The following is a 57,671-nucleotide window of genomic DNA, read 5'->3' on the forward strand; positions in this document are numbered from 1 at the left end:
CCATCGCGGCGAAAGGCACCGGTTCCCGGTGCACCGTGCCACACCGCACCGCTGACCGGTGACTGGATGGCGCCGAACAGCGGCACGCCGTCGTCGACCAGCGCGATGTTCACGGTGAACTCGCCGTTGCGCTTGAGGAACTCGCGCGTGCCGTCGAGCGGGTCGACCAGCCAGAAGCGCGACCAGCCGCGACGCTCGTCCAGCGACACCGCATGCGCGGACTCCTCCGACAGCACCGGGATGTCCGGCGTCACGCGCGCCAGGCCGTCGACGATGCAGCGGTGCGCCGCGAGGTCGGCCGCGGTCAGCGGCGAGTCGTCGTCCTTGTGCTGCACCGCGAAGTCGCTGTCGTAGATGCCGAGGATCGCGGCGGCCGCGTCCCGGGCGATCGCAATCACGTCCTCACGCACGCGTTCGGGTATCAAGCCTGCATCCTCAGCCATTCGCGGGCGATGAACAGGGCCGCGATGCTGCGGCCCTCGGAGAAATCCTCGCGCAGCACGAGTTCGTGCAGCGCATCGAGCCGCCACGGCACCACTTCGAGCGGCTCGGGCTCGTCGCCCGGCAGGCGCTGCGGATACAGATCGCGCGCGATCACGAGTTGCGTCTGGTGGCTCATGTAGGTCGGCGCGAGCGTGAGCGCGCGCAGGTTGAGCAGTTCGCGCGCGGCATAGCCGGCCTCCTCCTGCAGCTCGCGGTTCGCGGCCTGCACCGGCGTCTCGCCCGCGTCGATGCGCCCCTTGACCAACCCGAGCTCGTACCGGTGCAGGCCGGCCGCGTACTCGCGCACGAGCAGCACGGTGTGCTCGTCGAGCAGCGGCACCACCACGACCGCGCCGTGGCCGCGGCCGTGCAGGCGCTGGAACTGGCGGCGCTCGCCGTTGGAGAACTCCAGATCGAGCTGCTCGACCCGGTAGGGCACCGCCTCGTGCTCGATCACGCGGTGGATGATCGGAAGCCGCCGGCTCAAGGGCCTGCTCCACGGCAGCGGCGCGGCGCGATAATGGGGGAATGGACAAGTCGATTCACGATGCGCTGATGCTAGCAGAGCCCGGTGAGACGGCCGCGTCGCACTGGCGGCGGCGCGATCTCGAGGTGCTGTGGCACCCGTGCACGCAGATGCGCGAGCACCCCGACACCCTGCCCCTGCTGCCGGTGGCGCGCGGCGAAGGCGCCTGGCTGATCGGTCACGACGGCCGGCGCTACCTGGATGCGATCAGCAGTTGGTGGACCAACCTGTTCGGCCACGCCGAGCCGCGCATCGCGGCCGCCATCGCGCGCCAGGCCGGCACGCTGGAACACGTGATCCTGGCCGGTTGCTCGCACCAGCCGGCCGTCGAGCTGGCCGAGCGCCTGCTCGCGCTGGCGCCGCGCGAGGCCGGCCGCGAGCCGCTGGCCAAGGTGTTCTACGCCGACAACGGTTCGGCGGGCGTGGAAGTCGCGCTGAAGATGGCGTTCCACTGGTTCCGCAATCGCGGTATCGAAGGCCGCACCAAGTTCATCGCGCTGGACAACGGCTATCACGGCGAGACGCTGGGCGCGCTGGCGGTGGGCGACATCCCGCTGTACCGCCGCGTGTATGCGCCGCTGCTGGCCGAGGCGATGTTCGCGCCCTCGCCTGATGCGTATCTGTGCGAACCAGGCGAAACGCCGGCCGATCGCGCGCGCCGCGCGGCGGACGCCCTGCGCGATCTGCTCGAACGCCACGGCGGCGACGTGTGCGCGCTGATCCTGGAGCCGCGCGTGCAGTGCGCCGGCGGCATGCGCATGCACGATCCGCTGTACCTCCGGCTGGCACGCGAACTGTGCGATGCGCACGGCGTGTTCCTGATCGCCGACGAGATCGCGGTGGGCTTCGGCCGCACCGGGACCTTGTTCGCCTCGGAACAGTCCGGCGTGCAGCCCGACCTGCTGTGCCTGTCGAAGGGACTCACCGGCGGCGCATTGCCGCTGGCCGCCGTGCTGGCGACACAGGGCATTTACGACGGCTTCCTCGATGATTCGCGCGAGAAGGCCTTCCTGCATTCGCACAGCTACACCGGCAATCCGCTGGCCTGCGCAGCCGCGCTGGCCTCGCTGGACATACTCGCCGGCGACGACGTGGTCGCGCGCAACCGCGGCACTGCGCAGCGCATGCATCAGCTGGCACAGCCGCTGTCCGACCACCCGCACGTCGCCGATGTGCGCCAGGCCGGGATGATCGTGGCGTTCGAACTCACCCGCAACGGCAACAAGTCGACGCCGTTCGAGTCCGCCGCGCGCATCGGCCTGCGCGCGTATCGCGCCGCCCTCGAACGCGGTGTGCTGCTGCGCCCGCTGGGCGACGTGCTGTACTGGATGCCGCCGTACTGCGTCGACGAGGACGTATTGCAACTGCTCGCGCGGACCACGCGCGAGGCCATCGACCACGCCATCGCCGAGGCCGCCGCATGCGCCTGACCCGTGTCCACGTCGACCAGCCGCTCAGCGCCGGTACCGAGCTCGTCCTGCCGGAAAGTGCCGCTGCGCACCTGGTCCGGGTGCTGCGGCTGGGCGTGGGCGATGCCTGCGTGTTGTTCAACGGCGATGGCCACGACTATGCCGCGCGCATCGTCGCGGCGGGCAAGCGCGAACTGCGCGTGGCGATCGATTCCGCCACGCGCGTCGAGCGCGAATCGCCCTTGTCGCTGGTGTTGCTGCAGGGCGTCGCGCGCGGCGAGAAGATGGACCTCATCCTGCAGAAGGCTACCGAGCTCGGCGCGAGCGCGTTCCATCCCCTGTGGTCGCAGCGCAGCGAAGTGAAGCTGGACGAAAGCCGCGCGGAAAAGCGCCTAGCGCACTGGCGCAGCGTGGTCGCGTCGGCCTGCGAACAAAGCGGTCGCGCCGTGGTGCCCGAAGTCGCCGCCCCGCTGTCGCTTGCGGCCGTGCTTGGCGCGCTGCCTGCCGGCGGTACGCGCCTCATCCTCGATCCCGAGGGGGAATTCGCGTTCGGCACGCTGCAACTCGAAGCACAGCAGTCGGCTTACCTGGCCATCGGCCCGGAGGGCGGCTGGTCTCCGCAGGATCGCGAGCAGTTGCGTGCATCCGGCTTCCGCGGCCTGCGACTGGGGCCGCGCATACTGCGCACCGAGACCGCTGGCCTGGCCGCCATCGCCGCGCTCCAGGCACGCTTTGGCGACTTCGCCTGACACTCCTGCGTCACGTCGCCTTCACCGCAGCGCCGGCCAGATGACCCGCGCGGCGCATCGCGCCGGTCGTTGCACGGGTCGACCAAGGGAAGGTGTCGGGATGAAGACGAGGCTTGCGGTGCGCGAATGCGCACTCGGGACTGCGCTGCTGTTGGTGCTCGCCGGTTGCGCGAGTACGCCGCGGTCCGATGATGCGAATGCCGCACCCGCTGCTGGCGTCCCAACCGCCGAGCCCGCACGTCCCATGGCACCTGCACCGGTGCCGGAGATCAGCCCGGGCGTGGTCGCGGGCTATCTGGGGCGCGGCGTCCCCGACAGCCTGAAGCTGCTGCCGTCTCCGCCGGCGGCTGACTCGGCCGCTTTCAGGCAGGACCAGGCCATCAGCCGCGCCGCGCAAAAACTACGCGGCACCCCGCGATACACGCTCGCCACGTCGGATGCCGACCTGTCGTTCCCGCACGCACCGAGCGCGTTCGCCTGCGCGCTGGGCGTGCCGATCACGCAGCAGCAGTCGCCCTTCCTCTACCAGCTGATGCACCGCACGATGACCGACGCCGGGCTGGCGACCTACGGCGCGAAGGATCATTACAAGCGCGTCCGTCCATTCGTGCACTACAAGGAAACGACCTGTGCGCCGAAGGACGAGGCCGCGCTGCGCGGCGACGGCTCGTATCCGTCCGGGCACACCTCGATCGGCTGGACCTGGGCACTCGTGCTCACCACTCTGGCGCCCGATCGCGCGGATGCGCTGCTCGCGCGCGGACGCAGCTTTAGCGAGAGTCGCCTGGTCTGCAACGCGCACTGGCAGAGCGACATCCTGGAAGGCAAGGTCGTCGCCGCCGGCACCGTAGCCAAACTGCACGCGAATGCCGAATTCAAGTCCGACCTGGCCGCCGCGACCAAGGAAGTCCAGCGACTGCGAACCGCAGGCGCTTCGCCCGGCGTGGACTGCGCGGCCGAAGCGGCGGCGCTGGCGACGCAGATTCCCGGCGTGCTGTAGCGACGCCGCCGGCTCAGACCTTGAAGTAGATGCGGCGTGCGTCGAGCACACGCACCACGATCCACCACACCGCCACGAAACACAGCGCGTAGGCGAGCGATGGTACGTACGGGCCGAACCGCGGCGTCATCCACGCCGCGAAACCGTGCTCGTACAGCGGCTGCAGCCAGCCCGCCGCGACCAGCGCGTACAGCATGAAGGCCGAGCCAGCGTATGCCGCAATCGCGTTGACCCCGAAGGCGCGACCCAGTGCCGGCCAGCGACGTCCGTCGATCAGCACATGGAACAGCGCCAGCACCCAGCACGCGATGCCGCCGGTCCACAGCACGTACGACGGCGTCCACAGGTTCTTGTTGAACGGCTGCCACGTAGCCCAGGCCAGGCCGAACGCCATGAGGACAATTCCCGCGATCCACTGCGCGCGCCGGTTGCCACGGCGCAGCCAGTCGCCGGCCCGGACGCCGAGCAGCGTCGTCGCCAGTGCGCCGAGCGTACTGAGCAGCCCTTCCGGATCGTGCCCGCGGCCCGTGGCCGGGTCGATCTGGTAGACGTGCACGCCGAGCACAGCGTGATCGAAACGGCTGGCAAGGTTGACGAACGGCTCGTAACTGCCGCCCGACGCAAGCAAGGCGCCGTAGCCGAGCAGCAGGGTCGCCAGTGCGATCCATTGCGTTCGGCCACGCGTGTGCAGTGCCAGCATGCCGACGATGGCGAAACACAGGCCGATGCGCTGCAGCACGCCCATCACGCGGTAGTGCGGCAGGTCGAAGGCCCACCAGGCGCACAGATGCAGCACCAGACCCAGACCGACGATGCGCGCGGCGCGCCCCAGCACCGTCCGGCCAAGCAGTCCTGTCGAATCGCCACGCTCCACGCGCGGCAGCAACGCCAGCGCGATCGACACGCCGACGATGAACAGGAACATCGGGAAGATCAGGTCGGTCGGCGTGCAACCGTGCCAGGCAGCATGCTCCAGCGGCGCATAGACATGGCCCCAGTCGCCCGGGTTGTTGACCAGCAGCATCGCGGCGACGGTGACGCCGCGCAGGGCGTCGACGGAGGCGTAACGCGGCGCCGCCGCTGCGCTCAAGCGATCTGCGCCATCGCAGCGCCGATCTGATCCTCGATCGCGCCCAGGTCGGGCAGGAACGCCGCGTCCTCATTGAGCAGCACGCGCGCCTGCACGCCGTTGGGCAGCGGGTTGTTGTCTTCCACCACCATCAGCGTGTCGCGCGACACGGTCACCAGGCGCGGGAAGCCCTGGGTCAGCAGCGCGAAGTACGGCGCGCGCGGATTGCCGCCCAGCGCACGCAGCACGACCACCTTGCTGCCCAGGCCGCCACGCTCCTTGGCCAGCCCGGCCAGGCGCGCGAAGGCGACCAGCGGCAACTGCCAGCCGCGCCAGCGGATGCGGCCCAGCAGCCAGTCCGGCGCATCCGGAACCGCGTCGGGTTCCGCATACGACAGCACCTCGGCGATGGTCGCGTTGGGCAGCAGCAGGCGTCCGCCGGCGACCTGGATCAGCACGCCCCGGATATCGTTTTCGACGGGAGCAGCGGCTTGGTTCGACATCGTGTGGTTCCTCGTCGGCTCGCTCAGCGCCAGCGCGCGGCCAGGCGCGCGGCCAGTTCGGCCGGCTGGCCCGATTCGCCGCCGCGCGCGATCAGCGCAGTGGCGGCCGCAGCATCGTAGCAACCGTCCGGCGCCTGGCCCGCGACCAGCGCACCGGCCCAGGAGTGGTTCATGGCCGCGTCCACGCGGGCCGGGTCGCTGCCGCTGAGCAGCAGCACGGCCGAATCGGCGGACGGCAAGGCAGTCAGCACGTCGCTGCCGTCGTCGGCGAAGCGGATGCCGGAGTCGGTGACCGTGGCGCCGATGTCCGCCGGCAGGATGTAGATCGTGCCCGGCATGGCGATCAGGCCGGGCTCGGCCAGACGCACCTGCAGCGGCGTGGCGCGCTGCATCTGCGCGACCAGCCGGTCGTAGCGACCGCCGTCGAGCCGCTGCTGCACCAGCACCGGCCGTGGGAAACCTTCCGGCAGCCCGCCCAGCAACTGGCGCACCGCGTCCGGGCCGCCGATGCCGGCCAGCACCAGCACTGCGCCGTCGACGCGAGCCGCGGGACGATCCTCGACCAGCTCCAGCGACGAAATCCGGCGCTCCAGGTCGCCCAGATCGCGCTGGAAACGGTGATCCTGCTTGCTCTGCCTCGCAGCCGGCGCCTCGTCGGCGAACGACCAGTCGGGCGCCGCCGGTGTCGCGGCCTTCGGCGCGTCGATGGCGGGTTCAACCTGCAACTCCGGGGCCAGTTCGATCGGAGCCAGGCTGCCCTGCCGGGACGCCTCAAACACCAGCACCGGCTCAGGTGTGGCCTCGACCAGCGTGACCGGTGCGGGCGCGTCGGCCAGCTCGTAGTCGAAGCTGGATTCGAACGGCTCGATCACCAGATCGCCCGCATCCGCGGAGACGACCGGTTCCTCGGTCACCAGCGGCAAGTCGAGGTCCGCGAAGGTCGCTTCGATCTCGATCGGCGTGTCCATCCCGAAGTCGGCTTCGGCGGCTACGGGATCGAAGGCGTTGAATGCGGGCGCGACGATCGGCGGCGGAGCGGCTTCGCGCTCGACCGGGGGCGGCACTGCCGCTTCGGGTTCGCGCTCCAACGTCGGAGCGGACGTCGCGTGCACTTCCACCTCAGCAAGCTGGACGGCCGGCATTTCGACCGGCGCCGATGCCACGCTCCAGCTGGCATCGTTACTCGCGTCATGGCTGGCGACAGGCGTGCCCTTCGGATCCGGAACTTCCGCGTCCTCCGGCTCATGGCCCGGCGGCAGCACGTCGCCGTGCCCGTGCAGCTTCGCGGCCAGATGGCGGACCCAGCGCGCCAGGTCCCAACCTTCGCGCGTGGCCGCCAGCGCGGCCTCTTCGTAGATCACTTCGACCGACGGATCGGCCAGGACCGGATCGAAACGTTCGATCAGGTCCTCGGTCACCGGATCCAGCGCCACCACGATCACCTGCGGCGACACCTCGCCCAACCGGGCCGGGTCGAGCGTGGTCGGATCGGCTTCCAGCACCAGGTTCGCGCCAGCATCGGCCAGCGCGGAGCGCAGTCGTTCACAGGCCGCGCCCGGTCGCGCCAGCAATACCGCGCGACGCGAGGTCTCACTCATCTCGCATCGCCCCTGCCTGGATGCCCAGCAGCTCGTACACGTTGCGGATCAGCTCGGGTTCCTGGTACGGCTTGCCGAGGTAACGCTCCACGCCGATCTCGAACGCGCGCTGGCGATGCTTGTCGCCGGTACGCGAAGTGATCATCACGATCGGCACGCCACGCAGTCGCGCGTCGCCCTTCATCGCGGTGGCCAGCTCGTAGCCGTCCATGCGCGGCATCTCGATGTCGAGCAGCATCAGGTCGGGAACGCGCTCGACCATACGCTCGAGTGCGTCGATGCCGTCCTTCGCGGTCATGACCTCGAAGTTGTGGCGCTCCAGCACGCGGCCGGTGACCTTGCGCATGGTGACCGAGTCGTCGACCACCATCACCAGCGGCACGCGGCGCGTTTCGACCGGCGCAGCCGGAACTTCGACGTGATCGCGCGGCAGCAGCGACTGGCGGCGCACCAGCGGCGCGACGTCCAGGATCACCACGACGCGGCCGTCACCCATGATGGTCGCGCCGAAGATGCCCGGCACCGACGCCACCTGCGGACCGACCGGCTTCACCACGATTTCGCGGTTGCCGACCACCTGGTCCACGCACACCGCGGCGCGCAGGTCGCCGGAACGGATCAGCAGCAGCGGCATCTGCAGATGGCCTTCGGCCTTCGCGGTGCCGTGGCCGACCAGCGTGCCGAGGTCGTGCACCGCGTAGTCCTCGCCGCCGTAGCGGTAGGTCGCATCCGCCATGTCCAGGCGGTCGCGGGCGATGCGGCCGACGCCGCGTACCGAGGCGATCGGCACGGCGAAGGTGGTCTCGCCGATGCGCACGAACACCGCCTGCGTGACCGCCAGCGTCTGCGGCAGGCGCAGGGTGAAGGTGACGCCCTTGCCCGGAATGGAGCGGATGTCCAGCGTGCCGCCGAGCTGGCGCACTTCGCTGGCGACCACGTCCATGCCCACGCCGCGGCCCGCCAGGCGGCTGACCGACTCGGCGGTGGAGAAGCCCGGCTCCAGGATCAACGCGTCGATGGCGGCATCGGACAGCGTGGCGCCGTCCGGCACCAGGCCACGCTCGACGCCACGGCGCAGGATCGCCTCGCGGTTGAGGCCGGCGCCGTCGTCGCCGACTTCCAGCACCACTTCCGAACCTTCGCGGCGCACCGCGATGCGGATGGTGCCTTCTTCCGGCTTGCCGGCCTGCTTGCGCTTGTCCGGCGATTCCAGACCGTGCGCGACGGCATTGCGGAGCATGTGCTCCAGCGGCGCGGTCATGCGCTCCAGCACGTTGCGGTCGAGTTCGCCCTGGGTGCCGTCGAGCTTGAGGCCGACGTGCTTGCCCAGCTCGCCCGACGCCTGGCGCACCACGCGGCGCAGGCGCGGCAGCAGGCCATCGAACGGCACCATGCGCGTGCGCATGAGGCCTTCCTGCAGCTCCGAGCTCACGCGCGACTGCTGCAGCAGCAGCGTTTCGTACTGGCGGGTCAGGTCGTCCAGCGTGTTCTGCAGGCTGGTCTGGTCGGCCGCGGACTCCGAGAGCGCACGCGACAGCTGCTGCAGCGTGGAGAAGCGGTCGAGTTCCAGCGGATCGAATGCCTGCTCGCCGTCGTCGCCCTCGCGCTGGTAGCGCGCGACGATCTGCGCCTCGGTCTCGATTTCCAGGCGGCGCAGCTGGTCGCGCATACGCGTGTTGGTCGCCGCCATTTCGGCGATGGCGCCGCGGAACGCACCCAGCTGCTGCTCCAGGCGGGCGCGGTAGATCGCGACCTCACCGGCGTAGTTGACGAGGCGGTCGAGCAGATCGGCGCGGATGCGCACCTGTTCCTGCGGCGCGCGAACGCTGATGTCGTCCTCGTCGCCGGCCGGCTGGTCGCTGATCGGCGCGGAGAGCGGCTTGAGCTCGACCGGTTGCGACGGTGCCGCCGGCTCGACGGACGCCGGCTGCGCCACCTGCGCAACCGTGGGCGCTGCCGCCAGCAGATCCGTCAGGGTGGTTTCGCCGCGTGCGCGTGCGTCGAACTCGGCGATCAGGGCATCCGGCATCGCGATCGCGCGGCGCTCGCCGACGCGGGTGACCATCGCGTGCAGGCGGTCGAAGCCACGCTCCAGCAGCGGCACGCCATCGCGGCCGAGTTCGAAGCGCTGTTCCACCACTGCTTCGAGCAGCGACTCCATGGCGTGGCCGAGTTCGCCCACGGCCATGATGCCGGCCATGCGCGCGCCACCCTTGATGGTGTGCAGGTCGCGCTGCAGGCCGACCAGCGTCTCGCGCTCCGTCGGCGCCTCGCGCAGTTGCGCGAGCAGGCCGTCGGAATGATCGAGCAGGTCGCTGGCTTCCTCGACGAAGATGTCGACGAGTTCAGGATCGAGTTCGCTCAGGTCGAGCTCTTCGTCCGGGTCGTCCGCCGTGGCCAGCGCGTGCGCGATGAGCGCGGCCACGGCCGGCTCCTGCACTTCCGGCGCGGGCGCCGGGGTGCTCGCGACCGGTTCGGCGGGCAGTTCGTCGACCTCAGGCAGTTCGTCGACTTCGGGCAGTTCCTCGACCGACGGCAGCTCGTGGCCGGCGGACAGGTCCGCGACGGCCGGATGGCCGACCGACGTGGCTTCCAGCGCCTGCTGCTCGAGGGCGACACGATCGGCTTCGGCGTATTCCGCTTCGAGGCGCGCGTATTCCGCGTCTTCCTCTGCCAGACGCGCGGCTTCCAGACGTTCGGCTTCGCGGCGCTCGGCGGCGATGCGCTCGGCTTCGAGCAACTGCGCTTCCAGACGCTGCTGCGCGCGATGCGCCTCGATGCGCTCGGCCGCGGCGCGCTCGGCGGCGATACGTTCTGCTTCGACGCGGGCGGCTTCGGTCTGCTCGGCTGCGATGCGCTCGGCCTCGGCCTGCTCTGCCGCCATGCGGGCCGCTTCGGCCTGTTCGGCTGCTGCGCGCTCGGCTGCGCCCTGTTCGGCGGCCAGCCGTTCGGCTTGCGCCTGCTCCGCGGCAAGACGCTCGGCCTCGGCGCGCTCGGCTTCAGCGCGCTCCGCTTCGAGCCGCTCCGCCTCGCGACGCTGCGCTTCCAGACGCTCGGCTTCGAGACGTTCGGCTTCCAGGAGTTCCGCTTCGCGGCGCTCGGCCTCAAGGCGTGCTTCCTCCTCGCGACGGATCAGCGCCAGGCGCTCGGCCTCGCGCTGCTGTTCTTCAAGGGCGAAGCGCTCGGCTTCCAGGCGCTCGACTTCGACGCGCTCGGCGTTGGCACGCTCGATCGCTTCACGCTCGGCCTCGATGCGGCGCGCCTCGGCCAGTTCGGCTTCCACACGCGCGGCATGCGCCGGATCGGCCAGGTAACCCGGACCCACTTCGGCGGCCAGATCGGTGAACTCGCTCAGGTCGAGCGCGGTCAACCGGACCGGGGCCTCGTGCATGTCGAGGTCGGACGGCATCTGCTGGCGCACGTCCGGCAGGCTGTCGCGCAGCGCACGCATGCGCTCGGCCAGGCCTTCGAACGCGGGAATACGCGGTGCAGGCGTCTTCAGCGTGGCCAGCGTGCGGCGGATCGCATCGGCGACGTCCGACATCGCGGTGACGCCTTCGGCGCTGGCCGGCTGGCCGCTCGCGAGCAGGCGCTTGACGTAGATCTCGGTGGGACCGGTGATGTCGGTGATCACCGGCACCTCGGTCATGGCGAACGCACCGTTGAGCGTGTGGAACGCACGCTGCAGGCCGTCGTCCACCAGGCGCGGCTGCGCCTGCGCGGCGGCGAGCCACTGTTCGATGGTAGCCAGATGGCCGGAGACCTCGGCGTCGAGGATTTCCAGCAGCACCGAATCGACGGACGCGGGAATGCCCGGCTCGTCCTCGATCGCTATGGCCGGCGTCGGTACGTCGTCGAAGGTGATCTCTTCGACTTCCATGGTCCCGCCGTCCAGCCCGTCCAGGCTGACCGCCTCGAGGGTGATGTCCTCGATGAAGTGTTCGGTGGCGCGAGGCGCTTCGGGCTCGGCCGGCGTTTCGACCGGAGCGGCGACTTGGGCGACCTTCGGCGCACTCGGCACGTACGCCGTTTCGTCGCCTTCGGCGAGGCGGTCGGCATGTGCTTCCATCGCCGGCAAGTCGGCGGTGATCGCACCTTCGTTGCGCAGCGCGGCATGCAGCTGCGGCAGCGCGGCGTAAGCGTGGCCGACCAGGCCGATCACGGCCGGGCTGGCGGGGCGGGTGCCGTCGAGCACGCGGTTGAGCAGGTTCTCGATCTTCCAGCTGAACTCGCCCAGGGTCTTGGCGCCGACCAGGCGGCCACTGCCCTTGAGCGTGTGGAAGACGCGACGGATCGGGCGCAGGCGTTCGCTGTCCTCAGGCGCCTCGTGCCAGACCGGCAGCAGGTCGCCGAGATGGCGGATCTCTTCGTCGAGTTCCTCGAGGAAGACCTCGCGGATTTCGTCGTCGATGTCGTCGCTGTGCTCGAAGCCACCGGCCGCGATCTGCTGCGGCGTGGTTGCGACGGGTGCCGGCGCAGGGGCCGGCGGTGGTACCGGCGCGGCCGGGGCCTGCGGCACGGCAGCGGTCGGCGGGACCGGGGTCGTCTGCGCGGGCGCAGCCGGCCTGGGCGCTTGGACGTCGAACGCACCCTTGGTTGCGCCTTCCAGCGTGATCTCGTCGGACAATTCGAAGTCCGGCACCCTGGCCAGGTCCTCGCGGCTGATCGGCGAGGTCGGCGCCATGGTGGCAGCGATGTCGAATTCCGGCAGCGGCCAGTAGCGCAGGGTTTCCAGGCTCTGACGCGTGATGTCCAGGATGTTGTTGCGGTTCGGACGCTGCTCGCGCAGCGCCTCGAGGTAGTACTCCAGGCTCGCGAGCGCATCGGCCAGCGTGTCGAGCTGCTGGCCGTTGGGCACGCGCTTGCGGCCGATCAGCTCTACCTCGGTGTAGCGCTTCACGCCGGTCAGGTAATCGGCCGGCTGCGGCAGTTCGAGCATGCGCAGCGCGCCGGCCACTTCGTCCAGCACGCGCGGGACTTCTGCCAGTTCGGCGTGATCCCAGTTGGTCTCGACGAACGCGACGAAGGCCTGGCGCGCATCGCCGAAGTTGGCGATGGCTTCGCGCACCAGCACGTCCAGCACCTTGCGCGCCTCGCCGGCGAGCAGGTCGTCTTCGGCGCGGTCGTCTGGCAGGCCCAGGCGCGAGACCTGGTCGTCCAGCGAGGCGTCGACATACAACAGGGCGCCGGCGACATCGAGCAACGCGCCCTCGTCGGCCGGGCGCTTGCCCGAAACGATCTCGTGCATCGCGTCGCGCTGCTGCAGCACGACGGTACGCGCCACGCCCAGGCCCATCATGCCCAGCGTGTCGCTGACGCGACCCAGCGCCTCGACCTGCGGCTTGAGTTCGGCGACGTCGGTCTGGCCCGTGCGCAGATGCAGGTCCAGCGCGTCCTTCACGCGCAGCAGGTCTTCCTTGATCGCCGCGGCGACGGTGTCCAGCAGCGCGCGGTTGCGGCCCGACAGCGAGCCGCGGGCGTGTTCGAGCTCGGACTCGCTGGGCAGGTGCGCGGCGAGTTCGAAGGTATGGCGCAGGTCGTCCAGCGCCGGATGGCGGCCGTCGCTGTGGGCGACGTGGTACAGCAGCTGGCGGGTGGGTTCGGCCGCGGGTTCGCTGCGATGCGCACCGAAGCCGTCATCGGACAGCATGGTCCGCGCTTCGCGTTCGACGCCACCGAAGGCCTGGCGCAGCGCGCGCGTCGGCGGCAGCGCGCCATCGCGCAGCGCACCGGCGACCGACGAGGCCACCCACAGCATGCGACGCACCGGCTCCAGCACGACCTCGCCGAGCAGTCCGTCGACCGCGCTGGCGAGCTTGTCCGGCTGTCCCGGAATGCCGTCTTCCGGCCAGTTGGCCAGTGCATCGCGCAGGGCTACCAGGTGCGGCGACGTGGCGCCGCGCGCCGGCGCGGCGACCGGCACCGCGCTGCGCACGTTGGCCGGCAGCGGCCGGTCCAGGTCCGGAGCAAACAGCACGCTCTCGTTGAGACCGGCTTCGCCACGGGTCGCGCGCAACTCGTTGAGCAGCGGCAGCAGCACGATCGGGATGTCGCGATGGCCGCCCTGCAGGCGTTCCAGGTAGTCAGGCAGCAGCACCACGCCGCGCATCAGCGCCGCACAGGCTTCGTCGCGGTCGGCGACCTTGCCCTGCTGCAGCGCGAGCGCTAGGCGCTCCATCTCCTCGGCGACCATGGCCGGCGCGTACAGCTCGACCATGCGCAGCGTGCCGTGCACCTGGTGCAGCTGGTCGGCGCAGCGGCGCATGAAGCTGGCATCGGCTGGATTCTCGGCGTACGCCTCGATCTCCTGCTGGGCCAGGCGCAGGGTTTCGTCCAGCTCCGGCTTGATCCAGCCGAGCGTGGTCGTGTCGATCGCCTCGCGCATCACGGTCATCGTCCACCTCGCAAGTGGGCGCCCTGCATGAGAGCCGGGCGGCCTCGCCTACGGTGGCCGTTGTAGAACCTGTTCATGGACCTTGTCCCTGGTCAGGCCGGCAGCTTGAAGTCGGCGACCGAACGGCGGAGGTCGGCGGCCAGTTGCGCCAGGTTTCCAATCGAAGCCGCCGTCTGGTTCGCGCCCTGCGAGGTCTGCGCGGTAATCGACTGGATCGTGTTCATCGTCGCGGTGATGTTGGATGCCGCGCTGGACTGCTGCTGCGCCGCGCTGGAGATGCCCTGAATGAGGTTGGACAAGTCCGACGACACCTTTTCGATCTCGCCCAGCGCGGTACCCGCGTCCTCGGCCAGTCGCGCACCGGCGACCACTTCCGAAGTCGTCTGCTCCATCGAGGACACCGCTTCGTTGGTGTCGGACTGAATCGTCTGCACCAGCGTTTCGATTCGCTTGGTTGCGTTGGAAGCGCGTTCTGCCAGTCGCTGCACTTCGTCGGCCACGACCGCGAAGCCGCGACCCGCTTCGCCCGCGGAGGCCGCCTGGATGGCCGCGTTCAGCGCGAGGATGTTGGTCTGTTCGGAGATGTCGTTGATCAGTTCCACGATCGAGCCGATTTCCTGCGACGACTCGCCCAGTCGCTTGATTCGCTTCGAGGTTTCCTGGATCTGGTCGCGGATGCTGTCCATGCCGGCGATCGTCTGGCGCACCACGCCCGCGCCCTTGGTCGCGATCTGCACCGAGCGTTGCGCCACGTCCGCCGATTCGGCCGAGTTGCGCGACACCTGGTTGATCGACGCCGCGATTTCGCTGATACGGCTGGAGGCGGAGTTGATTTCCTGAGCCTGGTGCTCGGCGGCCTCGGCCAGGTGCATCGCGGTGGCCTGCGTTTCCTGCGCGCTGGCGGCGACCTGCACCGAAGTGTCGGTGATCGTCTGCACCAGGCTGCGCAGCTGTTCGACGGCGAAGTTGATCGAGTCCGCGATTGCGCCGGTCATGTCCTCGGTCACGGTCGCCTTCACGGTCAGGTCGCCTTCTGCGAGCGAACCCATTTCGTCCAGCAGGCGCATGATCGCCTCCTGGTTGCGGTCGTTGAGTTCCTTGGTGGTCAGGTAGCGCTTCTTCTGCTGGCTGTTCAGCGAGACCACCAGGGCGATGATCGCGGCCAGCGCGGCGATACCGGAGATGATCGAGATCCACAGGTTGCCGGCGATGCTGGTGTCCTTCAGCGAACCGAAGGCGGTGAAGGCGCGGAACAGGTTCTGGCTGTCGGCCAGCAGCTTGTTGGAGCCGCCGGTGATCGACTCGGCCGCGGCCTGCGCGGCGAACAGGTTCTGCGAGGAGGACAGGATCGCGTCCAGGTCCTTCTTCATCTCCAGCCACAGCGTCTCGGCCTGGGTCAGCGCGGCCAGCGCGTTGCTGTTGCCCAGCGGGGTCACGCCGAACGCGGCGTCGCCCTTGCGCAGGCCGGTCAGCACGTTGCCGAACACCGTCGCGTCGCGCGCCAGCGCCTCGCCTGCGAGCGCGGCGCCGCTGCCGCCTGCGCGGATTTCGGTGATACGGCGGGACATGGTTCCCGACAGCACGACCTGGCGCAGGGCAATGTAGACCTGCGAGGACGGCGAGCCGGAGGCCGACATCGCGCGGACCAGCTCGTCCAAGCGAGCCTGCAGCTGCGGCACGCGGCTGGTGAAGCTGTCGGCGTTGCCGGCCAGGGCCAGCACCGCCTTCTCGGACGAGATCACCTGGTCGGCGCTCTTGCCCAGCGGGCCCCAGCTGTCGGTCACGGTCTTGATGGGACCGGAGACGCCGGCGGTGGTGCCGAAGTTGGCGTTGAGCTGCTGGACGTCCTCGACGATCTGCGCGCGCGTTTCCTTGAACGCGGCGAACGCGGCGGCATCACCGCCCACCGCTTCCTGGCCCTGCACGGCCAGCTTCTGCGAGTTCACCTGCAGGTCCGAGGCCGCGGAGCTCGCGCCACCCAGGCGCGCCGCCTTCCACGTCGCGTAACCGGTGTTGAGGCCGAACACCAGCACCGATACGCCCAGCACGACCAGCCAGGTGTTCACGCCCAGACTGCGGCCCTTGCCGGCAGCGCTATCCATCACAGTGCTCATGGTTCGACCTCGGAAGTATTGCTGCTGATGCGATGCGGCATGTCAGAAGCCGCCTGGCGGAATTCGGGCGTGCGGGCCAACCGATCCAGGTTGAAGATGCCCCACGTGTGCGGTTCGACGCGGTATGCGCGTTCGACGAAATTGGCGTAGCGCCCGGTGGTTAGCGCGGCGATGGCGGAGTCGTCCGGCGAAGCCGCGGGATCCAGTTCGATGCGCTGCTGTTCCTGGAAGCTGCGCTGTCCGTACAGTTCGTCGATCAGCACCGCCACGTCGCCGCCCGGCTGGCGCACCAGGAGGATGCGCTGGCTTTCGTGCACGACGGTGCGCTCGCCTTCGAGGAACTGCTTGAGATCGACGATTGGCAGCAGGTTGCCGCGCACGTTGGCCAGGCCCAGCAGCCAGGGCTGCGCGCCCGGCACCGGCGTGACCTGCGGCAACGGCAGGATTTCCAGCACCTCGCCGAACCCCGACGCCAGCCGGCGGGCGCCGATGCGGTAACCCACGCCGCGCCACAGGCCGGGCGCGTCGAGCTGTTCGGGCAGGCCGACCACGTGCGCCAAGCTGCGGCGCTCGTAGTCCACCAGAACGTCGAACGGGGACTGCAGCATCGGCACGGCCGGTCAGGCGCCCAGGAGCGCGTTGATGCGGGCGATCAGCTCGTCCTCGCGCGGCGGCTTGACGATGTAGTCGCGCGCGCCCTGGCGCATGCCCCAGGCCTTGTCGGTATCCATGCCCTTGGTGCTGACGATCAGCACCGGGATCTGGCTGGTCGCCGCATCCTTGGACAGGGCACGGGTGGCCTGGAAGCCGTTCATGCCGGGCAGCACGACATCCATCATCACCAGGTCGGGCTTCTCGCGCTTGCAGGTCTCGATGCCGTCCTCGGCGTTGCCCGAGGCCAGTACCTGGTGACCGTTGCGCTCCAGAAGCTGGGTGAGGACGGCCGTATCGGTCGGCGAATCCTCGATCAGAAGAATACGTGCCATTGCGTGCCCTACCCCCCGGTTCAGGCGTTTACGTGCGTGCGGATCGCGTCGAGCAGTTCTTCGCGTGTGAAAGGTTTGGTGAGGTACTGCTCGGAGCCGACGATGCGTCCGCGCGCCTTGTCGAACAGGCCATCCTTGGAGGACAGCATGATGACCGGCGTGCCCTTGAACAGATGATTGTTCTTGATCAGCGCGCAGGTCTGATATCCGTCCAGCCGCGGCATCATGATGTCCACGAAGATGATCTGCGGCTGTTGATCGGCGATCTTCGCCAGCGCTTCGAAGCCGTCGGTGGCGGTCACCACCTCGCAGCCCTCGCGCTTGAGCAACGTTTCGGCAGTCCGGCGGATGGTCTTGGAGTCGTCAATGACCATGACCTTGAGACCGCCGAGGCTGCCGTTGCGGACCTCGTCTAGCATTTCGAATTCCCCCATGCGAATGCCGCCGTTTGCAGGCATTTCGCCAGTCGCCTTTATTCCAAGCCGCGCCGGACCTGTCAAGCAGGCGTGACGACGGGCAAGCTGAACGCGCCGCAGCCCGCCTGGCGGGCGGGCCACCTCCGGATCGGACACGGGGACCGGCAGACCGGTCGCGGGGCGATGCAGGGCACGTGCATTGCATATACCTGATGGGCGGGCATTTTCCGAGCGGCGCATGACCGAGCCGCGACAGCGGTTCCAGTCTGCGGGGCGGCGGTGCCTCCGGTCGGCGGAGGGCGATGTGGGGCGGACCGCAGCATTCCAGGCGCGGACCCGGAACCCGCGGACGCGCCTGCTACCATCGCGCCATTCTTTTGCCGCGTACTGCCATGACGCTCGACATCGTCGTCGTGATGGACCCGATCGGGTCGATCAAGATCGCCAAGGACTCGACCTTCGCCATGTTGCTGGAAGCCCAGCGGCGCGGGCACCGGCTGCTCTACGTGCGCCCCGGCGCCCTGTCGGTGCGTGACGGTTCGCCCGAGGCCGTGGTCGCGCCGCTGCAGGTGCGCGACGACAAGAACGGCTGGTTCGAACTGGGCGATTGGCGGACGCTGCGCTTCGGCCCGGGCCAGGTCGTGCTGATGCGCAAGGACCCGCCGGTCGACAACGAGTACCTGCACGACACGCAGGTGCTCGGGCTGGCGCAGAACGCCGGCGCGCTGGTGGTCAACGACCCGCAGGGCCTGCGCGACTACAACGAGAAGCTGGCCGCGCTGCTGTTCCCACAATGCTGTCCGCCGACACTGGTAAGCCGCGATCCGGCCGCGCTGAAGGCCTTCGTCAACGAACACGTCGAGGCGGTGCTGAAGCCGCTGGACGGCATGGGCGGGCGCTCGATCTTCCGCGCACGCGCGGGCGAGGCCAACCTCAACGTGATCCTGGAAACACTGACCCAGGGCGGCCACAGCCTGGCCATGGCGCAGCGCTACCTGCCGCAGATCAGCGAGGGCGACAAGCGCATCCTGCTGGTGGACGGCGAGCCGGTGGACTACTGCCTGGCGCGCATTCCGCAGGGCGACGAGTTCCGCGGCAACCTCGCCCAGGGCGGGCGCGGCGAAGGCCGGCCGCTCAGCGAGCGGGACCGCTGGATCGCCGCGCAGGTCGCACCGGAGATGAAGCGTCGCGGCATGCTCTTCGTGGGTCTGGACGTGATCGGCGATTACCTGACCGAGGTGAACGTCACCAGCCCCACCTGCATCCGCGAACTCGACGCGCAGTTCGGCATCAACATCGCCGGCCTGCTGTTCGACGCTATCGAGCGCAAGGTCCAGGCGTGGATCCTGGACTCGGATTTACGCGGATGAACGCAGATAAGTCGGATCCGCGAAGCCTTGCGACGCGTTGCGACGCACCGCGCATTCGCTTGCGTTCTACCGCTCTATCGTCGCAAGTCCCGATCCGCGTCCATCTGCGTTCATCCGCGTCGAAAATGCGTTTCGCATGAGCACCCTCGCCGCCAATTACGACGACACCGGCAACGGCCGCGTCAGCGCCACCTTCGTGCTGTCGCTGCTGGTGCACGGCATCCTGCTGCTGGGCGTGGGCTGGACGCTGGAGAACGCCGCGCCGGTGATGCCGACGCTGGACGTGATCCTGACCCAGACCAGCACCGCGCTCACGCCCAAGCAGGCGGATTTCCTCGCGCAGGCCAGCAACCAGGGCGGCGGCGAGCACGACAAGAGCACGCGTCCGCGTGAGGCGCAGTCGGGTCCGCTGCCGCAGGCCGCCACCGGCATCGCGCCGCGCGAATTGCGCGCGCAGTCGCCGGCGCCGCAACCCGCGCCGCAAGCGCGCGTGGTCGCCAGTACGCGCGGCGAGAGCGTCACCGCAGCACCGCGCGCGACGCCCACGCCGAGCGAGCGGCCGCTGCCGCAGGGGCGCGAGAAGATCGAACGCGACGTGGCGATGGCGCGTCTGGCAGCCGAGATCCACATGCGTTCGGAGCGCTACGCCAAGCGGCCGACGCGCAAGTTCGTTTCGGCAAGCACGCAGGAATACGTGTGGGCCTCGTACCTGCGCGAATGGGTCGATCGCGTCGAGCGCGTGGGCAACCTCAACTATCCCGACGAGGCCCGGCGGCGTCGGCTCGCGGGACAGGTCGTGATCAGCGTGGCGATCCGTCGCGATGGATCGGTCGAACGCGCGGACATCGTCAAGACCAGCGGCACGCCGCTGCTGGACGCCTCCGCACTGCGCATCGCCCGGCTCGCCGAGCCCTATCCGCCGCTGCCCCGCACCGACGAGAACCCCGACGTGCTGCACGTGACGCGGACCTGGAACTTCCTCCCGGGCGGCACGCTGGTCGACGACTGAGGGGCGGGCGGCACTGATAGGCGAAGCGCCCCTAGCTGGTCATTCCCGCGCAGGCGGGAATACATCTTTCCGACCCGATTCCGGCCTACGAAGGGCGTGATGGCTCCGACGCCTGGATTCCCGCCTGCGCGGGAATGACGGCAGGAAAGATCAGCGCTTCGAATCGCGCAGCGCCTGCTGCTCCTGCAGCGTGAGCGCCACGTTGTTGCGCAGGTAGGCCGGCTCGATGCGCTCGGCGGGCAGCGCTTCGCCACGCGCAAACTCGAGCGCGCCCAGTCGGGCGACGTCCGACGCATGCGGCAATTGCATGGCATCGATGTTCGCGAAGCGGTCGGCCAGCCGATTGGCAAGCGCGCCGTCCGCGGCACCGAAACCTGTCCCGACGCCGATCCATCCGCTTTCCGCTCCCGGCATGATGACGTTCTCCTGCGGGCCGACCGTTTCGTCGCTCAATGGATGCGCATCGCCAGCGCGGAGTTCGTAAGCCGCCGCGTAGACCTCGCCCATGCGCGCGTCGATGGCAGCCAGCACGCGTGTTGCGCCTGCCTCGCCTGCCGGTTGCCAGGCTCGCATCGCCAGCGCGGCAAGCGTGGACACGGGGATGATCGGGCGATCCAGTGCCAGCGCGATGCCCTGCGCCAGAGCGATGGCCAAGCGGACGCCAGTGAACGCCCCCGGGCCGCGGCCTACGGCGATCGCGTCGAGCTGCGAGCGCCGGATGCCCGCATCAGTCAGCAGCGCATCCGCCCACGGCAGCGCGAGTTCCGCATGCCGGCGCGGCGCGAGCTCGAAGCGCTCGCGCACCTCGCCGTCAATCGACAACGCGACGGACAGAGCTTCGGTGGAGGTTTCGAAGGCGAGGAGTTTCATGGGATGGGGGACGGTGACGACCCCGGCATTCTACGGGGCAGCGTCCTGCATCCAGGACAAATCCAATGGCCGGGCCATCAACGCGCGGCGAGAATTGTCCAACTACCCCACAAAGGCGCTCGCGATGGCTCCGTCCGCGGAAGGCTACACCCCCGTTACTGCCGCGGTTAAGCGCCGCAGAATGGCTGCGGCGCGGATCATGTCGGTGCTTTCGGTCCTGTCCTTCTGCGCGTTCGCGGTCACGCTGGTGTACGTCGAACTGGGCAACGCCGGCTGTTGGGGCGGCGCTTTCCTGATGATCGCCTCGATCGTCCTGGTGTGCGCTCCCGGCCTGGTGCTGTTCGTGATATCCGTCTGGCGCAGGCCAGCGGAGGCGCTGTGGCTGGTACCGGCACTGGTCGTGCTCGCCTTCGCGACGGGCGTTGCCCTTCAGCTGATACCCGGCCCAACGTGCAGCGGCAGCGGCTGACCGACGCCTTCCCGCACGAGACTGCGAGCTATACCTGCTCCGGCGCAGGCTGCGCGAAGAACGCCTGCACGTCCTCCACCCGCCGCGTCTTCGGCAGCGGTGGCAGCGAATTGAGGAACACGTTGCCGTAGGTCTTGGTGGTCAGGCGAGGATCGCACAGCACCAGCACGCCACGATCGCTCTCGTTGCGGATCAGGCGGCCGGCACCCTGCTTTAGCGCGATCACCGCCTGCGGCAGTTGTTCGTCGCGGAACGGATTGCCGCCGTTGCGCCGGATCGCATCCAGGCGTGCCTCGAACACCGGATCGTCCGGCGCGGCAAAGGGCAACTTGTCGATGACGACCACACTGAGCGCATCGCCGGCCACGTCGACGCCTTCGCGGAAGCTCGCCGCCCCGAGCAGCACACCGTTGCCCGATGCGCGGAAGCGCTCCAGCAATACCGGACGCGGCGCCTCGCCCTGCACGAACAGCGGCCACGGACCGTCCCTGAGCAATTCCGCGGCTTCGCGCAGCGCGCGGTGCGACGCGAACAGCACGAAGGCGCGGCCGTTGGACGCCTCCAGCACCGGGCGGATGCGCTCGATCATGCTCTCGTTGTAATGGCGCACGGTCGGGTCCGGCAGGCCGCGCGGCATGTAGCACAGCGCCTGCGTTTCCCAGTCGAACGGACTGGGCACCAGCAGCGTGTGTGGCGGATCCTCGCCCTTCAGGTACAGGCCGAGCTTGATCGCGAAATGTTCGAAACGTCCGCCCACCGCCAGCGTCGCGGAAGTGAACACCCACGCCGCCTGCGAGCGCGCGCGATGCTGCGCAAGCGGTCCGGCCACGTCGAGCGGCGTGCGCGCGAGGCGGAAGCCACGTGCGGTCAGCTCGTACCAGAGCACGCTGCCATCGTCGCGGCGCTTCCGGTTTGCCGGTTCTTCGCCGCCGGTGGCTTCGTCCTGCATTTGCGGCGTTTCTTCGTCGTGATCGTCCGGCGACTCGGCCGAATCGTCGCGCCAGCGCTTCAGGCGTCCTTCGAATTCGACTGCACGCGCGGCGCAGGCATCGAATCCCGGCGAGGTCGATGCGTACGGCTGTACCACGGCATGGAACTGCCGCAGTGCCTGTTCGAGTGCGTCGAATGCATCCTCGACCGGCGGCTCCTCGGCGGCGCGCCGACGCGTGCCGCGGACCGGCAATTCGTCCATCGCCGCACGCAGCGCACGCACGCTCTGCTCAAGCGCGCGCGCCGGCTCCTGCACCGAGGCGAGCGCGGACGGCACCTGCCGGCATTCGGTGAGCGCATCGCGCGCCAGTTCCACCAGCGGACGCGCACTGAGCGATTCACCGAAGAATTGCGCCGCCAGTTCGGGCAGTTGGTGCGCCTCATCGACCACGAAGGCCTGTGCACCGGGCAGGATTTCGCCGAAGCCTTCCTGCTTGAGCGCCAGGTCGGCCAGCAGCAGGTGATGGTTCACGACGACCAGGTCGGCCGCCTGCGCTCGCTGGCGTGCCTGCACCACGAAGCAGTCGGCGAAGAACGGGCACTCACTGCCCAGGCAGTTCTCCGCGGTGCTGGTGACCATCGGCAGCAGCGGCGAGTCTTCCGGCAACGCGTCGAGTTCGGCCAGGTCGCCCATGCGCGTGCGTCCGGACCAGGCGACGATGCGCTGGAACTGCGCGGCCATTTCGCGCGAAGTAAACCGTGGTTCGCCCTGTGCCTGGCGCATGCGGTAATGGCACAGGTAATTGGCCCGTCCCTTCAGCAGGGCCGTCTTCAGGCCCACGCCGAGCGCATCGCGCACGCGCGGCAGATCGCGGTGGTACAGCTGATCCTGCAGCGCGCGCGTTCCGGTCGAGACGATGGTCTTCTTGCCCGACAGCAGCGCGGGCACGAGGTAGGCGAAGGTCTTGCCGGTGCCGGTGCCGGCTTCCGCAAGCAGGGTGCCGCGCCGGTCGATGGCATCGGCCACCGCCGCCGCAAGATCCTGCTGCGCCGGTCGCGTCGCGAACGAGGGGATGTTGCGCGCGAGCTCGCCGCCGTCGGCCAGCGCCTCGCGGCTAGCCTGGCTCAGCCGGTTTTCGTTCCGGATCGTGTCGCTTGCCGGTGATGCCGCAGCTTGCATGGAGTCTCGACGTGGCCCAGGGATCGCATGCGGCCTCTCCCTGACGACGCGCGCCGATCACGGGAACTTGCGGGACGACACCACGGCCGTCGCTGCGCACACCTGCCTATTCTAGGCCCTCGCCGCGATGCGGCCGGGCCGGCGATTCAGTACCGCACTGGCGCGGACACGGTGCAGGCATCGCGATCGCGCCGGGCCTCGGCCACGCCGGCACCCGGCACGTCGACCGGAATCGGCCGCGCCTGCCGCACCTGCGCGATGGTTTCCATGTGCCGGCGGCACAGCGGGCCCACCTTCGAGCCGCGATCCAGCGCCTGCTGCGCGAAACGCTCGGCTTCGTCCAGTTGCTTCATCAGCAGCGCGGCCTCGGCGCGTTCCTGCAGCAGCGCCGGATCGTCCGGATTGAGCTGCAGCGCGTGGTCCAGCGCCGCCGCGGCCTGCGGATACTGGCCTGCGCGCTCCAGCCGCTCGGCCTCCTCGCGGAGGTCGTCCACCTGCGGGTCGCGCAGCGGCTGCACGTCCAGCTCGGTGTTGGCCGCACCGCCCGCCGCGCGGATCGCGGTCACCGCAGCGACCGCGTCGAAGTCGGGCTGCGGCGCCGGCGACGGCGTGGTCGAACACGCGGCGACGACACCCAAAATCAGCGCGGCGAGCGCGGCATGGCGGATCACGATCATGGCTGGTTCTCTTGCTGCGGTGCTTCCTCGCGGGGCTGTTCGTCGTTGTCGCGGCCGAAGCCGAACCATTCGCGCCAGCCGCCGCCTTCCTCTTCCACCGGCTCAGGCTGCGGACACGGCGCGTAAGGCGGCGCGAAGCCGGCCACGTACGCGAAACGCCGCGCGCCCGGGCAATCGGCGTCGGTGGTGTTGGAACCGATGGTCCACTGCCAGTCGATGCCCTTGTTGCCCACTTCCAGCGGCGCGGTCGGCAGGCGCGAGAAGATCGCCGACCACACGCGCATCGCGCCGGTCGCACCGTACAGGCCAGTTTCCTTGTTCTGGTCGTTGCCGACCCAGATCACGGCCAGGTGGTCGCCCGTCCACCCGGCGAACCAGCTGTCTCGGCCGTCGTTGGACGTACCGGTCTTGCCGGCCGGCGACAGCCGACCCAGGCCATCGCGCACCAGTTGCGTGCCGGTGCCGTTGGACACGGCCTGCTGCAGGGCGATGGTGATCAGACGGGCGGCGATGGCGTCGCCGTCCTGCGCGGGCGCGGGCTCCTTGTCGTAACGGTTCAGCGCCTTGCCGTTGGCGTCGAGCACGCCGCGCACCGCGTGCAGCGGCTGGATCTCGCCGCCGGATGCCAGGAACTGGTACAGCTGCGCCATCGCGTACGGGCTCTGGTCCACCGCACCCAGGATCAGTGCGGGATTGGGCTCGGCCTCGATGCCTGCCAGCGTCTTGATCAGGCCGGCGATGCGCTCCGGATCGACCTGCATGCCCACGCGTACCGTGGCCTGGTTGTACGACATGGCCAGCGCGTCGATCAGGCGCACCGTGCCGTGGCTGCGGCCATCGGAATTGCCTGGGTTCCAGTCCTTCTTGCGATTGCCCAGCTTCACTGTCACCGGCGAGTCGTCCACCCAGGAGGCCAGCGAGTACTTGCCCGGCTGGGCCAGCGCCAGCAGGTAGACGAACGGCTTGAGCAGCGAGCCGACGGGGCGCTGCGCCTCCACCGCGCGGTTGAAGCCGTGCTCGGCCACGCTGCGGCTGCCGACCACAGCCACGACCTCGCCGTTGTGCACGTCGGTGACGACCAGTCCGGTCTGCAGCGGCGGGCGGCGCTTGCTGTCCAGGCTCTTGAGCGTGCGCGAGACCGCGCCTTCCGCCAGTGCCTGGGCCGCGGGCGACATGCCGCTCATCACGCTCAGACCTGCCCCGGCCAGCGCGTCGGCCGGATAGTCGCGCGCCAGCTGGCGGCGGATCAGGTCGACGTACGCGGGGAAGCGGTTGGCGGCGGTACTGCCGGGGTCCTTCGTGACGCCGAGGGGTGCCTTCAGCGCACGCTGGTATTCCGCGTCGTCGATCAGCTTCGTCTCGTGCATCTCGCCGAGGACGAAGTTGCGCCGCTCCAGCGCGCGCTCCGGATTGCGGCGCGGGTCGTAGTAGGAAGGACCGCGCACGATGCCGATGAGCAGCGCGACCTGTTCCGTGCTCAGGTCGGCCAGATCGCGGCCAAACCAGAACTCGGCGCCCGCGGCGACGCCGTGGATCGCCTGCGAACCGCGCTGGCCCAGGTACACCTGGTTGAGGTAGGCCTCGAGGATGGTCCCCTTGTCGTAGCGGGCCTCGATCAGCAGCGCGTACAGGATCTCCTTGCCCTTGCGGCTGAGGGTGCGCTCGCGGCCAATGCCGAGCAGGCCGCTGCGGGCGAGCTGCTGGGTCAGCGTGCTGGCGCCCTGGGTGCGCCCGGTGGCGGTCTTGAAGGCCGCACGGATCATGCCGCTCAGGTCGATGCCGTAGTGGCTGTTGAAGTCGCGGTCCTCGACGGCCTGAAGGCCGGTGACCAGCAGCTCCGGCACCTCGGCCAGCCGCACCAGCCGGCGTTCTTCCTGCTTCTGGCCGTACAGTGTGGCGATGCGCGCCGGGTCCAGCCGGGCAATCTTCAGGGCCTTCTTCGTGGCGCCGTCACGCACCGCGGCGACCCTGCTGCCAGACAGCGACACTTCGATGCGGCGCGCCGGCACCGCGCCATCGACGTCGTTGAAGCCGCGGCTGGAGATCAGCCAGCGGCCGCCGTTGCGCACATAGGTTCCCGGGCGAATGCCATCACCGGCGTGGTAGGCCGCCGCGTCCAACTCGGTCTTCAGAGTGGTCGCATCCAGCGTCAGCCCGGGCGCCAGCTCCAGCGGCCGCGCATAGACGCGGGTGGGAATCTGCCAGCGCAACTGGCCGAACCGCTCACCGACCTCGTGATTCAGGTACAGCGTGTAGGGAATCAGGAAGCCCAGCCCGAGCCCGATCGCGGCCAGCGCCCAGGTGACCAGGCGCCGGCGCCACTGCGGGGTTTCGCTGTCGTCGATGCTTTCGTCTTCGTCGTAATCGATTCGGGCCACGGCATGGGACAATGACAGGGCTGCGCCCTCGTGCCGCGAGTCTAACGCAGCGGGCCGTAGGCGCCGGCCGGCGGCCCTCCCACCCCGTGCCGCTGGATGGATTTCCTTCAGGTACGAGTGCGGACGAAGCTGCTCTCGCTACTGACAAGGTCATATCTGTGGTCGAAGAACTTCGCTGGCAAATCAGGCGCTGGATGCATCAATACCGACGCATGCTGGCCAGTGTGCAAATGCGGGGTTGGCGTTCAACATGGACGCGTGTCCTGGAATTCATGCGTCGGCGCGGCATTCGGAGCGGCAGCGCTGTCCAGGAGGCCCTGTCCGATCCAGGCGGGAAACGCCACATGTTGATCATCGATGCCAGTGCGCCGGATCCTTCGCGCGACTCTGGTTCGTTGCGAATGCATGCATTTCTGCAGCTCCTGCGCGAGGCTGGCTGGCAAATCGACTTCGTCGCTGACGATGGAGCAGCTTCAGTGCACGACATCGAGCGTCTCGCGCAGATCGGAGTGTCGTACCGATCAGGCAACATCCTCCCGTGGCTGCGCCGCGAAGGCGCGCGAATCGACTCGGTCGTTTTGTCACGGGCGCCCATCGCGGCCCAGTATCGATCGCTGATCCGCAAGTTCGCACCGCAGGCACAGTTGGTCTTCGACACCGTTGACCTTCATTTCCTGCGCGAGCGACGTGGTGCGGCCGTAGCCGGGAGCAAGATCCTGCAGCGCCAGGCCGATGCGACCCTGCAGCAGGAACTGGGACTGATCAGGGACAGTGATCTATGTCTGGTCGTGAGCGAAGAAGAAAGGCGGATGCTCGCGGAGTTGCTCCCGGGCACCCGTGTCGAGTTGCTGAGCAATATCCATCAGGTACACGGGCGCAGTGCTTCCTTCGAGGAGCGACGCGACCTGCTGTTTGTCGGTGGCTTCTCGCATCCACCGAATCTTGACGCAATGCAATGGTTCATCCGGGAGGTGCTTCCCATCGTACGGTTGCAGGCACCAAAGATACGGCTGCACGTCGTCGGCGATATCACCCCTCAAGCCTCGGAAACGCTGCGTGGCGAAGGAGTGGAACTGCATGGGCGAGTGGAAGACCTGTCAGCGTTGATGGAGGCGTCCCGTTTGTCGGTGGCACCACTGCGCTTTGGAGCCGGCGTCAAGGGGAAGGTGAACCTTGCGATGAGTTACGGACTGCCCGTAGTCCTCACGCCGATCGCTGCTGAAGGCATGCATCTACTGGATGGGCGCGACGCATTGATCGCGGAATCTCCATCGGACTTCGCCGCCGCTGTCCTGCGCGCTTACTCCGACCCGGTTCTTTGGCGGGAACTCTCCGACGCAGGCCTCCGCAACATCCAGAAGTACTTCTCGGTCGACGTGGCGCGCCAGCAGGTCAACCGGATTTTCCCCGCGTGAACATTTCCCACATCAATGGCTGGATTGGCCGCAGTCCCACGCTCAAGCGCCTCCTGGTTCGCCTTGTGGCGCGCATTCCCGCATTTGATGCTCGCCTGCGGCGCGCTGTACACGATGCCCAGCACACCCGATCGGCCGTGCAGATCGACGCCGCGCATCTTCCGGAGGAGTCCCTGCTTCTGTTCCGACGCCTGAAGAGGCATGCAGCGCAGGCACGCTCCCGATGAAGATCGTGATCGACATGCAGGGGGCCCAGACGCAGAGCCGCCGGCGTGGCATTGGACGGCACACGCGCGATCTGGTCCGCGCGTTTGTCCAACACGCGGGTGACACGCACGAAATCCATCTGGCACTGAGTTCGCCCCTCATCGACGGGATCGACGAACTGCTGGCTGAACTTGTCGAGTTAGTGCCACTCGACCGCATCCACTGCCTGCGGCTGCCACTCGAAACCGCGACGTTTTCCCCCGCCAACGGCTGGCGTCGGGCTGCTGCAGCACGACTCATGCGTCATCAACTGGATGCGCTGGAGGCCGATTGGGTATGGCATACGAGCGTGTTCGAGGGCTTCAACGAGGATGCGGTGGTACCTGACCGACCACTCGCACGGGCCTCGACAGCTGCGATCCTGTATGACGTGCTCCCGCTTCAAGATCCGGCCACTTCGCTGCCGGATCCTCATATGCGCCGCTGGTACGCAGAGCGCCTGGAGTTCTTGAAGCGCGTTGACTTGCTGACCTCGATTTCCGATTACAGCCGCGAGGACGCAATCGCGAGAGCTGGGCTGGATCCAGACCGGATCGCAACGACAGGCTGCATCATCGATGCGAAGTTCGCGCCGATGCGAGCGGGCACTCCGGCGCTCGAGCGTACCCGTGAGCGTCTTGGCATTCCGTCGCGCTTCGCCCTGTACGCCGGCGGCTTTGATCCGCGCAAGAACGTACCCTTGCTGGTTTCCGCGTACGCAGCGCTGCCGTTGAGCGTCAGGTCCGGTTGCCCCCTCGTGCTCGCTGGGCATATTCATCCCGATCATCGCCGCGAATTGGAGAAACACCTGATCAGGATGGGGCTTGGCAACCACGAAGTGTCCATCACCGGATCGATTGACGACGAAGAACTGATAGCGCTGTACAGCACCTGCGCATTGTTCGTGTTTCCTTCGCGTGCGGAAGGATTCGGCCTGACGCCGGCCGAAGCCATGGCGTGCGGCGCACCTACCCTGGCGAGTAGCGCGACGAGCTTGCCGGAAGTCCTCGGACTGAGTGCGGCGATGTTCGACCCGAACGATCCGGTTGAACTCGCGAGCAAGATGCAGCGCGTGCTGACCGATGCGGAGCATGCGAATCAACTTCGCCAATACGGAGTGGAGCGGGTCAGACGCTTCACCGCGGAGGCCGTTGCCGCGCGTGCGTTGCAGGCATTCGAGCGCCACAGCGCGTCCCGCATCCGGGCGGTCCGATCGGCCGACCCTGCAGTTGCCGGCACGGTTCCGTCACCGTTCGTACTCCCGGCGTGGGCCGAGCGCGCTGGACTGTCCGCCATCGTGTCGCAGGGGTCAGATGTAAACGAAGGATCACTGCCGGTGCCGGAGGCCGCTCCCCGGCTGATTCATGTGCTCGATGCCCAAAGCTCGGCCGAGGCAATGGAGCGGGCGACGCTCGAACCCGGGGTGATCCTGCTCGATGAGTCCGTCCCGTCGGCTTCGCTCCGGGACACTCGTATCGGCACCTATCTTGGTTCTGGATATCACGCACTTCGTGATGCCGACCGCAACGGCAACCACGATCCCCTCGCCGCGCTCGTGCCTGTGCTCGAATCTTCCGTGGGCGTCCTGACGAGGACGCGTTATCTGGCCGACCGCGTGCAAGCCGTCATGGCAGCGTCGGGAGCGCCCGCCGTTCCGGTCTGCGACATCAGCGAGATCACCGGCATCGAGGCGTGGTTCGAGCGATCGCACTCATCAACAGAAGAAGTCCTCGCGCGTGACATCGCTGCCCTGCCCGGCGATTCGAACGCTGACGATCTGGCCCAGATCGCCTATGGAGCCAGCGCGATTCGTGTCTCACGGACTAGGCGCTGGTTCGTCGATGTCACCAGCATTGCCGGACGTGACATCGGCACTGGCGTGCATCGGGTGGTCCGCAACATCCTGCGCAACTGGCTAGAGGCGCCTCCGGCCGGCGTGCGAATCGAGCCGGTGAGATACGAGGACGGTGATTATCGCCATGCACGCAGCTACGCGACTTCTTTGCTGGAACTGGAAGACCTGCAGCTCGAGGAAGGCATCGTGTTACCGCGACGTGGAGACAGGTTCGTGGGACTGGACTGGTCGCCGGAATCGCTCTCGGCCGCTTCCTGCCGCGTAGCGGACTGGCGGCGCGGCGGCGTGTCGACCTCTTTCCTGGTCCACGACCTGCTTCCGGTGCGTTCCCCCCAGTGGTTTCACGCCTACTCGCGCGAGCTGTTGGCCCGCTGGCTCAATGACATCAGCTTCCTGGCCGACAGCGTCGTTTGTGTGTCCCGGGCCACGGCCGCCGATTACCGCAACTGGCTCGCCGAGAACGCCCCGCTCTTCCAGTTCCGCAAACCGCCCCGCATCGGATCGTTCTTCCTCGGCGTCGATCCGCTGACGCTCCAGAGTGAGGTTTCCGCCTTGCGTGCATCACTGCATGCGGCCGTGCAACGGCGACCTTCCCTCCTGATGGTGGGGACGCTGGAACCGCGCAAGGGGCATCGGGATGCGCTCGATACGGCCGAGCGCCTCTGGAGTAGCGGCTTTGATTTCAACCTGATCATCGTCGGCCAGCGTGGGTGGCTCATCGACGACCTGATTGCACGGATCAAACGGCATCCGCGGAACGGCGACAGCCTGCATTGGCACGACGACGTCCATGACCGGGAACTGGGCGCGCTCTATGCGCAAGCCACGGCGCTGCTCGCGGCCTCGCAGGGCGAAGGGTATGGGCTACCGCTGATCGAAGCGGCCCAGCACGGTCTACCCGTGCTCGCGCGCGATATCCCGGTCTTCCGTGAAGTGATGGGCGAGCATGCGACGTATCTGCCCGACGATGCGTCACAGTGGGACGTGATGATCCGCGATCGACTGTTGGCCGGTCGTGGCACCCCGATGGCCAGGCAATGGCCGACGTGGTCCGAGGCGGCGACCGCACTGGCCCGCTCGATCACGATGAACTGACGGATTCAGTTCGCCGCCGCCGCCGCGCGCAACCGGTCGGCGAACTCGCCCAGACCGGTCGCGTTGGGGTCGAGTTCGCGGGCGGCGGTCAGCGCCGCCTGGGCGGCGTTGAGCTCGCCGGCGCCCAGGCGCTCGTCGCCCACGGCGATCCAGCGCTGCGCGAGACGGCGGCGGGCTTCGCGCAGGCCCGCGTTTTCGCCTTCCAGCGCCACGCGGGCATCCAGGCATTCGCGGGCGCGGATGAGGCGGTTGCCGCGCAGTTCGCGTTCGAAGCAGGCCTGTGCCGTGGGCAGCAGGCGGCTCATGGCGGCGCGCACACCAGGGTCGTTGGGAGCCAGCGCGCGCGCGGCGCGCACCTTGTCGAAGGCGCTGTCGCCGGGTGGCGTCATCAGGTCGCCACGCGCTTCGGCGGCGCTCGCATCGGCGAGCAGTTCGCGCAGGCGGCGCTGGCGGTCGCCGGATGGCGCACGCGACCCGTAGCGCAATTCGCTCTGCCTGGCCTGCTGCAGCCTTCGCTCGGCCTCGGCAATACCGGGTGCCTGCAATGCGATCGCGCGCGCGTCGCGCAGTGCGGCCTCTGCGTCGTCGAAACGGAAATCGGCGGCGTAACGCTGGCTGCGCGCGGCATACGCGTTGGCAACCTCGATCAGGCCGCGCTCCGCAGCCGCATCTCCGGGCATGGCCTGGAGCGCAGCGAGGTATTCCTGCAGCGCCTCCGCCAAGCGCCCGCGACGCAGCTCGGCATCGCCTGCGCCACGGCGACGCTCCGCGATCTGCGTGAGCTCGGCCAGCGCAGCGGGCAGATCCACGTGACCGGCGTCGGCGGCCTGCACGCGATGAATCCGCGCCGAGGCCTCGGCAACTTCGCCGCGTGCCAGCGACGCGCGCGCCTGTTGCAGCAGATCGGCCAGGGTGTCCTCGCGGCCTTCCAGCGCGTCCAGGTTGCTGGGCTGCAGCGTGAGCACGCGCTGGTAAAGCGCCAATGCCGAATCGTCGCTGCCTTCGAGCTGTCCGTCCTTGCGCGCGGTGGCTGCACGGGCCAACAGCTTCGGGATGCCTGCATCGATCGCCTCGCGCTCGCGCAAACGCTTGGCCACGACGTCCACGCGTGCGCGAGGCATGTTCAGTTCCCGTGCCAAGGCGAGGTTGCGGTGCGCGATGGGGTAGCGGCGCGCCTGGATGGCGGCCTCCGCCTGCGTGAGCGCAGCTGCCCCGACGCGTGCCAGGCCCTGCCGCGCCTCGCTGCGATCCGGATCCAGCGCCAGTGCCGCGGCGTACAGTTCGCGCGCGCCACGCCCGTCAGGCGAAGTCAGCCGCCCCTGCGCGAGCGCCCGGGCCGCGTCGGCCTGCAACTGCTGCGCGCGAGTCTCCGGCCACAACCAGTCGGACAACGGTTGACGCATGAACAGGAGCCCGGCGGCGATAGCGAGCACAGCGGCGCCGAGCACGAACCACCAAAGGCCACGACGCGGCTCGCGCGGTTCATCACGCGGGCGCGTACCCCCGCGACTGCGCCCACGCGCGAAGTCGTCCGGGTTCCATGCGCCCATGCGCGGTTCGACGCGACCGTCCATCGAGGGTGCGGCATCGTCCGAAGGTCCGCGCGGGCGGTGAGGGTCGTGTTGTCCGGGAGGTACCGATGTCACCCGGCGAAGGATAGCGCCTGCTCCGTCGCCGCTCCGTGCGAAGGGACGGGCTGCGTTCAGCGACGCTGCGCGTACTCCACGCCAGGAAGCGAGGCCAGCTTGCCCAGCAGCGTGGACAACTGCCCGTAATCGCCCACGCGCAGTCGCAGTCGCAGGCGCACACGCGCACCGTTGCGCTCGCTGTCGCTGCGGATGCTGACCACGTGGGCATTGCCCTGCGCGATGAGGTTGGTCACCTCCTTCAGCAGCCACTTGCGGTCCAGCGCCAGCACTTCGATGTCGACTTCGTAGCCGCTGCCAGCCCGGCCCCATTCCACCGGCAGCACGCGCTGCGGCTGGGCCGCCGCGAGGCGTTCGAACGAGGCACAGCCCGGCCGGTGCACGCTCACGCCGCGTCCACGCGTGAGGTAGCCCACGATCGGCTCGCCGGGCAGCGGCTGGCAGCAGCGCGCCAGCTGCACCAGCAGGTTGCCGACGCCCTCCACCGTGAAGTCGGTGCTCCTGCGAGGCACATGCCGCGGTGAAGGCGGTGTGGTCACCGTAGTGGTTGCGGGCGCTGCCGCGTGCGCCGCTTCGCGTGCGCGTTCGTGTTCGAGCAGCGCGCGGCCGACCTGGTGCGGGCCGATGTCGCCCAAAGCGACCTGCACGTACACCTCGCCGTCGGTGGCGAGGTTGAACTTCTCGCGCGCGGGCGTCAGGTCCGCGCCCATCAGGCCCAGCCGGCGCAGCTCCTTGTCCAGCAGTTCCTTGCCCGCCGTCTCGTTGCGCACGCGGTCGAGCTTGTGGAACCAGGCGCGCACCTTGTCGCGCGAGCGGCTGCTGGCAAGGAACCCGTTGGATGCGACCAGCCAGTCGCGGCGGGGCTCGCCGGTTTTCGCCGTCATGATCTCGACGCGATCGCCGCTGCGCAGCTTGTGGTCCAGCGGCACGATGCGTCCGTCCACCTTGGCGCCACGGCAGCGGTGACCGACTTCGGTATGCACGTGGTAGGCGAAATCCAGCGGCGTCGCGCCCGCCGGCAGGTCGATCACCTCGCCCTTTGGCGTAAGCACGTAGATGCGGTCTTCGAGCAGTTCGGTATCGAACTCGCCCGACAAAGAGGCCTCCTCGCGGCCCGCTTCGGCACCTGCTTCGAGCAGGCGGCGCATCCACGCGATCTTGCGGTCGAACGCGGCATCCGCGCTGTGGCTGCCGACTTCCTTGTATTTCCAGTGCGCGGCCACGCCCAGTTCGGCCTGGCGATGCATCTCGTGCGTGCGGATCTGCACTTCCAGCGTCTTGCCTTCCGGCCCGATCACGGCGGTGTGCAGCGAGCGGTAGTCGTTGCGCTTGGGCCGAGCGATGTAGTCGTCGAACTCGCTTGGGATCGGCGTCCAGGTGGCGTGGACCACGCCGAGCGCGGCGTAGCAGTCGGCCAGCGTGTCGACCAGCACGCGCACCGCGCGCAGGTCGTAAAGCTCGCCGATCGGCACGTGCTTGCGCTGCATCTTCTTCCAGATGCTGTAGATGTGCTTGGGCCGACCGGCAACGTCGGCTTTCAGTCCCTGCGCATCCATGGCCTCGCGCAGCGTGCCCTTGACCTGCTCAATGTACCGCTCGCGGTCGACGCGCTTTTCATCGAGCAGCCTCGCGATCTGCTGGTAGGTCTGCGGTTCCAGGTAACGGAACGCGAGGTCTTCCAGCTCCCACTTCAGTTGCCAGATGCCCAGCCGGTTCGCCAGCGGCGCGTGGATGTCGCGCGTGAGCAGGGCGAGTTCGCGACGTTCGTCCTCGGGCAGGCGCTCGGCATGACGCATGCGCGCGAGCTGGCGCGCCAGCAGGATCGGCACCACCCGCAGGTCGCGCACGATGGCCAGCAACAGCCGCCGCAGGCCTTCGTTGCCGGCCTGGCCATGGCGCTGCGCGTGCAGCGCCCACACCTGTTCGGCGGCGCGCTGGCCTTCCAGCAGCGGCGCGATGCTCGGGAAGTCGCGCTCCACCGTGGCGCGCAGGGACGCTTCCCACGCCGGATGCGAATGCAGCATTGCCGCAGCGACCGTGTCGCCATCCGCACCCAGCAGCGCCAGGGCTTCGAGCATGCTCTGCACCACGGCGGGCGATTCGGCGGCCGTGTCCGCGCCCTCGGCCGCCTGTTGCATCGCCGTGCGCAGCGGCGCAGGAATGCCCGCGGCGACGGGATGCGTCAGCGCGTGGTTCGGCTGGGGGGACGGTGTTGCCATCTCGATGGAACAGTGGGTGACGCAGGGACGGTCTACACTAGCCCGCAACCGTCTGGAGGAACAGCGCATGCCCTCACCCCGCCTTTCGCACGTCCGCGCCGGCCTGCTCGCACTGGCCCTGCTGCTGCCGCTGGGAGCCGCGTCGGCCCAGCAGAAGATCGAGCAGCAGATGAGCCACGAGCAGTTCAAGTCCGCCGGTCTGGACAAGCTGACGCCGCAGGAACTGGCCAACCTCAACGCCTGGCTGCAGGGCACGCTGGAAGTGGAGACGGCGAAGGCCGCCGAGGTCGCCAAGCAGGAATCCACCACCGAAGACCGTCGCGGCCTGTTCACCCGGGAAGTCCGCGAGCCGGTGACGGCGACACTGTCCGGTGGATTCAACGGCCTGGCCAAGGGCCGCGAGTTCACGCTCGACAACGGCCAGGTGTGGCGCCAGACCGACGACGCCAGCCTCACCGGCGTACGCCTGGACAAGCCGCAGGTGAAGATCACGCCAGGCCTCGTCGGGAATACCTGGTATCTGTCGGTCGAGGGTTACAACACCCGCGCCCGGGTGCAGCGGGTGAAGTGATGCGAGCCCTCGTCCTGGCTTTCATCGCATGCACGATGGCGGTGCCGACGGCTCACGCCGAGCCGCCCTACGTGCCCGTCGAACAGCGTCTCAGCGCCGAGGAAATGCGCGCCACCGGCCTGGACACGCTGACGCCGGACCAGTTGCAGTTGCTCAACCGCCTGCTGCGCGAGGAGCGCAAGCAGGCGGTGACCGCCGCCGTCGTGCAGAGCCAGCGCGACGAGGCCGGGCTGCGCCATCGCCGTGCAGCGCCGGAAGCGGTGAGCGGCGCCGTCAGGGGCACGGTGCGCGGCTGGTCGCGCGGCGACGTGGTGCTGCTCGACAACGGCCAACGCTGGCGGGTGACAGACGGCAGCCTGGTCCTGCGCAAGGCCGCGGTCGACCCGAAGGTGACCATCGCGCCCGGCATGCTCGGCGCGTGGTACCTGCAGATGGAAGGGCAGACGCCCAAGCTCAAGGTGCAGCGCGTCGACTGACGCGCGGCGGATTCACTGGCGCAGCTGCGCGAGCCGCTGCGCCAGCTTCTTGGGCGACACGCCGCCACGCGTGCCCAGTTCCTGCGCGAATAGCGACACGCGCAGTTCCTCCAGTTCCCAGCGCAGCGCCTGCCATTCGGGCATGTCGGCCTCATCGTCCCGCACCGCCTTCGCGAGGGCATCGACGAACGGCTTGAGTTCCAGCATTCGTGCCTGGTCGCGGACCGGGTCGCGCAGCGCGCGTTCACCGCGCAACGCCAGCGCCTTGAGGTAACGCGGATACTCGCGCAGCGCCTGCGCCGGCACATTGCGCAGGAAGCCCGGCGGCGTCAGCGAGGCCAGGTGTGCGCGCATGTCGTCGAGATTGCCGATGGCCCAGCCCATCAACGGCGATTCCAGCTTGACCCGCGCCTCGGCGACCGCGGCGAGGATGGTCTCTGCCTGCTTCAGCCGTTCCATCGCTTCGCCGAACAGCTGCCGGCCGATCGCGTCCCGGCGCGTGGCGAAGGTGTCCGCGTCGCGCACGTCGTCCAGGTCTTCCGCGGCCAGAGACGCAAATGCGCCGTCCACCAGATCGGCACGCAGGCGGTCGCCTTCCTTCAGTCCATCCGTACGCGGCGCGGCGGCTTCGATCGAGGCATAGAGCAGGCCCATTTTCGGCGTGACCGGCAGTTGCTTGCGCGCCTGCCGCTGCTTGTCGGCCAGCGCGATGGCGAGCAGGCGGCGCACGCCGCGCGGATGCTCACGGCGCGCTTCCTCGCGATCGGCATGCACGCGCAGCGACACGCTGTCGCCGTCGTCGTGCAACGCGGGATATGCGGGCACGCCACCCGCGCCAGGCACGGATTCGGGAATCCGCACGTCGGGGAACGTGGTCAGTCCGCGCTGCGCCAGGCCGTCGGCGGCCTTGGCGGCGAACGCAGCCGCGGCGCGTTCGCCGAAGCGCTCGCGCAGTTCGTCCAGGTCGCGCGATTCGGCCAGCACCGTCTTTCCGTCACGATCGAACAAGCGCAGGTTCATGCGCAGGTGCGGTTCCAGCGCGGTCTCGTCGAAGTCCGTAGGCGCAAGCGGCACACCGCCGAGTTTCTGCAGGAAGCGCGCGAGCTCGCCGGTGAACGCGTCGGCCGTCGGTTGCGAATGGGCTTCGTGGAAGGCACGCGCGAAGTCGGGCGCGGGCACGAAGTTGCGACGCATCGCCTTCGGCAGCGTCTTGATGAGCGCAGCCGCCTTGTCGGCGATGAAACCCGGCGCCAGCCACGTGAGGCGTACGGGATCCAGCGCGTTGAGCAGGTGCAGCGGCACCGCCAGCGTCATGCCGTCGTCCGGTGCGCCCGGCTCGAAGCGGTATTTCACGGCAAGGCGTACGTTGCCCAGGGCGAGATACGGCGGGAACTTCACCGCATCGCTCTCGTCGCCGATCATCAGATCCGACAGCGACCATTCCAGCCCGGCCTTGTCCGCCGGCGACAGCCTGTTGAACCAGGCGTCCAGCGCCTGCGTGTTGTGCACGTGCGGCGGCAGCCGATCGAGGTACCACTGCGCCATCCATTCCTCGTCGACCACGAGGCCGGCGCGGCGTTGCTTGGCTTCTTCCTCACGCGCCTTGGCCAGCGTGGCCAGATTGCGCGGCAGGAACGCGCTGCGCGTGTTGATCTCGCCGGCCACCAGTGCGTCGCGCGCGAAGATCGCGCGACTTTCTTCGGGGAACAGCGCGCCGTAGTGCACCGGACGCTTGGGCGCCAGCACCAGGCCGAACAGGCTGATCTGCTCGCTGCCGATCACGCGTCCCTGCGAACGCGACCAGCGCGGGTCATGCTGGCGGCGCGAAAGCAGATGCGACAGCTCGGCGATCGCCCAGTCGGGTTCGATGGATGCGTTGGTCAGCGCCCACACGCGCTCGGTATCGAGCAGCGTGGCGGACAGCACCCACGGCGGCGGCTTCCTGGCCAGCGGTGAACCGGGAAACAGCTGGAACTTGCGCCCGCGTGGGCCGTCGTAACCCTTGTCGCTGCGCGTTCCGATCTGGGTCGGCAGGCCGGCGATGAGGGCCTTGTGCAGGGTGGCGTAGTGCTGCGCCGACGCGCCTTCCGACGTCTCTTGCGGCAGAGGCTGCCGTCCTTGGCGCGACGCATCGGCTTGTGGGTCGCCCTGCCCGGCCATCCCTGGCCGGGCGCTCGCGGCCGTGCGAACCAGTGGTTCGCCAACGCGGCCGCTCGCCCACCCCATCTCCTCGGCCATCAGCTTCAGCTGGCGATGCAGCTCGCGCCATTCGCGCATGCGCAGGAAGCCGAGGAAGTGCTTCTCGCACCAGCCGCGCAGCTTCGACTGCGTGAGTTCCTCGTGCGCGGCGTTGTAGGCTTCCCACAACTTGAGGATGCCGACGAACTCCGACTTGGCGTCGGCGAACTGCGCGTGCGCATTGTCGGCTGCGGCGCGCTGGTCGGCAGGGCGTTCGCGTGGATCCTGGATGCCCAGGAACGAGGCGATCACCAGCATCTCGCGCAACACGCCATGCTGGTTGGCCGCCACCAGCATGCGCGCCAGTTTCACGTCCACCGGCAGGCGCGACATCTGCCTGCCGGTCGGCGTCATGCGGCGTTCGTCGTCGACGGCGCCCAGCTCGGCGAGCTGCTGCCAGCCGTCGGCGATGGCACGCGGGTCCGGCGGCTCCAGGAAAGGGAATTCCTCGATCCTGCCCAGGCCCAGCGACAGCATGCGCAGGATCACGCCCGCCAGTGCGGCACGGCGGATTTCCGGATCGGTGTAGCGCGGACGCGATTCGAAATCCGCCTCGGAATACAGGCGGTAGCAGGTGCCCTCGCTGATGCGGCCGCACCGGCCTTTGCGCTGGTCGGCGCTGGCCTGGCTGACCGGCTCGATGTGCAGACGGTCGAGCTTTCCACGTGGGCTGTAACGCTTCACGCGCGCAAGGCCTGGGTCCACTACGTAGCGGATGCGGGGCACCGTCAGCGAGGTCTCGGCGACGTTGGTGGCCAGCACGATGCGGCGCTTTGGTCCCGGGTTGAACACACGGTCCTGGTCGCGCACCGACAGGCGCGCGTACAACGGCAGCACTTCGGTCTCGCGATACTTGCGGCGCTCCAGCGCCAGGTGGGCGTCGCGGATCTCGCGTTCGCCGGGCAGGAACACCAGCACGTCGCCGCGCGGATCCTCGCGGGTGATCTCGTCGCAGGCCGACACGATGCCGTCGTTGATGGTGCGGTCGCCGTCGTCCTCGCTTTCGCCTTCAAGTGGACGGTAGCGGACCGTGACGGGATAACCGCGGCCCTCCACGTTCACCACCGGCGCGCCGCCGAAGTGCGCGGCGAAACGCTCGGTGTCGATGGTGGCGGAGGTGACGATGACCTTCAGGTCGCGGCGTCGCTGCAGCAGTTGCTTGAGATAGCCGAGCAGGAAATCGATGTTGAGGCTGCGCTCGTGCGCCTCGTCTATCAGGATGGTGTCGTAGCGCGACAGCCAGCGGTCGGACTGGATCTCCGCCAGCAGGATGCCGTCGGTCATGAACTTCACCGCGGTCTGCTCGCCGACGTTCTCGGTGAAGCGGACCTGGTAGCCCACCGCGCCGCCCAACGGGGTTTGCAGTTCCTCGGCGACGCGCCGCGCCACGGCGCGCGCGGCGATGCGGCGCGGCTGGGTGCAACCGATCATGCCGGAGGCACCGCGTCCAGCGGCCAGGCACAGCTTGGGCAGCTGGGTCGTCTTGCCCGAACCGGTCTCGCCCGCGATGACGACCACCGGATGCGCACGAATCAACTCGACGATCTCGTCGGCTTTTGCCGCAATGGGCAGGTTGGGATCGACGGGCGCCTGCGGCAGCGATGCGGCGCGCGCCTCGCGCTGGCCGACGGAGGTCCCCAGCGCCTGCGCGAAGGCTTCGCGGGCACGCTCGTCGGCGGGCCTGGCGTTCCACTTCGACCACAGGCCCTGCAGCCGGCCACGGTCGCGACTCAGCGCACCGTCGATGGCGCGCCGGGCCTGGCGTAACGCATTGGTGACATCGGCCTGTCTAGACTGCGCCGGGTCCATTGATTTCATCGATCAAGCTGCAAGCTAAAAACCATTTCACACCGCGGTCGACACGTCCTATTGTCGCCGCAATGCCATGAGCGAAGGGAGAACCAAGATGGCCAAAGAGAAGAACGGCAAGTCCAAGGCCGCCGCCAAGGGCGCGCCGAAGGGCGCAACCCAGGGATCGCTGACGCCCACCGCCAGCAGCCAGGACGTCGACATCGGCATCAGCACCGGCGACCGCAGGAAGATCGCCGAGGGCCTGTCGCGCTTCCTGTCGGACAGCTTCACCCTGTACCTGAAGACGCACAACTTCCACTGGAACGTCACCGGGCCGATGTTCAACAGCCTGCACGTGATGTTCGAGACCCAGTACACCGAGCAGTGGAACGCCCTGGACGAGACCGCCGAGCGCATCCGCGCCCTGGGCTTCAACGCGCCCGGTTCGTACGCGGAGTTCATCCGCCTGAGCTCGATCCCGGAGGAGCCCGGCCTGACCGAAGCCCCGGACTGGCGCGAGATGGTACGCCAGCTCACCGTCGGCAACGAGGCCGTGGCCCGTACCGCGCGCAAGGTGCTGAAGATGGCCGACGAGGCGGGTGACGATCCGACGGTGGACCTGATGACCCAGCGCCTGCAGACCCACGAGAAGTACGCGTGGATGCTGCGTTCGCTGCTGGAGTGATCGCCGGGCAGGCTCCTGCCTGATGCGTTACGGAAGCCCGGGATTTCCCGGGCTTCTGCGCTTTCGGCTCGGCGAATGGCTCGCATGATCGTGCCGCGCGGTCAGGCCGGCATCGCCCGCGCGGGCTAAAATGCCCGCATGTCCGATTCCGCCCTCGATCTGCTGCGCCGCGTGTTCGGCCACCCTGGCTTCCGCGGCGAACAGGCGCAGATCGTCGAGCACGTCGCGGGCGGCGGCGATGCGCTGGTGCTCATGCCCACCGGCGGCGGCAAGTCGCTGTGCTACCAGTTGCCGGCGCTGCTGCGCGAAGGCTGCGGCCTGGTGGTCTCGCCGCTGATCGCGCTGATGCAGGATCAGGTCGAAGGCTTGCGTCAGTTGGGCGTGCGCGCGGCCTACCTCAATTCCACGCTCGACGCCTCACAGGCCAGCGACGTGGAACGCCAGTTGCTCGCCAGCGAGCTGGACCTGCTCTACGTCGCGCCCGAGCGCCTGCTCACCGCGCGCTTCCTGTCCTTGCTGGAGCGCGCGCCGATCGCGCTGTTCGCCATCGACGAGGCGCATTGCGTTTCGCAGTGGGGCCACGATTTCCGTCCCGAGTACCGCCAGCTCACCGTGCTTCACGAGCGCTGGCCGGACATCCCGCGCATCGCGCTGACCGCCACCGCGGATGCGCCCACGCGACGCGAGATCGCCGAGCGGCTCAAGCTGGAGGACGCGCGCCAGTTCGTCAGCTCGTTCGACCGCCCCAACCTGCGCTACCGCGTGGTGCACAAGGACGGCGGCGGCGTGCGGCAGTTGCTCGACTTCCTCGAGGGCCATCGCGGCGAGAGCGGCATCGTCTACGCGTTCTCGCGCAAGCGCGTGGAAACCGTGGCCGAGCAGTTGCAGGCCGCGGGCGTGAACGCCCTGCCCTACCACGCGGGCATGGACGCGCAACTGCGCGCCGGCAACCAACGAAAGTTCCTGCAGCAGGACGGCGTGGTGATGGTGGCGACCATCGCCTTCGGCATGGGCATCGACAAACCCGACGTGCGGTTCGTCGCGCACGTGGACCTGCCCAAGTCGATCGAGGGTTATTACCAGGAGACCGGCCGCGCTGGCCGAGACGGGGAAGCCGCGGAAGTCTGGCTGAGCTACGGACTGGGCGATGTCGTCAACCTGCGCCAGCTGATCCAGCAGGGTGAAGCCGGCGAGGAGCGCAAGCGCCTGGAGTTGCGCAAGCTCGATGCGCTGCTGGGCTATTGCGAGTCCACCCAGTGCCGCCGGCAAGGACTGCTGGGCTGGTTCGGCGAAGCGCACGGTGGCGCATGCGGCAACTGCGACAACTGCCTGGAACCGCCGCGCAGCTGGGACGGCACGGAGGCCGCCCGCAAGGCGCTTTCGTGCGTGTATCGCACCGGGCAGCGATTCGGCGCCGGTCACATCATCGACGTGCTGCGCGGCGTGAATACCGACAAGGTCCAGCAATGGGGCCATGAACGCCTCAGCACCTGGGGTATCGGCAGCGACCTGGACGAACGCCAATGGCGCGGCGTGTTCCGACAGCTGGTCGCCGCCGGGCTGCTGGAAGCCGACATCGATCATCACGGCGCACTGCGCCTGACCGCGGCCAGTGGCCCCGTGTTGAAAGGCGAACGCGAGCTGCGGTTCCGTCACGAGGCGCCCAAGCCGTCACGTGGCCGCAAGTCGCGAGGCGGTACCACCGCGCCGATGATCGACCTGGATCCGGATTCGCAGCTGCGCTTCGATGCGTTGCGCGAGTGGCGAACGGCCACAGCGCGCGAGCAGAACGTGCCCGCGTACGTGATCTTCCACGACAGCACGCTGCGCGCGATCGCGCAGGCCGCGCCCGACGACCTGGACGAGCTGGCACGCGTGCCCGGCATCGGCGCCAGCAAGCTCGACCGCTATGGCGAGGCCGTGCTGCAGCAGTTGTTCGACGCCGCTTGAGGCGCCGTCCGGCGAACACGCACCGCACACGGCCGTTGCCGTAGGTATACGCGCGGGTCCGCAGCCGCATCGCGGCGGAGGCACACGTGAGCGTTTCCATCGAAGGCGGCTGCCTGTGCGGCGCCATCCGCTACCGCGCCACCGCACGACCGGTCTCGCGAAGCATCTGTCATTGCCGTACCTGCCGGCGCGCCAGCGGTGCGCCCTCGGTGGCGTGGTCGACCTTCCACCTCGACCATTTTGCGTATACCCAGGGCACGCCCGCGCAGTTCTGTTCCTCGCCCGACGTGGTGCGCACGTTCTGCGGCCGCTGCGGCACGCCACTGAGCTATCGCAACGTGGCCGACTCCGGCACGCTCGACATCACAACCGCGACGCTGGACGCGCCCGAAGACTACCCACCGACGAAGGAAACCTGGATCGACCATCGCCTTGCATGGGAACCGCTCAGTACCGCCACGCACCACTATCCGCAGACGAGCGGATCGTGACGTTACCGGAGACGTACTAGTGGAACGCGATACCACCTTCGAAGGCGGCTGCCTCTGCGGCGCCGTCCGTTACCGAGCCAGCGCAGCTCCGCTGCGCGGCGTCATCTGCCACTGCGCGATGTGCCGCCGTCATTCCGGCGCACCGGCGCTGGCGTTCGTGCACTTTCCCGCCGATGCGTTCGAATGGCTGACAGCGCCACCGACGTGGTACCGCTCCTCACCCTTCGCCGAGCGCGGATTCTGCCCCACCTGCGGCAGCACCCTCGGCATGCGCGAGCAGGTTCTCGCCGACCGCGTGCAGGTCTGCGTCGGCAGCCTGGATCAGCCCGAACGCATACGCATCGACGACCACGTGTGGACACGCTCGCGCATCCCCTGGTTCGAGATCGGCGACCACCTGCCGCGCTTCGAGGAACGCAGCACGGCGGTGCCGAGCCGGGCTGGCGGGGTGTCGTAGGCGCAAGATTGCCCGTGCGCCGCAACTGCCGATTCAGGATGAAGGCAGGTTGGTGGCAGGGCAGCTGCCGGCAGGCTGGCTGACCACGGCAGATCGCTGCAGCCCGTTCGCCCCTTGCACAAGTTCATACACCTGCACGGCGCAGTCGCCTTGTGTCCAGACGCTGACCATCTCGTAGTTCCGACCGACTTGCGGAACGAAACTGCTGGCGGCGTAACAACTGGCCGAACTGCGCTTACCCGGCGCGCCAGTGCCCGGGATGCCGGGCATGGACGATTCGCGATAGAACGAGAACGCCGCCGAAATGGGCTGGCCCGCGCTCGCGGCGATCTCGACGTAGTGCTTCGGCATCACAGCCGCCTTCGGCATGCCGAGATCGCGCTTGCGCTGCCCGCCCATCTGCGGCCCGGCCGGATAGCCACTGCCGGGCACTTCGTAACTCACGCAGGTGCTTTCGGGATACACCTTGACGTTGCGCGAACCGATCAGGCGGATGTGAGCGAGGTCGCCGATGGTGGGCTCGGCGTAGGACGATAGTTCGCTTTTAATGGTGCTCTTCACGAAGCAGCCGGTCAGCAGGCTGCTCGTACCTATGGCGAAGATGGCTATTGTCATCTTCCGGATACGGCTAAACGCTCCGTGCATGTGGTCCTTTCCTCCAGCTTTCATATGAGCGCCCGTACCGAACTGAACACTTGAATTTCGGCCCAGAGCACGGCGCAACCAGTTACGGTCGACAGCAGGCAAAATAAGCACTACCTGGCCGCAACAGCTGAATTTCGCCCATCTTCGTCCCTTCCTTCCACCAGTCGATACTCCGCGGCGGTTGATTCTCAGGAACGACCGAAATTAATGTGATGTCGCCTTTGGCAAACGTGACGGTGCTGCCGTCACCGCTTAGGAATCCGTTGTACCCACTCATACGAAGAATCTCTTCCGCTTCCTCCCAGCTAGATCGCTTGTCCAAGGCCGTTCACTCAAAACCTCGGTTCGCCCAGCTCTAGATGAAGATTTCCCGCCTCCCATCAAATATGCAGTACGCCTCAAATCCTTCGTTCTGTGAATTTATCGTCAAGCGCCAATCTTCCAGCTCCAGAGATAGCGCCGAAGATTCGTCTGCATATGCAGAGCTAACTGGCATTCCGACCAAAGCCATGAGCATCGACTTCATGATCGGAAAGCCATGAACCTCTTCTAGCGACACGCCGCCCTTTTCCAGTAGATATCCGCTTTCGATCTGTATCCAGATGCCGCCAGTAAAGTACAGATTGACTTGGAAATGTGCGTAAGCGACGGACTCAAGGGTCAACCCTTTTAAGGTCATAACGTCGAAATCGTCCGGCAACTTGTACATGTTTATTTCTTCCATCCAGGCGGCAGCGGCACATGCGTATCTTTGTGCGGACCTGGCTTCATAGTAGATGGATTTATTCGCTGCCAGCCACCTTGCGGCATCGGCTTCTGCAGTATCCAGTAGCCGTCAGGATACTGCGAAGTCGGAGGCATTACTCGCACGGCCCAACCGTCTGGGACGCCCGCCGGGGGTGGCTGTGGCGGATTTGTCGGCGGCGTGAATTTCTGTGCTGGCTTTGGTGCGGATTTGTGGGGAGCATAGGTCGAAGGGACTGACGTACCCGCCTCGCCGTCCGCAACCGCACTGACGATCGGCGGGGATGGATTTGGTACGCCGGCTTCGACCCACTTCCCATTTGCCCACTGGAACGCCTTTCCGCCGATCACAGTGGTCGTAACGCCAAGGGCGGAGGTGGACATTTGCTCTCCGTACCATTCACCCGGCGGGAGGAGATTGCCCTGCTGACCTGCGTTGGCGATCGGCCGCATGCTCTCCTGAATGGATTGCCCGGTGCCTACCGGGTCGCCGAGAAGGCCTTTCAAGCCGTTCCAAGCGTCGCCGAATGTGTCTAATGGATGCGCGAGTACATTGAGGGCGTTACCAAGCGTTGTGCCTGGCCCTGAGGCAAGGCCCAGAATGTAATCGCCCATCGCACCGAAGCCCAAGCTCGGAGGATTGGTCAGCTGTGGATTGGGGCTGAAGATCGTGCTGTCCTGCCGCTGGTATCCAGCGGAGTAGCCGAAGAGCGGCACATTGTTTCCCCACTGATCCTTGCCTACCGTCGGATTGCCCAGACTCGCCGAATATCCCTTGAGATAAGTGCTGGCAGCTTCATCCCATCCGCCCCTTGCGGCTTCTGTTGCATCCACGATCCGCAGCAACTGGGCTTCGAGGACCTCTTGTGCTTGTTCAACCGTGAGGTTGTGCAGCTTCGCGTACTTCTCCGCGAGCTCATCCTGGATCAGCTTCTTCTCATCCGGATGCAGCTGGCGGTTGTAAACCTCCCCCGCCAACGCCGTGGTGGCGCCACTGCCCCCGCCTACCGCAGCGCCAACGGCGATGCTCGCCAACTGCATCAACATCTTCCCTTCCGGCGAATCGGGATCGATATTGGCTTCGTTCCGTAGATAGTCCTGCAGGTTGTCGGTGATCAGCTGGTTCACCGCAGCCCCTGCCATGCCTTCCAGAACATTGCCTCCCGAGAGAGCCGCGATGCCAGCACCCACGGCGCCGTGGAGGATCACCTTCTCCTTGCTCCCCTCCTCCCAGCCCATCTGCTTGGCAAGATCACCAGCCGCCGTCATGCCGACCTGCCCGGCCACCTGCGCGATCTCCATCTGCTCGGCGACCTTCTGCTCGTCGAAGATGCTTTTCAAGCCATCCTGCTGCAATTCACTCACGCCGCGCACAATGTCCGTCCCGCTGCCATCACCGACGATCAGCGTGCCGTCGGCGATGCCTGCCTTGGTGACGCTGCTGGCCTTGTCGCTCGACTGGCTAAAGCTGCCACTGACGCTGCCGCCGTCCGAGCCACCGCTCGCACTGACGCTGACACTGGTGGCTTTGTACTCCGCCTCGTTCTTCAGATCGGTGTAGCCCAGGCTTCCCGTGCTGAAGTAATTCTTCGACGGTTCGGCGGTGCTGGCGATCGCGCCCCCATCCAGCTGCGTGTGGCCCTGCACATCGATCTGGAATCCGCCACTGCCGGCCTGGATGCCTGACTGTTCGCGCACGCTGGTGTAGTCGCTGTCGATCTTGCTCTGCGCGTAGTTGACGGCGACAGAACCGCCGCCGATGCCGACCGCGACGTCGACTCCGGCGCTCTGGTCCTTGCGCTTGTAGTCGTCGATGTCCTGCTGGCTGCGCACCGTGAGATCGCCGCCGACCTGGCCGATGACGCGGTCACCGATGATCTGCGCGCCTTCCAGCGTGGTGTCGTTGCCGCTGACGAATCTGACGCTCTGGTTGCCCTGGATGACGGTCTCGGCGTGGCTGATGCCTGCGCCATCGCCTTTCCCGCGTGCTGCGCTCGCGCTGACGTACACGCCGATGCCGGCCTCGGTGCCCAGCGTGATGCCGATTTCTCCGCTCGAGGCCTTGCTGCGTTCGCGCTGCTCGGTGGATTCCTGCGCGCTTTGCAGGACGATATCGTTCTTGGCCGCAAGCGCGACGTTCTCGCCTTCGACCCGGCTGCCGCTCACGGTGAGATCGCCTTCGCGCGCGATGATGGCAACGTTGCCGTTGCTGCGGATGTTGCTGCCCTGCACCGTGGTTTCGTGGGTCTCGACGCTGCTCTTGCTGGAACTCGCGCCGATACCTATGCGCAGGCTCATGCCACCGGTGCCCTCGACCGTCTTCTTGCCATCCGCCCCGGTGACGATTTGCGGGTTGAGATCGTCTAATCCCTTGATCTGCTCTATGCCGTCCCTGCCGTTGCTTCCCGCCGCATCCGAGAACAACGCCTGCCCCGCCTTCGCCGCATACAACCCCTTGAGGCGATCGTCCTCCACTTCGCCCGCGCGCTTGCTGCTGTCGTAGACCGTCATCGCGACGTCGGCAACGCCGCCCTTCAGGCTGACGTTCAACCCGCCCTGCTTCGCGTATTGCCCCTGGGTGACATCGAGCGTGTTCTCGACGTGCTCGATCGTCACGTTCTCGCCGCTGATCAGCGTGCCGGTGCCCGACAACACGTCCGAGCCGCGGATCGCCACGTCCTTGCCGGCGACGATGTCCACGCGCCCTTCGCTGCTGCCGATGAGGCTGCCCGAGTGCGTGGTTTCCTTCAGCTCCAGCGTGTTGCCAGTCTTCTGGCTGCCGATGGTGAAACCGATGCCGCCGTTACCGAATGCGCCGGATTTCTTCTTGTCGGTCGTGCTGGATTCGGTGTGCGTGTTGACGGCAGTCTCGATGACGATGTCGTCGCCGGCGACGAGGCTTACGCCCTTGTCGCCCGCCACGACGGCGCCGCGCAGGGTGAGGTCACTGCCGGCCGACAGGTCTACGCGTTCGCCCGACAGCGTGGTGCCGATCGCCGTCGTATCCGTCACCTCGCTGTGCGTGCGCGTGGTGGTCTTCGACAGTGTGTTGCGCTTCTTGCTGATGCTGTCGGTGACGGTGTGGTCGGTTTCGTACGCCGATTCCAGCGTGAGGTCGCGCCCCGCGGCCAGCGCGATTCCGCCCTCCTCGCTGCGAACCGTCGCGGCTTCCAGCGTGATGTCGCGGTCGGCCACCATCGCGATGTCGCCGCCGGCGTCAAAGGTGCTGCCGGTGACGGTTTCGTTACTGAAGGTGGTCGTCGTCCACGTGCGCTTCTTGCCTTGGCGGCTGTACGTGTCGTACGTGCCGGACACCGTGTCGGTGACCGATTCGCTGACGACATCGCGGCCGGCGGTGACGGCGATGCTGCCGCCGGCGCTGACCTCGGACGCGATGAACTTCGCGTCGCGGCCCGCATCGACGACGGCGTGACCGCCGGCTTTCACCGAACTGCGGTCGATCACGACGTCGTTTCCTGCCGTGATCGATGTACTGCCGGTGCTCGTGATCGCTGCCACCGGTCCGCGCACGGCACCGGCGGCATCGGCTGCCTTTTGCACAAAGTCGCGGCCGGCTGCCACGATCGCATTGCCCCCGCTCGACAGCGTGCCCTGGTTGACCACGTCGCGCGCGGCCGAAACCTGCAGGCCGCCTTCGCCCGCGGCGATGGTGCCGCCGCGCCACGCCAGGCCGCCGTTGACCTGCTCGTTGACCACATCGCCGCCGGCATCGACGACGATCGTGCGGCCGCTCATGGAGCCGCGGTTAATCGTGTCGCCGCGGGTGGCGATGTCGAGCACGTCGCCGCCGCGGATCGCGCCGTCGTTGATCAGCGTGTCGGCGCTGAGCCAGGTGCCCATGTCCGCCGAGAACGTGCCGCTGTTGTCGATCTTGCCGCCCGCTTCGACATCGACGGAACCACCGGCGATCAGCGCGCCATTCGCGCGCAGCCGTTCGGCGGTGGCCTTCGACAGGTAGACCACCGGCACCAGCACCTTCTGGCCGTCGACGATCTGTTCGACCAGCCAGACGATGTCCTGATCGAGCGCGGCGATCTGCGTGTTGGTCAGCGGCACGCCCAGCGCGAGGCCGAGCCGTTCCGCCTGCGTCGCCGCGCCGTCCATGAGCGAGCGGTACTGTGTGAACGCGTCATCCAGCCCGTTCAACGAACGACGCCCAGTCAACGCCATGATCTGGTCGAGCACCAGGCGCTGTTCGTAGTAGCCATCGCCCACGCGCTTGCCGATGACATCCGGATCGGTGCGCAGCGCGTCGAGCAGGTAGTCCGAACTCGTCCACTCTCCCTTCGATGCGAAGCGCGGCGCGGTGGTCATCAGGAAGCGCGCGTCCGGATCGGCGCTGACGTCGAACATGCCGTTGTCGGAAGGCACCAGCCCCGGCAGCGGACGGTCGGCGGAACCGACGGTCTGCGGCGCGGCGTTGGCCGGGTTGTCCGCGCTTTCGATCTGGTCCTGCAGGGCGAGCTGCGTTCCGCGCATGGCCTGCACCTGGCGGCCGTTCGCACCGCCGATGGCGGACGTGCCCGACGCGGTGCGGCCGCTGGAACCCCCGAGCCCGACGCTTCCCGGCCCATTGATCGACCCTGCGTTCAATCCGCCCAGTCCGGCGCCGGCGCCGACCACCGCATTGGTGAGGTCGCCACCGGTCTCGATGACCAGCGCGTTGCCTGCGGTAATCGTCGCGCGACCTTCGGCGGGCGTGACGGTCTGGGTGATCGTGCCGTAGTTGTACGAGCCGTAGTCGAAGTTCGGCTCGTAATAACACTGGCCGGTCGGGCTGGTGCAGCGCTGGTACTGCATCTCGTAGTAACCCGTCACCTGGTACACCTGTTCGCCGGACAGGCTGATGTTGCTCACGCCGCCCGCGCCTTCGCCGCTGGCGCCCGACTGCGAGGCTCCATTGATCCAGAGGTTCCAACCGGCCGCGATGGAGGAATACCGGTTCAGGATCGAACCGGCTTCCAGCGTCATGTTTCCGCCGGATGCGATCTGCGCCGCCGCGGTCACGGTGTTGGTGTTCACGAACAGCCCGGTCGTCGGCGTCATGCTCTCGACATACGAGTCGATCTGGAACACGAAGCATCCGCCGGTGCAATGGTCGGCGAGCAGTTGCTGGCGGGTCTGGCCGTAGGTGACCGCATCGGTGCCGTAGTTCGACAGCGTCATCGCCGCCTGCTGCTCAGGGGACAGCGTGCCCTGCACGAACTGCAACACGCGACGCTCGTTGCGGATCGCGTTCGCGGCAATGTAGACGTCGCCTTCGGCTTGAATGCGGCCCGAAATGTTGTCCACCTGGCCGACGCGCGTGCCGTCGCCGCCGCGGCCGGTGATCGACAGATCGCCCGCGCTGAAAATCTCGCCATCGAGGTTGCGGAGCGACTGGCCGATACGCAGGTCCAGGTCCACCGCGGCGCCGATGAAGCCTTCGCCGTAATCGCGTGCGGCCCGCTGCGTGCCCAGATCGCGCCCGTTCACGAGTGTGTTGGCCTGGATGCCGACCACGTCGCCGACGATGTCGCCGGTGTTGACCACGCCGCCCGCGATCAGCGACAGCGTGTCGCCTTCCAGGCTTGCACCCGTGCGGTTGTCGATGACGCCGCCAACAGTGATGCGGTTGATCGCGGAACCGGCGGCGTTGCTGGCGTTGATGGTTCCCTGGTTGATCAGGTTGCCGGCGCTGATCGCCAGTTCGCCCGGCGTCTGCAGCGTGCCCAGATTGGTGAAAGTGCCTGCGACGCTCAGGTCCAGCAGGCGATCGCTCTCAAGGCGCAGGCTGTTGCCGTACGTGAAATCGCCGGTGAAATCGATGTCCAGCCATTGCGAGCCGTAGACGCGACCCATGCCGGTGAGGTTACCGACTTGGAGGTGCAGCGCGTTCGCCGCGATCTCGCCGCCACTGGTGTCCAGGGTCGGCATGCTCAGCCAGAGCGTGCCGGCCTGGATGCGCCCGCCACTTCCGTTGCCGATGGACGCGAGGTTCAGCCGGACGGTGTCGCCCGCACCGAACTGTCCGGCCGCATTGAGCAGGGTCCCTGCGCCATTCTGGAAGCGCGCCTCACGGTTGGCGAAGACCGTGCCGTTGCGGTTGTCGAGCGTCGTCGCGTTCACCGTCAGGTCGCGCCGGCTCACCAGCGTGCCGCCCGCACCGTTGTCGATGGTGGCGACGTTCAGCGCGGCGTCGCCGTCGCGCGTGCCCACCGTGCCGCCGCGGTTGTCGAGGGCGGACGCGGAAACGGTCAGCGCAACGGCATCGGTGGCACTGGCGAGGATCTGTCCGCGCACGTTGTCCACGCGCGCGGCATTCAGCGTCGCACGGCCGGTGGCGTCGATGACGCCACCGGTGTTGTCGAGCCGCCCGCCCGCACCGATCGACAGGTCCGCGCTGCTGCGAACGACGCCGGCCACGTTGCGCAGGTCGGCATCGGATTGCACTTGCAGACCCTTGCGGGCGAACAGCGTGCCGGCACTGTTGTCGATCGAGCCGCCGGTCACCCGTGCGCTGCCTTCTGCACCGATCAGGCCGCCGGCGGTATTCGCCAGCGACTGCGCGACGTCGAGCGTCAGCGTTCCGCTTTCGCCACGCTGCACGAGTTCGCCGTCGGTGTTGACCAGTGCATCGACGACCACATCGACATTGCCCACGCCGTCGATGCGTCCGGTGGCGTTGGTCAGCGTGCCGCCGCCGATCGACAGGGCATCGCGCGCCACGATCTGACCACGCGTGTTGTCCATCTGCTGCGCCTGCAGGACGACGCGATCGCCGAACAGACCGCGCTGTGCAGACGCGTCGATGTTCGCGGGGTCCAGCGTGTCGCGATTGAGCAGGCTGCCCGCACGCACGCCAAGGTCGCCACCGGCGACGACGGTGCCTTGCGAGTTGTCGAACGCACCGGTGATTTCAACGTCGACATCCTGTTGCGTCTGCACCAGGCCGGCGCGGTTGCTCAGCGATCCGGCCTGGAGTTCGATCGCGCCATTGGCGGCGATGGTGCCGCCGTCGTTGACCAGCTGCCCATTGGCGGTGACCTTCAACGGCGCGCCGCCGGCGGCCTGGAGCGTACCGCCGATGTTGATCAGATCGACCGCGTGGACGGCCGCGTCGCCGGCTGCCGCCAGCACGCCGCGCGTGTTGTCGAGCGTCCCGGTGACGTTCCAGACGCTTGATCCCGCACCCGCCGCGCGCAACGTGCCGTCGATGTTGTTCAAAGCGCCGGCGGCCAGATCGATGACGCCATTGGTGGCGATGACGCCGCCGCGGTTGTCGAGCGTGTCGCGCACGTCCAGCTCGAGCGCGTCGGTGCCGGCAGCGCTGAGCTGGCCGCCTGCGGTGACGAGCGAGCCGGCGTCGATGTCGATGCGGTTGGCCGTCGTGCTGCCGTCGCGCAGGTTCAGCGATTCTCCCGACAGCTGCAGCGCGCCATTGCTGGCGATGCTGCCGCCCGCGCCGTCGAGCGTCGCGGCCTGCATCGCCATGGATTGCACGGCGCGCAGCATGCCGTTCGCGTTGTCGAGACGCTCGGCACTCAAGGCTAGCGTGGTGTTCGCGGCGATCTGTCCGCCGGTGTTGTCGACGTGACGCGCTTCGACGCCGAGCGTTCCGGCGAGGATACCCCTGGGCGCCGCATCCGGATCGGCGACGCGCGTATCGCGGTTGACCAGCTCGTCGGCGGTGATCGCGAGCACCGCGTCGGTGGCGATCAGCCCGCGCGTGTTGTCGAGGCGGCCGGACACGTCCAGCCGGCTTTCATCGTCGCCGGACGCGCTTAGCGTGCCGTCCGTGTTGACCAGTTCCGCGGCGTCGAGTTGCAGCGCACCGTTGCTGAGGATTGCACCGGCGGTGTTGTCGAGCGTGCCATCCGCACGCAGCGACATAGCGCCCGCATCCAGTGCGCTGAGCGTGCCGCCTGCGGTGATGAGATCGCCGGTATCGATGGTCACCGAGCGGGCGAACGTGGTGGCGTCGCGCAGCTGCGTACGCTCGCCGGTTATGGTCAGGGTGCCGTTGCTGGCGATGCGCCCGCCCAGGCCTTCCAGCGTATCGGCGTCGATGGACAGCGCACCGGAACCCGCATGCTCGATCGCGCCGCCGGTGTTGTCGAGCAACTGCGCGGCCAGCGCGAGGTCGCCGTTCGCCATCAGCACGCCCTGCGCGCCGTTGTCGAGGCGTCCCGCGGCATCGATGGTCAACGCCTGTTGGGATTGCACGATGCCGCCGCGATTGAGCAGGTCGCCGGCGCGGAGCACGGCATCGCCCGCCATCGCAAGCGTGCCATCGGCGTTGTCGAATGTGCCGCTCACAACAATGCCCGACGTCGCGATGCCTGCCGCGCTCAGCGTGCCACCCCGATTGCCCAGCGCGCCCGCTGAGAGTTGCAGCGCGCCATTGGTGGCGATGCGGCCTGCGGTGTTGTCCAGCGAGTCGCGAACGTCGAGCGACAGCGCAGTGTTGCCGGTCGAGATCAGTTCGCCCCCGGCGGTGACCAGCGTACCAGCGTCAATAGCGACCGCCTGTGCCTGCGTGGCGCCGTCGCGCAGATCGATCGCCTCGCCCGACAGCCGCAGCGCGCCGTTGCCGGCGATGGTACCGCCCGCGCCGTCCAAGGTCTGTGCCTGCACGGTCAGTTTGCCGCTGCCTGCGTGCTGCAAGGTGCCGGCAACATTGCCGAAGGTTCCCGCCGACAGCGCCAGATCGCCATTGCCGGTGATGGTGCCGCCGCCGTTGTCGAGAACGCCGGACACGTGCAACGCGCTGGCGCTCGTACCGCTGGCGAGCAGCGTGCCGCCACGGTTGTCGAAGCCGGCGGCGTCGAGCGCGATCTGCATGGCGGCAAGCGTGGCGTCGCGATGATCCGCGTCACCCACGTTCAGCGCGGCCGCACCTGCGGTGACGATCGCACCGCCCGCGCCGAGCAGCGTGTCGGCGCCCAGGCGAAGTCCGCCGGTTCCGGCATGTTCGATGCGGCCGTCCTCGTTGACGACGACTCCGCCTTCGATATCCAGCCGCACACCATTGCTGGCGAGGGTGCCACCCGAGTTGTCGAAGGTGCCGTCTACGCGCAGCGATGCATCGCCCTGGCCGCTGTGGCTGATGAGGCCCGCGCGATTGGAGAGCTGAGCCGCGCCCAGATCGAGATCGCCCGCAACCTCGAAGCGACCGCCGTCGTTGACGATGCGATCGGCGAGCACGTCCACCGCGCCCGACACGCTCAGTTCGCCGCCCGCGTTGGTGAGTTCGCCCCGCGCGACCGTGAGTTGACGCAGGCCGAGATGCCCGCCGTCGTTGTGCAGAGCCGACGCGATGTCGACGCTCACGTTGCCGCCGGCGTTGATCCGGCCGCCGTCGTTGTCCAGCGTGCCGGCGATGTTCAGCGTGCCGTCGGCCAACGGCGTGAGATCGGGAAGACCGCCGCCACTTCCCGCATCGCCGCCTCCGCTTCCGCCGGTCGAGCCACCACCGGTGCTGCCACTGCCGCCCGAACCGCTTCCGCTGCCCCCACCGCTGCTGCCGCCGTCGCCGTCGCTGTCGGCGATGCCGATGCGACCGCCCGCACGATTGGTGATGGTGTCGGCCTTCAGCGCCAGCGCCTGCAGGCCGGTCTGCTCGATCGAACCGTCGCGATTGCGCAACGCCTGCGCGTCGACAGCGACACGGCGTGCGTTCAGCGTGCCGCCGCTGTTGTCGAGGTCGGCGTCGGTGCGCAGGGTCAACTCGCGCGCTGCGCTGAGCGTGCCGGCATTGGCGACGCCGCCGGTGGTGTCGATGCGCGCATCCGACTTCGACTGGATCGCACCGATGTTCTCCAGGCGGCCATCGACGTTGACCACCAGCTCGCCAGCCTGCGCGCCGATTTCGCCGGCGTTGCGCACGCCGACGCCGTTCTCCGTACCCACCAGCATGATCTTGTTGGCGTACATGCCGCCGAGGTGGCTCACGTCGAGCGCGAACGACGGCGCCGTGGTTGCACTCGTGTCGCGCGTGATCGCGGTCTGCTCGGCGGTGACCGTGTTGGCGCCCAGCGTCGACTGCAACTGCCTGGCCCAGATACCTGCGTTGACCTCCATCGAACGCGCGATGAGATCGGTGTAGTCGGTCTGCGTCGCGTCCAGGCCGGCGCCGTCCACGCGGATCGCACCGCCCTGCACGCGATAGCCTTCGAGCACACCACCGTTGACGATCGGCGTGCCGGTGGTCAGCGTCGCGCGGCTGGCATTGAGGAACCCACCGCCGTTGACCTGGATGCCGGCCGGATTGGCGATCACGACGTGCGCGCGGTCACCGGCTACTTCGACGTAACCGTTGAGATGGCTGGGATTGGCGCTGTTGACCTCGTTGAGGATCACCCGCGCGGTGCCTCCGGCCAGCCACGGATTGCCCTGCACGGGTCCACCCAGCTGTGTCTGTGCGCCGCTGCGGGAGTTGTTGAGGATGACGCCCTGCGCGCCGACATCGAACTGCCGGTACGTGTTACGCGACACACCCGCCGCGCTGGGCGTCGTGATGTTGACCAGCGGCGCGCCGCTGGGGGCGGTGATGACGGTCGGACGCTGGTTGCCCGGCGCGCTGGGATCGGCCACCACCTGCGCGGAAACATCCTGCACCAGCGTCACGTAGCCCAGCGCCATCCATAGCGCGAAGCTCACCGGACGCAGAGTGGCCGTTGTCGCGCCTGTCTGTGCGGGCCCGCCAGCGCCGGGTCTGCGGACGATTTCCGCGACGACCTGCAGCACGCCGAGCGCGCGGTTGAAGACGATGCGATACAGATGCTTGTTCATGCGACTGCTTCCCTACATTGCACGAATGGACACGGACGCGGCCTGCGCATCCGTCGGTCAGTACGACCAGCTCAGGCTGAAGCCAGTGGTGGTGTAATCGGTCTGGAATCCCGACGGTCGGTCGATTGCCGCGCCGACGAACACATCCCAGTACAGGCGATGCGCACCGCCGCGCAGCCCGACGACCGCGCCGGCGAGTTCCTGGCCCTGCAGCCATCGCGTGGACGGTCCGCCGGCGTGGCCGTAGTCGGCGCCCACGTACAGCTCCTGCCCCGCGCCGAGCGTCAGGCCTACATCGTTGCGCACGGTCCAGCCGCGTTCGCCGGCCAGCGTGAGTTCGCCGTCGAAACCACGCACGGTGTAGCGGCCGCCGATGGAGAAGCGGTCCTGCGGCACCAGCGGCGTGCGCTCCCACTGCGCGCGCCAACTTCCGGTGTACCGCAGGCGTTGCTCGCCGATCTGGAATGGAACTGCGATCTGCGCATCGGCGGTGATAACCTTCGAGCGCGACGTGCCTTCACCGAACGCTTCTTCCGGCGCCGGCAACGCGCCAAACGCACCGGTACCGCGGCGGTACGCGACGCTCGCATCCAGCGTCGCCTGGCCGAAGAACTGGCGATGCGTGACGCCCAGCTCCCAACCGGCCATGCGGCGGCGCTGCACTTCCACTTCGGTGTCGTCGACGTAGTTCTTCGATTCGCGCCACCAGCCACGCGCATAGGCACCGGTCTTGACGGTGGCATTGCGGAACAGCAGCCGCGACAAGCGCAACTCGGCGTTCTCGCTGGTGCCGCTGTAGGTGTAGGTCTCGAACGCGCCGGCCACGTTCTGGTGGTAGTCGTAGCTGCTGGCCGTGGCGCCGACCAGCCAGTAGCCGAACGGAACGTCGTAATGCGCGGTCCAGCTGGACGTGCCCTTGCCCGCGCCGTTGAACGCGTCGTGGCCGACGTTGACGTAGAAGAAGTCGTTCCAGCGCAGCGTATTGTCGAGCGACAGCGTCGCGCCGGCCTGCATTTTTCCGGTGCCTTCGCTGCCGGAATCGTCCAGTGTCAGGCCGATGCGGAACGGTGCGCGCTGCTTCCACACGATTACCAGATCGCTCTCGCCCGGCTGCGCATCGGCGTCGGCGGCGGGAGCGATCTGGATGTCGGCCTCCACCGTCGGCACGCGCTTGAAGTTCTCCAGCGCCTGTTCGATGTCGCGCAGGTTGAGCAGATCGCCGCGTCGCGCCGGCACCGCATTCCACGCGGCCGCCCGCGCATCGCCGTCGGCGAAGCGGACCGCGCGGATCCGCCCGGGCACGAGCGTGAGCGTGAGCACGCCGGTGTTGAGATCCTGTGGCGCGGCCAGCACTCGGGTGGTGACGAAACCGCGCGCGACGATGGCGTTCTGCACGCGCTTCATCACCACGTTGACACCCTGCGTGCCGAGGCAACGTCCGGTCGCCGGATCCTCGTCGGGATCTGCGGCCCGCAACGCCCAATGGAAGCGCTCGGCCTCCTCGCCCGTCAGTTGTATCTGGCGGATCTCGAAGCACGGCGATTCGTCGGCGGGCAGGCGGTCGGCGCGCAGCGCCTCCCCCTCCTGCATGCGCACGTCGGGACGCGTCTCCTGCTGCTCCCGCAGCGCGCGTTCACGCTCCTGCTGGCGCAGCAGTTCCTGCGTCGCCGTATCGAGCCCCTGCGCCAGCACCAGGCCGACCGGCGCGAACAGACCGCACAGCACGAACCATCCCGCTAGCGGCTTGTGCAGCCGCGTCCTTTTCCCCTGTTCCACTTCGCCTTTCCCTGTGAAGACCACGTCCGGGTTGTCGATGCCCCCTGCGGCCGGAACCGACGGCCGCCGCCCCCAATGCCGGACAATTCCTAGGATACATCGGCAGGTTTGGCGAACTCTTTAGGGGCGTGATGCAAGCGCCATCCCGCCCCCCGGCCTGATTGACCGCAGAAGCTGCACGGAGACAGCCGACACGGCCGAATTTCAATTCATCGCGATGAAGCGATAGACTACCCGCCACCCAACCCGATGGCCCCGGCATGGCGACCACCTCCGTCAGCTTCGAGTTCTACCCGCCCAAGACCGACGAGCAGCGCGCGCAGCTGGACAAGACGGCGGCGCGGCTGAAGTCGCTCAATCCCGAGTACGTGTCGTGCACATTCGGCGCAGGCGGCTCGACGTTGAGCTACACGCCGGAAACGGTCGAGCGCCTGCACAGCGAACACG

The 57,671-nt window shown here is 68.1% G+C and carries 37 protein-coding genes (1 of these 37 running past the window's edge); 16 read left to right on the forward strand and 21 right to left on the reverse strand.

What is annotated here, in order from left to right:
* The coding region (locus VFE83_RS08250; RefSeq protein WP_324904953.1) for a 3'(2'),5'-bisphosphate nucleotidase CysQ at positions 1–425 on the reverse strand (425 nt) is incomplete at its 3' end.
* The gene (gene nudE / locus VFE83_RS08255) at positions 422–970 is read right to left on the reverse strand and encodes an ADP compounds hydrolase NudE (protein WP_324904955.1); all 549 of its coding nucleotides are present in this window, start codon (positions 968–970) and stop codon (positions 422–424) included. The genes nudE and VFE83_RS08250, both read right to left, overlap by 4 nt.
* A 68-nt stretch (positions 971–1,038) precedes the next feature.
* Here nudE and bioA point away from each other — a divergent pair, with 68 nt between their 5' ends.
* From bioA to VFE83_RS08270, 3 genes are all read left to right on the forward strand, one after another.
* Positions 1,039–2,439, forward strand: coding sequence for an adenosylmethionine--8-amino-7-oxononanoate transaminase (bioA, locus tag VFE83_RS08260; RefSeq protein ID WP_414674714.1), 1,401 nt, complete (start codon positions 1,039–1,041; stop codon positions 2,437–2,439).
* Positions 2,430–3,167, forward strand: coding sequence for a 16S rRNA (uracil(1498)-N(3))-methyltransferase (locus tag VFE83_RS08265; RefSeq protein ID WP_324904959.1), 738 nt, complete (start codon positions 2,430–2,432; stop codon positions 3,165–3,167). The genes bioA and VFE83_RS08265 overlap by 10 nt, the downstream gene beginning before the upstream one ends.
* Before the next feature lie 100 nt (positions 3,168–3,267).
* Positions 3,268–4,167, forward strand: a complete 900-nt coding sequence (locus VFE83_RS08270) for an acid phosphatase (RefSeq protein WP_414674709.1) — start codon at positions 3,268–3,270, stop codon at positions 4,165–4,167.
* A gap of 13 nt (positions 4,168–4,180) precedes the next feature.
* Here the strand turns inward: VFE83_RS08270 and VFE83_RS08275 are convergent, their stop codons facing one another.
* The 8 genes from VFE83_RS08275 to pilG all read right to left on the reverse strand — a co-directional run bounded on the left by VFE83_RS08275 (position 4,181) and on the right by pilG (position 17,250).
* Positions 4,181–5,257: an acyltransferase family protein gene (locus tag VFE83_RS08275; protein ID WP_324904963.1), complete on the reverse strand. Its 1,077-nt coding sequence runs from the start codon at positions 5,255–5,257 to the stop codon at positions 4,181–4,183.
* Entirely contained in the window at positions 5,254–5,739 is a 486-nt protein-coding gene (locus tag VFE83_RS08280) for a chemotaxis protein CheW (RefSeq protein ID WP_324904965.1), read from the reverse strand. Before VFE83_RS08280 ends, VFE83_RS08275 begins: the two co-directional genes overlap by 4 nt.
* Before the next feature lie 23 nt (positions 5,740–5,762).
* The gene (locus VFE83_RS08285; RefSeq protein ID WP_324904967.1) at positions 5,763–7,337 is read right to left on the reverse strand and encodes a chemotaxis protein CheB; all 1,575 of its coding nucleotides are present in this window, start codon (positions 7,335–7,337) and stop codon (positions 5,763–5,765) included.
* Positions 7,330–13,731, reverse strand: a complete 6,402-nt coding sequence (locus VFE83_RS08290) for an Hpt domain-containing protein (protein WP_324904969.1) — start codon at positions 13,729–13,731, stop codon at positions 7,330–7,332. The genes VFE83_RS08285 and VFE83_RS08290 overlap by 8 nt, the downstream gene beginning before the upstream one ends.
* Before the next feature lie 92 nt (positions 13,732–13,823).
* A complete protein-coding gene (locus tag VFE83_RS08295; RefSeq protein ID WP_324904971.1) occupies positions 13,824–15,845 on the reverse strand; it encodes a methyl-accepting chemotaxis protein in 2,022 nt (673 codons plus the stop codon).
* Positions 15,842–16,450 (reverse strand): chemotaxis protein CheW, encoded by a 609-nt coding sequence (locus VFE83_RS08300; RefSeq protein ID WP_324905195.1) that lies wholly within the window; start codon positions 16,448–16,450, stop codon positions 15,842–15,844. The genes VFE83_RS08295 and VFE83_RS08300 overlap by 4 nt, the downstream gene beginning before the upstream one ends.
* 15 nt (positions 16,451–16,465) lie before the next feature.
* Positions 16,466–16,831: a response regulator gene (locus tag VFE83_RS08305; protein ID WP_324904973.1), complete on the reverse strand. Its 366-nt coding sequence runs from the start codon at positions 16,829–16,831 to the stop codon at positions 16,466–16,468.
* A gap of 20 nt (positions 16,832–16,851) precedes the next feature.
* Positions 16,852–17,250 (reverse strand): twitching motility response regulator PilG, encoded by a 399-nt coding sequence (gene pilG, locus VFE83_RS08310; RefSeq protein ID WP_115843698.1) that lies wholly within the window; start codon positions 17,248–17,250, stop codon positions 16,852–16,854.
* A 389-nt stretch (positions 17,251–17,639) separates the two neighbouring features.
* On the opposite strand from pilG, the gene gshB reads away from it, so the two are divergent.
* Positions 17,640–18,617, forward strand: a complete 978-nt coding sequence (gene gshB, locus VFE83_RS08315) for a glutathione synthase (RefSeq protein WP_324904975.1) — start codon at positions 17,640–17,642, stop codon at positions 18,615–18,617.
* Between the two features lie 136 nt (positions 18,618–18,753).
* Positions 18,754–19,626: an energy transducer TonB gene (locus VFE83_RS08320; RefSeq protein ID WP_324904977.1), complete on the forward strand. Its 873-nt coding sequence runs from the start codon at positions 18,754–18,756 to the stop codon at positions 19,624–19,626.
* A 150-nt stretch (positions 19,627–19,776) separates the two neighbouring features.
* Here the strand turns inward: VFE83_RS08320 and tsaB are convergent, their stop codons facing one another.
* Positions 19,777–20,496, reverse strand: a complete 720-nt coding sequence (gene tsaB / locus VFE83_RS08325; RefSeq protein WP_324904979.1) for a tRNA (adenosine(37)-N6)-threonylcarbamoyltransferase complex dimerization subunit type 1 TsaB — start codon at positions 20,494–20,496, stop codon at positions 19,777–19,779.
* 13 nt (positions 20,497–20,509) lie between these two features.
* Between tsaB and VFE83_RS08330 the strand changes: the two genes are divergently transcribed.
* The gene (locus VFE83_RS08330; protein ID WP_324904981.1) at positions 20,510–20,965 is read left to right on the forward strand and encodes a hypothetical protein; all 456 of its coding nucleotides are present in this window, start codon (positions 20,510–20,512) and stop codon (positions 20,963–20,965) included.
* A gap of 28 nt (positions 20,966–20,993) precedes the next feature.
* Here the strand turns inward: VFE83_RS08330 and VFE83_RS08335 are convergent, their stop codons facing one another.
* From VFE83_RS08335 to mrcB, 3 genes are all read right to left on the reverse strand, one after another.
* Complete coding sequence (locus VFE83_RS08335; RefSeq protein ID WP_324904983.1) at positions 20,994–23,075, reverse strand: ATP-dependent DNA helicase; 2,082 nt, start codon at positions 23,073–23,075, stop codon at positions 20,994–20,996.
* Positions 23,076–23,221: 146 nt separating this feature from the next.
* Entirely contained in the window at positions 23,222–23,752 is a 531-nt protein-coding gene (locus tag VFE83_RS08340; protein ID WP_324904985.1) for a tetratricopeptide repeat protein, read from the reverse strand.
* The gene (gene mrcB / locus VFE83_RS08345; RefSeq protein WP_324904987.1) at positions 23,749–26,130 is read right to left on the reverse strand and encodes a penicillin-binding protein 1B; all 2,382 of its coding nucleotides are present in this window, start codon (positions 26,128–26,130) and stop codon (positions 23,749–23,751) included. Before mrcB ends, VFE83_RS08340 begins: the two co-directional genes overlap by 4 nt.
* Positions 26,131–26,474: 344 nt before the next feature.
* On the opposite strand from mrcB, the gene VFE83_RS08350 reads away from it, so the two are divergent.
* Genes VFE83_RS08350 through VFE83_RS08360 form a run of 3 tightly spaced genes read left to right on the forward strand, consistent with a single transcriptional unit; the run spans position 26,475 to position 30,741 of the window.
* Positions 26,475–27,545 (forward strand): glycosyltransferase, encoded by a 1,071-nt coding sequence (locus VFE83_RS08350; protein ID WP_324904989.1) that lies wholly within the window; start codon positions 26,475–26,477, stop codon positions 27,543–27,545.
* The gene (locus tag VFE83_RS08355; protein WP_324904990.1) at positions 27,542–27,772 is read left to right on the forward strand and encodes a hypothetical protein; all 231 of its coding nucleotides are present in this window, start codon (positions 27,542–27,544) and stop codon (positions 27,770–27,772) included. The genes VFE83_RS08350 and VFE83_RS08355 overlap by 4 nt, the downstream gene beginning before the upstream one ends.
* The gene (locus tag VFE83_RS08360) at positions 27,769–30,741 is read left to right on the forward strand and encodes a glycosyltransferase family 1 protein (RefSeq protein ID WP_324904993.1); all 2,973 of its coding nucleotides are present in this window, start codon (positions 27,769–27,771) and stop codon (positions 30,739–30,741) included. Before VFE83_RS08355 ends, VFE83_RS08360 begins: the two co-directional genes overlap by 4 nt.
* A gap of 5 nt (positions 30,742–30,746) precedes the next feature.
* On the opposite strand, the gene VFE83_RS08365 is transcribed toward VFE83_RS08360, so the two are convergent.
* Together VFE83_RS08365 and VFE83_RS08370 are read right to left on the reverse strand one after the other, a co-directional pair.
* Positions 30,747–32,144 carry a hypothetical protein gene (locus tag VFE83_RS08365; protein ID WP_324905202.1) on the reverse strand — a complete coding sequence of 466 codons (1,398 nt, stop codon included), beginning with the start codon at positions 32,142–32,144 and terminating at the stop codon, positions 30,747–30,749.
* Positions 32,145–32,443: 299 nt separating this feature from the next.
* Positions 32,444–34,606 (reverse strand): RelA/SpoT family protein, encoded by a 2,163-nt coding sequence (locus VFE83_RS08370; protein ID WP_414674710.1) that lies wholly within the window; start codon positions 34,604–34,606, stop codon positions 32,444–32,446.
* Between the two features lie 67 nt (positions 34,607–34,673).
* Between VFE83_RS08370 and VFE83_RS08375 the strand changes: the two genes are divergently transcribed.
* Both VFE83_RS08375 and VFE83_RS08380 read left to right on the forward strand, forming a co-directional pair.
* Positions 34,674–35,177, forward strand: coding sequence for a hypothetical protein (locus VFE83_RS08375; protein WP_324904995.1), 504 nt, complete (start codon positions 34,674–34,676; stop codon positions 35,175–35,177).
* On the forward strand, positions 35,177–35,653 hold the full coding sequence (locus VFE83_RS08380; protein ID WP_324904997.1) for a hypothetical protein: 477 nt from the start codon (positions 35,177–35,179) through the stop codon (positions 35,651–35,653). Before VFE83_RS08375 ends, VFE83_RS08380 begins: the two co-directional genes overlap by 1 nt.
* Positions 35,654–35,665: 12 nt before the next feature.
* Here VFE83_RS08380 and hrpA read toward each other — a convergent pair whose 3' ends face one another.
* On the reverse strand, positions 35,666–39,700 hold the full coding sequence (gene hrpA, locus VFE83_RS08385; protein WP_414674715.1) for an ATP-dependent RNA helicase HrpA: 4,035 nt from the start codon (positions 39,698–39,700) through the stop codon (positions 35,666–35,668).
* Positions 39,701–39,797: 97 nt separating this feature from the next.
* Between hrpA and VFE83_RS08390 the strand changes: the two genes are divergently transcribed.
* The 4 genes from VFE83_RS08390 (at position 39,798) to VFE83_RS08405 (ending at position 43,265) form a co-directional block, all read left to right on the forward strand.
* Entirely contained in the window at positions 39,798–40,367 is a 570-nt protein-coding gene (locus VFE83_RS08390) for a Dps family protein (RefSeq protein ID WP_324905000.1), read from the forward strand.
* Positions 40,368–40,505: 138 nt separating this feature from the next.
* The gene (gene recQ / locus VFE83_RS08395; RefSeq protein ID WP_324905002.1) at positions 40,506–42,317 is read left to right on the forward strand and encodes a DNA helicase RecQ; all 1,812 of its coding nucleotides are present in this window, start codon (positions 40,506–40,508) and stop codon (positions 42,315–42,317) included.
* 86 nt (positions 42,318–42,403) lie between these two features.
* Positions 42,404–42,808, forward strand: a complete 405-nt coding sequence (locus VFE83_RS08400; protein ID WP_324905004.1) for a GFA family protein — start codon at positions 42,404–42,406, stop codon at positions 42,806–42,808.
* A gap of 19 nt (positions 42,809–42,827) precedes the next feature.
* Positions 42,828–43,265, forward strand: coding sequence for a GFA family protein (locus VFE83_RS08405; protein WP_324905006.1), 438 nt, complete (start codon positions 42,828–42,830; stop codon positions 43,263–43,265).
* A gap of 33 nt (positions 43,266–43,298) precedes the next feature.
* Here the strand turns inward: VFE83_RS08405 and VFE83_RS08410 are convergent, their stop codons facing one another.
* The 4 genes from VFE83_RS08410 to VFE83_RS08425 all read right to left on the reverse strand — a co-directional run bounded on the left by VFE83_RS08410 (position 43,299) and on the right by VFE83_RS08425 (position 57,170).
* Complete coding sequence (locus VFE83_RS08410; protein ID WP_324905008.1) at positions 43,299–43,934, reverse strand: hypothetical protein; 636 nt, start codon at positions 43,932–43,934, stop codon at positions 43,299–43,301.
* A gap of 331 nt (positions 43,935–44,265) precedes the next feature.
* The gene (locus VFE83_RS08415) at positions 44,266–44,619 is read right to left on the reverse strand and encodes a hypothetical protein (protein ID WP_324905010.1); all 354 of its coding nucleotides are present in this window, start codon (positions 44,617–44,619) and stop codon (positions 44,266–44,268) included.
* 2 nt (positions 44,620–44,621) lie between these two features.
* Positions 44,622–55,448, reverse strand: a complete 10,827-nt coding sequence (locus VFE83_RS08420) for a hemagglutinin repeat-containing protein (protein WP_324905012.1) — start codon at positions 55,446–55,448, stop codon at positions 44,622–44,624.
* 57 nt (positions 55,449–55,505) lie between these two features.
* Positions 55,506–57,170, reverse strand: coding sequence for a ShlB/FhaC/HecB family hemolysin secretion/activation protein (locus VFE83_RS08425; RefSeq protein WP_324905206.1), 1,665 nt, complete (start codon positions 57,168–57,170; stop codon positions 55,506–55,508).
* Between the two features lie 314 nt (positions 57,171–57,484).
* On the opposite strand from VFE83_RS08425, the gene metF reads away from it, so the two are divergent.
* Positions 57,485–57,671 carry the 5' portion of a methylenetetrahydrofolate reductase [NAD(P)H] gene (metF, locus tag VFE83_RS08430; RefSeq protein ID WP_324905013.1) on the forward strand. 644 nt of this gene lie beyond the right edge of the window, so 187 of the gene's 831 nt are visible here — the first part of the coding sequence; the start codon lies at positions 57,485–57,487; the stop codon falls past the right edge of the window.

Origin of the sequence: Lysobacter sp. (assembly GCF_035655815.1) — a bacterium.
GTDB lineage: Bacteria > Pseudomonadota > Gammaproteobacteria > Xanthomonadales > Xanthomonadaceae > Lysobacter_J.

Coding starts and splice junctions, on each gene's coding strand:
- bioA (WP_414674714.1), top strand. CDS start 1,039: ATGCTAGCAGAGCCCGGTGAGACGGCCGCGTCGCACTGGCGGCGGCGC.
- VFE83_RS08265 (WP_324904959.1), top strand. CDS start 2,430: ATGCGCCTGACCCGTGTCCACGTCGACCAGCCGCTCAGCGCCGGTACC.
- VFE83_RS08270 (WP_414674709.1), top strand. CDS start 3,268: ATGAAGACGAGGCTTGCGGTGCGCGAATGCGCACTCGGGACTGCGCTG.
- VFE83_RS08280 (WP_324904965.1), bottom strand. CDS start 5,739: ATGTCGAACCAAGCCGCTGCTCCCGTCGAAAACGATATCCGGGGCGTG.
- VFE83_RS08285 (WP_324904967.1), bottom strand. CDS start 7,337: ATGAGTGAGACCTCGCGTCGCGCGGTATTGCTGGCGCGACCGGGCGCG.
- VFE83_RS08290 (WP_324904969.1), bottom strand. CDS start 13,731: ATGACCGTGATGCGCGAGGCGATCGACACGACCACGCTCGGCTGGATC.
- VFE83_RS08295 (WP_324904971.1), bottom strand. CDS start 15,845: ATGAGCACTGTGATGGATAGCGCTGCCGGCAAGGGCCGCAGTCTGGGC.
- VFE83_RS08305 (WP_324904973.1), bottom strand. CDS start 16,831: ATGGCACGTATTCTTCTGATCGAGGATTCGCCGACCGATACGGCCGTC.
- pilG (WP_115843698.1), bottom strand. CDS start 17,250: ATGCTAGACGAGGTCCGCAACGGCAGCCTCGGCGGTCTCAAGGTCATG.
- gshB (WP_324904975.1), top strand. CDS start 17,640: ATGACGCTCGACATCGTCGTCGTGATGGACCCGATCGGGTCGATCAAG.
- VFE83_RS08320 (WP_324904977.1), top strand. CDS start 18,754: ATGAGCACCCTCGCCGCCAATTACGACGACACCGGCAACGGCCGCGTC.
- tsaB (WP_324904979.1), bottom strand. CDS start 20,496: ATGAAACTCCTCGCCTTCGAAACCTCCACCGAAGCTCTGTCCGTCGCG.
- VFE83_RS08335 (WP_324904983.1), bottom strand. CDS start 23,075: ATGCAAGCTGCGGCATCACCGGCAAGCGACACGATCCGGAACGAAAAC.
- VFE83_RS08340 (WP_324904985.1), bottom strand. CDS start 23,752: ATGATCGTGATCCGCCATGCCGCGCTCGCCGCGCTGATTTTGGGTGTC.
- VFE83_RS08350 (WP_324904989.1), top strand. CDS start 26,475: ATGTTGATCATCGATGCCAGTGCGCCGGATCCTTCGCGCGACTCTGGT.
- VFE83_RS08360 (WP_324904993.1), top strand. CDS start 27,769: ATGAAGATCGTGATCGACATGCAGGGGGCCCAGACGCAGAGCCGCCGG.
- VFE83_RS08365 (WP_324905202.1), bottom strand. CDS start 32,144: ATGCGTCAACCGTTGTCCGACTGGTTGTGGCCGGAGACTCGCGCGCAG.
- VFE83_RS08370 (WP_414674710.1), bottom strand. CDS start 34,606: ATGGCAACACCGTCCCCCCAGCCGAACCACGCGCTGACGCATCCCGTC.
- VFE83_RS08375 (WP_324904995.1), top strand. CDS start 34,674: ATGCCCTCACCCCGCCTTTCGCACGTCCGCGCCGGCCTGCTCGCACTG.
- VFE83_RS08380 (WP_324904997.1), top strand. CDS start 35,177: ATGCGAGCCCTCGTCCTGGCTTTCATCGCATGCACGATGGCGGTGCCG.
- hrpA (WP_414674715.1), bottom strand. CDS start 39,700: ATGGACCCGGCGCAGTCTAGACAGGCCGATGTCACCAATGCGTTACGC.
- VFE83_RS08390 (WP_324905000.1), top strand. CDS start 39,798: ATGGCCAAAGAGAAGAACGGCAAGTCCAAGGCCGCCGCCAAGGGCGCG.
- recQ (WP_324905002.1), top strand. CDS start 40,506: ATGTCCGATTCCGCCCTCGATCTGCTGCGCCGCGTGTTCGGCCACCCT.
- VFE83_RS08410 (WP_324905008.1), bottom strand. CDS start 43,934: ATGAAAGCTGGAGGAAAGGACCACATGCACGGAGCGTTTAGCCGTATC.
- VFE83_RS08415 (WP_324905010.1), bottom strand. CDS start 44,619: ATGTACAAGTTGCCGGACGATTTCGACGTTATGACCTTAAAAGGGTTG.
- VFE83_RS08420 (WP_324905012.1), bottom strand. CDS start 55,448: ATGAACAAGCATCTGTATCGCATCGTCTTCAACCGCGCGCTCGGCGTG.